Annotated in this window: 54 protein-coding genes and 1 pseudogene (2 of these 55 cut by a window edge); 43 read left to right on the forward strand and 12 right to left on the reverse strand. The window is 60.1% G+C overall.

Features of this window, described 5'->3' with window-relative positions:
* The 4 genes from M5G26_RS16165 to aspA all read right to left on the reverse strand — a co-directional run.
* Positions 1–145: the 5' end (the start) of an AraC family transcriptional regulator gene (locus M5G26_RS16165; RefSeq protein ID WP_273915943.1), read on the reverse strand. 848 nt of this gene lie to the left of the window's left edge; the window shows 145 of its 993 coding nt (coding positions 1–145); the start codon lies at positions 143–145; the stop codon falls past the left edge of the window.
* A gap of 248 nt (positions 146–393) precedes the next feature.
* The gene (locus M5G26_RS16170; protein WP_273915944.1) at positions 394–1,398 is read right to left on the reverse strand and encodes an asparaginase; all 1,005 of its coding nucleotides are present in this window, start codon (positions 1,396–1,398) and stop codon (positions 394–396) included.
* 171 nt (positions 1,399–1,569) lie between these two features.
* Positions 1,570–3,018 (reverse strand): alanine/glycine:cation symporter family protein, encoded by a 1,449-nt coding sequence (locus M5G26_RS16175; RefSeq protein ID WP_273915945.1) that lies wholly within the window; start codon positions 3,016–3,018, stop codon positions 1,570–1,572.
* A 486-nt stretch (positions 3,019–3,504) separates the two neighbouring features.
* Entirely contained in the window at positions 3,505–4,929 is a 1,425-nt protein-coding gene (aspA, locus tag M5G26_RS16180; protein ID WP_007912102.1) for an aspartate ammonia-lyase, read from the reverse strand.
* A 180-nt stretch (positions 4,930–5,109) separates the two neighbouring features.
* On the opposite strand from aspA, the gene M5G26_RS16185 reads away from it, so the two are divergent.
* The 5 genes from M5G26_RS16185 to M5G26_RS16205 all read left to right on the forward strand — a co-directional run bounded on the left by M5G26_RS16185 (position 5,110) and on the right by M5G26_RS16205 (position 8,879).
* Positions 5,110–6,018, forward strand: a complete 909-nt coding sequence (locus M5G26_RS16185; protein WP_007912103.1) for a LysR substrate-binding domain-containing protein — start codon at positions 5,110–5,112, stop codon at positions 6,016–6,018.
* A 290-nt stretch (positions 6,019–6,308) separates the two neighbouring features.
* Positions 6,309–6,800, forward strand: coding sequence for a 5-(carboxyamino)imidazole ribonucleotide mutase (purE, locus tag M5G26_RS16190; RefSeq protein WP_007920220.1), 492 nt, complete (start codon positions 6,309–6,311; stop codon positions 6,798–6,800).
* Positions 6,801–6,810: 10 nt separating this feature from the next.
* A complete protein-coding gene (locus M5G26_RS16195) occupies positions 6,811–7,893 on the forward strand; it encodes a 5-(carboxyamino)imidazole ribonucleotide synthase (RefSeq protein ID WP_273915946.1) in 1,083 nt (360 codons plus the stop codon).
* A 110-nt stretch (positions 7,894–8,003) separates the two neighbouring features.
* Positions 8,004–8,249: a GlsB/YeaQ/YmgE family stress response membrane protein gene (locus tag M5G26_RS16200; RefSeq protein WP_007920223.1), complete on the forward strand. Its 246-nt coding sequence runs from the start codon at positions 8,004–8,006 to the stop codon at positions 8,247–8,249.
* 93 nt (positions 8,250–8,342) lie between these two features.
* A complete protein-coding gene (locus tag M5G26_RS16205; RefSeq protein ID WP_007920225.1) occupies positions 8,343–8,879 on the forward strand; it encodes a DUF3299 domain-containing protein in 537 nt (178 codons plus the stop codon).
* Between the two features lie 83 nt (positions 8,880–8,962).
* Here the strand turns inward: M5G26_RS16205 and M5G26_RS16210 are convergent, their stop codons facing one another.
* Positions 8,963–9,862, reverse strand: coding sequence for a D-hexose-6-phosphate mutarotase (locus M5G26_RS16210; protein WP_134176444.1), 900 nt, complete (start codon positions 9,860–9,862; stop codon positions 8,963–8,965).
* A 57-nt stretch (positions 9,863–9,919) separates the two neighbouring features.
* Positions 9,920–10,324: an acyl-CoA thioesterase gene (locus tag M5G26_RS16215; protein WP_003229628.1), complete on the reverse strand. Its 405-nt coding sequence runs from the start codon at positions 10,322–10,324 to the stop codon at positions 9,920–9,922.
* 375 nt (positions 10,325–10,699) lie between these two features.
* Here M5G26_RS16215 and M5G26_RS16220 point away from each other — a divergent pair, with 375 nt between their 5' ends.
* The 8 genes from M5G26_RS16220 to M5G26_RS16255 all read left to right on the forward strand — a co-directional run bounded on the left by M5G26_RS16220 (position 10,700) and on the right by M5G26_RS16255 (position 21,449).
* Positions 10,700–11,998, forward strand: coding sequence for an MFS transporter (locus tag M5G26_RS16220; RefSeq protein ID WP_110718157.1), 1,299 nt, complete (start codon positions 10,700–10,702; stop codon positions 11,996–11,998).
* A gap of 240 nt (positions 11,999–12,238) precedes the next feature.
* Positions 12,239–13,237, forward strand: a complete 999-nt coding sequence (locus tag M5G26_RS16225) for a phosphate ABC transporter substrate-binding protein PstS (RefSeq protein WP_273915947.1) — start codon at positions 12,239–12,241, stop codon at positions 13,235–13,237.
* A 422-nt stretch (positions 13,238–13,659) separates the two neighbouring features.
* Complete coding sequence (locus M5G26_RS16230; protein ID WP_273915969.1) at positions 13,660–15,693, forward strand: ABC transporter permease subunit; 2,034 nt, start codon at positions 13,660–13,662, stop codon at positions 15,691–15,693.
* Positions 15,694–15,709: 16 nt separating this feature from the next.
* Positions 15,710–17,380 (forward strand): phosphate ABC transporter permease PstA, encoded by a 1,671-nt coding sequence (pstA, locus tag M5G26_RS16235; protein WP_038359375.1) that lies wholly within the window; start codon positions 15,710–15,712, stop codon positions 17,378–17,380.
* Positions 17,381–17,564: 184 nt separating this feature from the next.
* Positions 17,565–18,398 carry a phosphate ABC transporter ATP-binding protein PstB gene (pstB, locus tag M5G26_RS16240; RefSeq protein WP_007920249.1) on the forward strand — a complete coding sequence of 278 codons (834 nt, stop codon included), beginning with the start codon at positions 17,565–17,567 and terminating at the stop codon, positions 18,396–18,398.
* 71 nt (positions 18,399–18,469) lie between these two features.
* Positions 18,470–19,231 carry a phosphate signaling complex protein PhoU gene (phoU, locus tag M5G26_RS16245; RefSeq protein WP_007954334.1) on the forward strand — a complete coding sequence of 254 codons (762 nt, stop codon included), beginning with the start codon at positions 18,470–18,472 and terminating at the stop codon, positions 19,229–19,231.
* A gap of 176 nt (positions 19,232–19,407) precedes the next feature.
* On the forward strand, positions 19,408–20,364 hold the full coding sequence (locus M5G26_RS16250) for a response regulator (protein WP_122604607.1): 957 nt from the start codon (positions 19,408–19,410) through the stop codon (positions 20,362–20,364).
* A 188-nt stretch (positions 20,365–20,552) separates the two neighbouring features.
* Entirely contained in the window at positions 20,553–21,449 is an 897-nt protein-coding gene (locus tag M5G26_RS16255; protein ID WP_273915948.1) for a M23 family metallopeptidase, read from the forward strand.
* A 116-nt stretch (positions 21,450–21,565) separates the two neighbouring features.
* On the opposite strand, the gene M5G26_RS16260 is transcribed toward M5G26_RS16255, so the two are convergent.
* From M5G26_RS16260 to phoB, 3 genes are all read right to left on the reverse strand, one after another.
* On the reverse strand, positions 21,566–22,906 hold the full coding sequence (locus M5G26_RS16260) for a hemolysin family protein (RefSeq protein ID WP_007920256.1): 1,341 nt from the start codon (positions 22,904–22,906) through the stop codon (positions 21,566–21,568).
* Between the two features lie 122 nt (positions 22,907–23,028).
* The gene (gene phoR / locus M5G26_RS16265) at positions 23,029–24,315 is read right to left on the reverse strand and encodes a phosphate regulon sensor histidine kinase PhoR (protein WP_263596728.1); all 1,287 of its coding nucleotides are present in this window, start codon (positions 24,313–24,315) and stop codon (positions 23,029–23,031) included.
* Positions 24,316–24,453: 138 nt separating this feature from the next.
* Positions 24,454–25,143, reverse strand: a complete 690-nt coding sequence (phoB, locus tag M5G26_RS16270; RefSeq protein ID WP_007896474.1) for a phosphate regulon transcriptional regulator PhoB — start codon at positions 25,141–25,143, stop codon at positions 24,454–24,456.
* A gap of 151 nt (positions 25,144–25,294) precedes the next feature.
* Here phoB and M5G26_RS16275 point away from each other — a divergent pair, with 151 nt between their 5' ends.
* On the forward strand, positions 25,295–25,678 hold the full coding sequence (locus M5G26_RS16275; protein ID WP_273915949.1) for a COG4315 family predicted lipoprotein: 384 nt from the start codon (positions 25,295–25,297) through the stop codon (positions 25,676–25,678).
* A gap of 11 nt (positions 25,679–25,689) precedes the next feature.
* Here the strand turns inward: M5G26_RS16275 and M5G26_RS29545 are convergent.
* The 3 genes and pseudogenes from M5G26_RS29545 to M5G26_RS16285 all read right to left on the reverse strand — a co-directional run.
* Positions 25,690–25,779: pseudogene (locus M5G26_RS29545) on the reverse strand (metal ABC transporter ATP-binding protein); the annotation flags it as partial.
* 12 nt (positions 25,780–25,791) lie between these two features.
* The gene (ubiA, locus tag M5G26_RS16280) at positions 25,792–26,682 is read right to left on the reverse strand and encodes a 4-hydroxybenzoate octaprenyltransferase (protein WP_273915950.1); all 891 of its coding nucleotides are present in this window, start codon (positions 26,680–26,682) and stop codon (positions 25,792–25,794) included.
* Positions 26,682–27,242 carry a chorismate--pyruvate lyase family protein gene (locus M5G26_RS16285; RefSeq protein WP_273915951.1) on the reverse strand — a complete coding sequence of 187 codons (561 nt, stop codon included), beginning with the start codon at positions 27,240–27,242 and terminating at the stop codon, positions 26,682–26,684. The genes ubiA and M5G26_RS16285 overlap by 1 nt, the downstream gene beginning before the upstream one ends.
* A 201-nt stretch (positions 27,243–27,443) precedes the next feature.
* On the opposite strand from M5G26_RS16285, the gene M5G26_RS16290 reads away from it, so the two are divergent.
* The 29 genes from M5G26_RS16290 to M5G26_RS16430 form a co-directional block, all read left to right on the forward strand.
* On the forward strand, positions 27,444–27,611 hold the full coding sequence (locus M5G26_RS16290) for a rubredoxin (protein ID WP_003177199.1): 168 nt from the start codon (positions 27,444–27,446) through the stop codon (positions 27,609–27,611).
* Positions 27,612–27,631: 20 nt separating this feature from the next.
* Positions 27,632–28,780, forward strand: coding sequence for an NAD(P)/FAD-dependent oxidoreductase (locus M5G26_RS16295; RefSeq protein WP_273915952.1), 1,149 nt, complete (start codon positions 27,632–27,634; stop codon positions 28,778–28,780).
* A gap of 190 nt (positions 28,781–28,970) precedes the next feature.
* Complete coding sequence (locus M5G26_RS16300; protein ID WP_003213368.1) at positions 28,971–29,246, forward strand: HU family DNA-binding protein; 276 nt, start codon at positions 28,971–28,973, stop codon at positions 29,244–29,246.
* Between the two features lie 641 nt (positions 29,247–29,887).
* Complete coding sequence (gene tssA / locus M5G26_RS16305) at positions 29,888–31,450, forward strand: type VI secretion system protein TssA (protein ID WP_273915953.1); 1,563 nt, start codon at positions 29,888–29,890, stop codon at positions 31,448–31,450.
* Between the two features lie 32 nt (positions 31,451–31,482).
* Entirely contained in the window at positions 31,483–31,986 is a 504-nt protein-coding gene (tssB, locus tag M5G26_RS16310) for a type VI secretion system contractile sheath small subunit (RefSeq protein WP_003229587.1), read from the forward strand.
* 25 nt (positions 31,987–32,011) lie between these two features.
* Positions 32,012–33,487, forward strand: coding sequence for a type VI secretion system contractile sheath large subunit (gene tssC / locus M5G26_RS16315; RefSeq protein ID WP_007920272.1), 1,476 nt, complete (start codon positions 32,012–32,014; stop codon positions 33,485–33,487).
* Positions 33,488–33,496: 9 nt separating this feature from the next.
* The gene (gene tssE / locus M5G26_RS16320) at positions 33,497–33,904 is read left to right on the forward strand and encodes a type VI secretion system baseplate subunit TssE (protein WP_273915954.1); all 408 of its coding nucleotides are present in this window, start codon (positions 33,497–33,499) and stop codon (positions 33,902–33,904) included.
* Between the two features lie 11 nt (positions 33,905–33,915).
* The gene (locus M5G26_RS16325) at positions 33,916–34,440 is read left to right on the forward strand and encodes a PAAR domain-containing protein (RefSeq protein WP_134176430.1); all 525 of its coding nucleotides are present in this window, start codon (positions 33,916–33,918) and stop codon (positions 34,438–34,440) included.
* A gap of 7 nt (positions 34,441–34,447) precedes the next feature.
* A complete protein-coding gene (locus M5G26_RS16330; RefSeq protein WP_273915955.1) occupies positions 34,448–35,422 on the forward strand; it encodes a DUF6402 family protein in 975 nt (324 codons plus the stop codon).
* A 432-nt stretch (positions 35,423–35,854) separates the two neighbouring features.
* Complete coding sequence (locus tag M5G26_RS16335) at positions 35,855–36,280, forward strand: hypothetical protein (protein ID WP_273915956.1); 426 nt, start codon at positions 35,855–35,857, stop codon at positions 36,278–36,280.
* Between the two features lie 75 nt (positions 36,281–36,355).
* On the forward strand, positions 36,356–36,931 hold the full coding sequence (locus M5G26_RS16340; RefSeq protein ID WP_273915957.1) for a hypothetical protein: 576 nt from the start codon (positions 36,356–36,358) through the stop codon (positions 36,929–36,931).
* Complete coding sequence (locus M5G26_RS16345) at positions 36,922–37,272, forward strand: hypothetical protein (RefSeq protein ID WP_134176426.1); 351 nt, start codon at positions 36,922–36,924, stop codon at positions 37,270–37,272. Before M5G26_RS16340 ends, M5G26_RS16345 begins: the two co-directional genes overlap by 10 nt.
* On the forward strand, positions 37,269–37,652 hold the full coding sequence (locus M5G26_RS16350) for a hypothetical protein (RefSeq protein ID WP_134176425.1): 384 nt from the start codon (positions 37,269–37,271) through the stop codon (positions 37,650–37,652). The genes M5G26_RS16345 and M5G26_RS16350 overlap by 4 nt, the downstream gene beginning before the upstream one ends.
* Positions 37,649–38,044, forward strand: a complete 396-nt coding sequence (locus tag M5G26_RS16355; RefSeq protein ID WP_273915958.1) for a hypothetical protein — start codon at positions 37,649–37,651, stop codon at positions 38,042–38,044. The genes M5G26_RS16350 and M5G26_RS16355 overlap by 4 nt, the downstream gene beginning before the upstream one ends.
* Entirely contained in the window at positions 38,041–38,262 is a 222-nt protein-coding gene (locus M5G26_RS16360) for a hypothetical protein (protein ID WP_008078730.1), read from the forward strand. Before M5G26_RS16355 ends, M5G26_RS16360 begins: the two co-directional genes overlap by 4 nt.
* Positions 38,259–38,702: a hypothetical protein gene (locus M5G26_RS16365; RefSeq protein WP_134176423.1), complete on the forward strand. Its 444-nt coding sequence runs from the start codon at positions 38,259–38,261 to the stop codon at positions 38,700–38,702. Before M5G26_RS16360 ends, M5G26_RS16365 begins: the two co-directional genes overlap by 4 nt.
* Positions 38,703–38,729: 27 nt before the next feature.
* Positions 38,730–40,517, forward strand: a complete 1,788-nt coding sequence (tssF, locus tag M5G26_RS16370; protein WP_007920286.1) for a type VI secretion system baseplate subunit TssF — start codon at positions 38,730–38,732, stop codon at positions 40,515–40,517.
* A complete protein-coding gene (gene tssG / locus M5G26_RS16375) occupies positions 40,481–41,488 on the forward strand; it encodes a type VI secretion system baseplate subunit TssG (RefSeq protein ID WP_034152087.1) in 1,008 nt (335 codons plus the stop codon). Before tssF ends, tssG begins: the two co-directional genes overlap by 37 nt.
* A gap of 11 nt (positions 41,489–41,499) precedes the next feature.
* A complete protein-coding gene (gene tssH / locus M5G26_RS16380) occupies positions 41,500–44,157 on the forward strand; it encodes a type VI secretion system ATPase TssH (RefSeq protein ID WP_273915959.1) in 2,658 nt (885 codons plus the stop codon).
* A gap of 10 nt (positions 44,158–44,167) precedes the next feature.
* On the forward strand, positions 44,168–45,688 hold the full coding sequence (locus M5G26_RS16385) for a sigma-54 interaction domain-containing protein (protein WP_273915960.1): 1,521 nt from the start codon (positions 44,168–44,170) through the stop codon (positions 45,686–45,688).
* A gap of 93 nt (positions 45,689–45,781) precedes the next feature.
* Positions 45,782–45,922, forward strand: coding sequence for a hypothetical protein (locus tag M5G26_RS16390; RefSeq protein WP_007920296.1), 141 nt, complete (start codon positions 45,782–45,784; stop codon positions 45,920–45,922).
* An 18-nt stretch (positions 45,923–45,940) separates the two neighbouring features.
* Positions 45,941–47,137: a type VI secretion system-associated FHA domain protein TagH gene (gene tagH, locus M5G26_RS16395; protein ID WP_273915961.1), complete on the forward strand. Its 1,197-nt coding sequence runs from the start codon at positions 45,941–45,943 to the stop codon at positions 47,135–47,137.
* Positions 47,138–47,142: 5 nt separating this feature from the next.
* Positions 47,143–47,643 (forward strand): type VI secretion system lipoprotein TssJ, encoded by a 501-nt coding sequence (gene tssJ / locus M5G26_RS16400; protein WP_273915962.1) that lies wholly within the window; start codon positions 47,143–47,145, stop codon positions 47,641–47,643.
* A gap of 2 nt (positions 47,644–47,645) precedes the next feature.
* A complete protein-coding gene (tssK, locus tag M5G26_RS16405) occupies positions 47,646–48,977 on the forward strand; it encodes a type VI secretion system baseplate subunit TssK (protein ID WP_007920300.1) in 1,332 nt (443 codons plus the stop codon).
* A 5-nt stretch (positions 48,978–48,982) separates the two neighbouring features.
* Positions 48,983–49,858 carry a type IVB secretion system protein IcmH/DotU gene (gene icmH, locus M5G26_RS16410; protein ID WP_016985783.1) on the forward strand — a complete coding sequence of 292 codons (876 nt, stop codon included), beginning with the start codon at positions 48,983–48,985 and terminating at the stop codon, positions 49,856–49,858.
* A 13-nt stretch (positions 49,859–49,871) separates the two neighbouring features.
* Positions 49,872–53,411 carry a type VI secretion system membrane subunit TssM gene (gene tssM / locus M5G26_RS16415; RefSeq protein ID WP_273915963.1) on the forward strand — a complete coding sequence of 1,180 codons (3,540 nt, stop codon included), beginning with the start codon at positions 49,872–49,874 and terminating at the stop codon, positions 53,409–53,411.
* Positions 53,411–54,139, forward strand: a complete 729-nt coding sequence (locus tag M5G26_RS16420) for a PP2C family protein-serine/threonine phosphatase (protein WP_038359322.1) — start codon at positions 53,411–53,413, stop codon at positions 54,137–54,139. The genes tssM and M5G26_RS16420 overlap by 1 nt, the downstream gene beginning before the upstream one ends.
* Positions 54,136–55,137, forward strand: a complete 1,002-nt coding sequence (locus M5G26_RS16425; RefSeq protein ID WP_273915964.1) for a serine/threonine-protein kinase — start codon at positions 54,136–54,138, stop codon at positions 55,135–55,137. The genes M5G26_RS16420 and M5G26_RS16425 overlap by 4 nt, the downstream gene beginning before the upstream one ends.
* A gap of 28 nt (positions 55,138–55,165) precedes the next feature.
* Positions 55,166–56,833, forward strand: the 5' portion of a protein-coding gene (locus M5G26_RS16430; protein WP_273915965.1) for a type VI secretion system Vgr family protein. The gene runs 825 nt beyond the window's last position; 1,668 of the gene's 2,493 nt are visible here — the first part of the coding sequence; it begins with the start codon at positions 55,166–55,168; its stop codon lies beyond the right edge, outside the window.

Here is a 56,833-nt window from a genome sequence, read left to right on the forward strand (position 1 = left end):
TGGTGATGCGCGTGTCGGCACGGCTGAGATCCGCCGCACTGATGCCGCTGCCGGCCAGCAACGCTTCGCTCGACAGGCCTTCGGCCTTGAAGGTGTTGAGGATCAGCGAGACGGCGTTGAGGGTGGTGAGGTGGGAGTGGAGCATAAGATCTTCCAGCCTGAGGATGGCTGCAATGCAGCAAGTTGCATGCCGCAGCAGCCCCTCACCCCAGCCCTCTCCCAAAGGGAGAGGGGGCCGATTGGGGGATATTGGCCAGATACGCCGACCTGAAAAAACGCTGGCGAATCCATAATCGACTGTTTTTTTCAGGTCGGCGTATAGCGCGAGACACTAAGGTCAGTCCCCTCTCACTCCGGGAGAGGGCTAGGGTGAGGGGCGATCCAGAGCCTTGCTCAGAGCAACTCACCACACAAATCCAGTTCGATCAGCCGGCGCACTTCTTGAGTTTCAAGGCCTGCCCCCAGCACCCCATGCAACTTGCCGAAAGCCGCCTCGCGAGTCATGCCACCACCGGACAACACGCCAACACCACGCAAACGACTGCCGGCCTCATACACATCCAGCTCGACGCCACCTTCATGGCATTGCGTGACCGCAACCACCACCACGCCGTTATCCCGCGCGCGGCCAAGGCTTGCCAGAAACTCAGGGTTGTCGCTCGGTCCTGTGCCGCTGCCGTAGCACTCCAGCACCAGACCTTGAATGCCGCTGTCGAGGAGGCCGTCGAGCACTTGGGCACTGATACCCGGGAATAACGGGAGCACGGCGACCTTCGCCAGTTGCTTCGGCTGGTTGTAGTTCAACGACGTTGGAATTGAAGGCGCTTTGACACCGCCGCCCTGACGCTCCAGCCGTTTGAACGGATGCCGGCCAAAACTGCGCACTTTCGCGCAACGGGTCGGCGCCAGCAGTTCGCCGTGGAAGTACAGATGCACGCCCGGCGCCAGGCCTTGGCCGAGAGCAACCAGTGCGCCGCCGAGGTTTTCCCAGGCATCGCTGTCGGTAACGCCGGCCGGCAGCATTGAACCGGTGAAGCACACGCGAGCATTCAGCCCCAGCAACTGGAAGCTCATCGCTGCGGCGCTGTAGGCCAAGGTGTCGGTGCCGTGCAGGATCAGCACGCTGTCGCAGCCTTGCACATCCACGGCATCGACCACCGCTTCACGCAGTTGCTGCCAATAGGCCGGGGTCATGTTGGCGCTGTCGATCAGCGGCGACATTTCACGGAAGCGCCACTGCGGCACAACGAGTTCAGGCTGGCTGTGCAGGTAGTCGCGCATCCGCGCTTCGAAACCGGACGCCGGGGCCAGGCCATTGGCACTGGCCTGCATACCGATGGTGCCACCGGTATAGAGCACCATGACGTGTTGGGCGGCGGGGTAGGTCGACGAACTCATGGGGATTCTCCGAAAGGATGAGGTCCTTGTGGGAGCGAGCCTCCTCGCGATGGCGGTTCATCATTCAACATTGATGTTGGTTGAAAGACCGCTATCGCGAGCAGGCTCGCGCCTACAGGTATTGCATCACAATAACTGACGGGCGCAGGGGATGCGCCCGTCATTCACCTGTCAGCGTTGCGCTGCAGGCACGCCTTGCGGCTCGGCTTCGGTCTGGCCGGCAGCGGCAGACGGGTTGTTCGGCCAGGCTTTCAGGTCCAGGTCCAGATCAGCAAATTTGCTGGAGTCGAACACTGGCTGCTTGACGCCGGCGCGGCGCTGCCCGTCGTAGTCGCGCATCACGCGCATGCCGACCTTGAACAGCATGGCCAGGGCGATCAGGTTGACGAATGCCAGGCAGGTCATGGTGATGTCGGCGAAGGCGAACACGGTCGACAGGTCCTGCATCGAACCCCATACCACCAGCGCCAGCACCAGGCCGCGGAAAACCATCAGCGCGGCGCGGTTGCGGGTGAGGAACTGCAGGCTGTTTTCGCCCAGGTAGTAGTTGTAGAGGATGCAGGTGAAGACGAACAGCGACAGCGCGACGCTGACGAACATGCGGCCCCAGTCACCGACCACAGCGGCCAGCGAGTTCTGGGTCAGGACGATGCCGTCACCTTCGAAGCCCGGGGTGTAGAAGCCCGACAGCAGGATCAGCAGCGCGGTGCAGGTGCAGATCACGAAGGTGTCGAGGAACACGCTGAAAGCCTGAACCACGCCTTGCGCGCCCGGGTGCTTCACGGCGGCCACGGCGGCGACGTTCGGCGCACTGCCCAGGCCCGCTTCGTTGGCGAACACGCCACGCTTCACGCCCATGACGATGGCGCTGCCGAGCAGGCCGCCAAAGGCCGGGTCGAGGCCGAAGGCGCTCTTGAAGATGGTTTCCAGCATGGCTGGCACGTGTTCGATCTGGGTACCGATCACGTACAGGGTCACGCCGATATAGGCGAGGGTCTTGATCGGTACCAGCAGGTCGGACACCGAGGCGATGCGCTTGATGCCACCAATGAAAGTGATCGCCAGCAGCACCGCCAAGACGATACCGGTGTGTTGTGGGTTGAATTCAAACGCGTTCTGCAGCGAGTGGGTCACGGTGTAGGACTGCAGACCAATGAAGGCGAAGCCGTAGGTGACCAGCAGCAGGACGGAGAACACCACCGCCATGCCTTTGAGCTTGAGGCCGTGCTGGATGTAGTAGGCCGGGCCACCACGGTACAGACCGTCGCCATCGGCGCGCTTGTAGACCTGGGCCAGGGTGCACTCGAAGAAGCTGCTGGACATGCCGACCAGCGCGGTGACCCACATCCAGAACACTGCACCCGGACCACCGAGGGTCACGGCGATGCCGACACCGGCGATGTTGCCTGCACCCACTCGGCCGGCAAGGCTGAGCATCAGGGCCTGGAACGAGCTGAGTTGCCCGGCGCTGCCTTTGAGGCTGTCGCGGAACACCGCGAACATGTGGAAGAAGTGGCGCAATTGAACGAAACGCGAGCGAATCGTGAAGTAGCTACCGAGCCCGACAATGAGCACGATCAGTACTTTCCCTGAGAGGAAGTCGTTAATGACTTCGAGCATGGATTTTTCCTCGCTGTTTATTGTGTAAGCAAATGCTGGATGGAAGAAATATCGTGTTACACCGGTGTGCGCACGGCACGACAGGTGAGGCGAAGGTTTCGTCCCGGATCCATTTCGCGGGTTTGTTATTAGTTCGGGTTTCGCATGGGTTATGGCCTCGTTACCGACGACCGCTCACGCGAAGAGGGGCGGCACTATACCGATCAGTGACGCGCCCGTCTGCACGGTAGTGGTGCAAGCGACGAAACGAGGGTGCTGCAAGATCAAAAGATCGCAGCCTTCGGCAGCTCCTACAGGTGTACGTCAATCAATGTAGGAGCTGCCGAAGGCTGCGATCTTGGCGGTATCAAATACACAAAACATTTAACGTCCTGCCCGCAAAGAAGTTAAAAAAAAGGGCTTGGGGACTGAATCCCCAAGCCCTCAAAAGGTGAGAGGTGTCTAGTCCCTCGACCTGGTGAGCGGTGCTACAAGTAACGTGTCGGTTCAGGCTTTGAGCGGAACCAGACGCGGAGCAATCATGTTTTCCGGGCGCAGGATGTCGGCGAGCATGGCTTCGTCGAGCAGACCTTCTTCGCGCACCAGTTCCAGCACGCCGCGGCCGCTTTCAAGAGCGAGACCGGCGATGCGGGTGGCGTTTTTGTAGCCGATGTACGGGTTCAGTGCGGTAACCAGACCGATCGAGTGCTCGACCAGTTCACGGCAGCGCGCTTCGTTGGCGGTGATGCCGACAATGCAGTGCTCGCGCAGCATGTCCATGGCGCGTTGCAGCAGGCGGATCGAGTCGAAGATCTTGAAAGCGATCAGCGGCTCCATCACGTTCAGTTGCAGTTGGCCGCCTTCGGCTGCCATGGTCAGCGCCAGGTCGTTACCGATCACCTGGAATGCAACCTGGTTAACCGCTTCCGGGATGACCGGGTTGACCTTGCCGGGCATGATCGAGCTGCCTGGCTGACGCGCTGGCAGGTTGATTTCGTTGATGCCGGTGCGTGGGCCGCTGGACAGCAGGCGCAGGTCGTTGCAGATCTTCGACAGCTTGACCGCGGTGCGCTTGAGCATGCCGGAGAACAACACGAAGGCGCCCATGTCGGAAGTCGCTTCGATCAGGTCGGCCGCTGGAACCAGCGGTTGGCCGCTGATCAGTGCCAGACGCTGTACCGCCAGCGCTTGATAACGCGGGTCGGCGTTGATGCCGGTACCGATCGCGGTGCCGCCCAGGTTCACTTCAGTCAGCAGCTCCGGGGCCAGCGTCTTCAGACGGGCCAGGTCTTCGCCCATGGTGGTGGCGAAGGCACGGAATTCCTGGCCGAGGGTCATCGGCACGGCGTCTTGCAGCTGGGTACGGCCCATTTTCAGGACGTGATCGAATTCTTTGCCCTTGGCCGCGAACGCCTGAATCAGGCTGTCGAGGCTGGCCAGCAGGGTGTCGTGACCGAGCAGCAGGCCCAGGCGGATCGCCGTTGGGTAAGCGTCGTTGGTCGACTGCGCCATGTTGACGTCGTCGTTCGGGTGCAGGTACTGGTACTCGCCTTTCTGATGGCCCATTGCTTCCAGAGCAATGTTGGCGATCACTTCGTTGGCGTTCATGTTGGTGGAAGTACCGGCGCCACCTTGAATCATGTCGACCACGAACTCTTCGTGGTAATCACCGCGGATCAATCGGGCACAGGCTTCGCTGATGGCAGCGTGCTTGGCTTCGCTCAGGTGACCCAACTCGCGGTTGGCGTCAGCAGCGGCCTGTTTGACCATTGCCAGGCCGACAACTAGTTTCGGGTAATGCGAAATCGGAACGCCGGAGAGACGGAAGTTGTTCACCGCTCGCAGGGTCTGGATGCCGTAATACGCTTGAGCCGGTACTTCGAGGGCGCCAAGCAGGTCGTTTTCTGTGCGGAAAGATGCAGCGGAGGACATGATAGAAATCATCTCGATATGGACCCGGTCTGTGCCGGAACGCTGCGAATGCTAGGCTTGTGGGAAATTTTGGGCCAATGCTGTTCAGCACTGCCCTATGCACATTCGGCATAATGCCCGTGTGACGCCGCGTGCGCGGCAGACGTGTGACCCGTTTTGGTGCGTGTCCGGGAGGACGTGATGAATCTGGAAAGCAAATGGCTCGAGGACTTCAGTGCTCTGGCCGCCACCCGCAGCTTTTCGCAGGCGGCCGAACGGCGCTTCGTGACCCAGCCAGCGTTCAGTCGGCGGATCCGCAGTCTCGAGGCTGCACTGGGGCTGACCTTGGTCAATCGCTCGCGCACGCCGGTCGAGCTGACCGCCGCCGGACAATTGTTTCTGGTGACCGCGCGCACGGTGGTCGAACAGCTCGGTGAAGTGCTGCGCCATCTGCATCATCTGGAAGGCGGGCAGGGCGAAGTGATGCAGGTCGCTGCCGCTCACTCGCTGGCGCTGGGTTTCTTTCCGCGCTGGATCGCACAACTGCGTAATGAAGGTTTGAACATCGCCACGCGATTGGTCGCGACCAACGTCGGCGACGCGGTGCATGCGTTGCGTGAAGGTGGCTGCGATCTGATGCTGGCGTTCTATGACCCGGATGCGGCGATGCAGATGGACCCGGAGATCTTCCCGTCGCTGCATTTGGGCCAGACCGAGATGTTGCCGGTGTGCGCGGCGGATGCTGATGGCAAGCCGTTGTTCGATCTGGAAGGGGACGCCAGCGTGCCGTTGCTGGCGTACAGCGCCGGGGCGTTTCTTGGTCGCTCGGTGAATGGTTTGTTGCGTCAGCGTCAGCTGCGCTTCACCACTATTTACGAAACCGCGATGGCTGACAGTCTGAAGAGCATGGCGCTGGAAGGGCTCGGGATTGCCTGGGTGCCACAGCTGAGCGTGCGCGCGGAATTGGCCCGTGGCGAACTGGTGGTCTGCGGCGGCCCGCAATGGCATGTGCCGCTGGAGATTCGCCTGTATCGCTGCGCACTGGTGCGCAAAGCCAACGTGCGCCTGCTGTGGCGCAAGCTCGAAGGCGGCGCTGCGCAAGCCTCCTGAAAAGATCGCAGCCTTCGGCAGCTCCTACATTGCAATGCATATCCCTGCAGGAGCTGCCGAAGGCTGCGATCTTTTGATCTTTTTGGCTGACCTTCAGGTCAATAAAACCGGGCATTTGCGGCAGATGACAGATGGTCGTGCGGGGGGCTGTTTATTGCTTTCTTTGCGGTATACTGCGCGGCCTTCGGCCGGCACGTCCGGCCATTTTTCGTACAATCAAGCCACGCAACCTGCGTGGCTTGTTGTTTTATGACGCGCCTGCGGGCGCTCCAGAGAGAAGAGGCGCGACGATGAGTGCACTGGTTGGCGTGATCATGGGCTCCAAGTCCGATTGGTCCACCCTTAGCCACACCGCCGATATGCTGGAAAAGCTCGGCATCCCGTACGAGGTCAAAGTGGTCTCTGCCCACCGTACCCCGGATCTGCTGTTCCAGTACGCCGAAGAGGCTGAAAGCCGCGGCATCGAGGTGATTATCGCCGGTGCCGGTGGCGCAGCGCACTTGCCAGGCATGTGTGCGGCCAAGACCCACCTGCCGGTGCTGGGCGTGCCAGTGCAGTCGGCCATGCTCTCGGGCGTCGACTCGCTGCTGTCGATCGTGCAGATGCCAGCCGGCATTCCGGTCGCCACCCTGGCCATCGGCAAGGCTGGCGCCATCAACGCCGCGCTGCTCTCGGCGAGCATCCTCGGCGCCAAGCATCCACAGTTCCACGCGGTGCTGAAAACCTTCCGTGCCGAGCAGACAGACAGCGTCCTGGACAATCCAGACCCACGTATTGCCTGAGGTTGTTGAGATGAAGATCGGTGTAATTGGTGGCGGCCAGTTGGGTCGCATGTTGGCCCTGGCGGGTACCCCGCTGGGCATGAACTTCGCTTTCCTCGACCCTGCGCCGGACGCTTGTGCGGCCGCGCTGGGCGAACACCTGCGGGCCGATTACGGCGATCAGGATCATCTGCGCCAACTCGCCGATGAAGTTGATCTGGTGACCTTCGAATTCGAAAGCGTCCCGGCCGAAACCGTGGCATTCCTTTCGCAATTCGTCCCGGTTTATCCGAGCGCCGAAGCCCTGCGCATCGCTCGCGATCGCTGGTTCGAAAAGAGCATGTTCAAGGACCTGGGCATCCCGACCCCGGCCTTCGTCGACATTCAGTCGCAAGCCGATCTGGATGCTGCTGTTGCTTCGATCGGCCTGCCGGCCGTGCTGAAAACCCGCACTCTGGGTTATGACGGCAAGGGCCAGAAAGTCCTGCGCAAGCCGGAAGACGTGGTCGGCACCTTTGCCGAGTTGGGCAGCGTGTCCTGCCTGCTGGAAGGCTTCGTGCCGTTCACCGGTGAAGTCTCGCTGATCGCCGTACGTGCTCGCGATGGTGAAACCAAGTTCTATCCGCTGGTGCACAACACCCACGACAGCGGCATCCTCAAGTTGTCCGTTGCCAGTACCGATCACCCGTTGCAGGCACTGGCCGAAGACTACTCGAGCCGCGTGCTCAAGCAACTCGACTACGTCGGCGTCATGGCGTTTGAGTTCTTTGAAGTCGACGGTGGCCTCAAGGCCAACGAAATCGCCCCGCGCGTGCACAACTCCGGGCACTGGACCACCGAAGGCGCCGAGTGCAGCCAGTTCGAAAACCACCTGCGCGCCGTTGCCGGCCTGCCGCTGGGTTCGACCGCCAAAGTCGGCGAGAGCGCGATGCTTAACTTCATCGGTGTTGTACCGCCGGTTGAGAAAGTCATCGCTATCGAAGACTGCCATCTGCATCACTATGGCAAGGCCTTCAAGGCCGGGCGCAAGGTCGGTCACGCCAACCTGCGCTGCGCCGACATGGCCACGCTGCAAGCGCAGATCGTCAAGGTCGAAGCGCTGATCGCCGAGTAACGACAGTTTCATGTGGCAGCGGCGGAACCATTCAGGGGCCGCCGTTCTCTCATGGCAGGATGCCAAAGTCTGACTAGGCTTCGCATATCTACTATTCAGAGGGAAATGCCATGGGAATTATCGGAACCATCTTTATCGGCTTGATCGTCGGCCTGCTGGCACGGTTCCTGAAACCGGGCGATGACAGTATGGGCTGGATCATGACCATCCTGCTCGGTATCGGCGGTTCGCTGGCAGCCACTTACGGCGGCCAGGCTCTGGGCATCTATCACGCAGGCGAGGGCGCAGGTTTCATCGGCGCACTGGTCGGCGCCATCGTGTTGCTGGTGATCTACGGCCTGATCAAAAAGAACTGATCCAAAGCGACAAAGCCCTCTCTGCCAAAGCGGCCGGGAGGGCTAGAATGCTCGGCGATTCACTGTTCCTTCCTTTCTATACCGAGCACCTTCATGCGCCGTCTTCTGTTGACTCTCCTTTTCCTGGGCAGCGGTTTGGCCCACGCCGGCGAACTGCCGGAAACCGACTGGCTCGAACTGATGCCCAAGTCGGACCAAAAGGCCCTCGAGGCCATGCCTGAAATCGACCACAACTCCCCGGAAGCCACCGGCACCTTCACCGAGAAGGGCGGGATGAAGCAGGCCAAAGGTCTGCCGGCAGTGATGTATTCGACCAAAACCGTAGCGTCGATGAACGACAAGCACATCCGCATCGGTGGTTATCCGGTGCCGCTGGAGTCCGACGCCAAGGGCCGCAGCACGCTGTTCTTCCTCGTGCCGTATCCGGGCGCGTGCATCCATGTGCCGCCACCGCCGCCGAATCAACTGGTGCTGGTGCGTTATCCGAAGGGTTTGAAACTGGACGATATCTACACGCCGCTGTGGGTGACCGGCACGCTGAAGGTCGAGAAGGTCAGCAATGATCTGGCTGATGCGGCGTATGCGCTGGAAGCGGACAAAGTGCGGGTGGTGCAGGAGTCTGATCTCTAAAGCAAAAGATCGCAGCCTTCGGCAGCTCCTACAGGGAAATGCATTCCAATGTAGGAGCTGCCGAAGGCTGCGATCTTTTGATCTTAAAGCGGTTTGCTGCCGACGCTAACACCCATGGTATGGCTCGCACCCGGTGCCAGCGTAACCAAATCATCCATCACATTCGCCGTCTCGATGCACAGCATGCGCTGCCAGCCATCGTTATCCATATCCGCCAATGCCGCCGCGCGATCGATCCAAGGGTTCCAGATCACCGCCGTGCGTGAACCGGTAGCCGTCAGCACAATGCGCCGCTCCCAGGCCGGATCGACAATGCTCAGCTGTGGCGGAGCATCAAGGTAGATGCGGTCGGTCTCACCGGCAAATTGCAGGTCGCCTTGCTGGCTGAGGGTCTTCCAGTCATCCAGCGTCTCGATGTAACTCAAGCCATCGACGCCGTCGACGTGCACATTGCGCACATCACTGACCGCGAAATAGGTGTGCAGCGCCTGGCTCAGGCTGACGGTGCCACTGCCACGGTTGTGGCTGGTCAGGCTGAAACTCAGTTGCTCGGACAAATGCAGGGTCAGGGTCAGATCGACCTGATGCGGCCAGCCCGGCAGGCCACCTTCGGGGTAGGGCAGCTTGAATTCTACCTTGACGCCGTCAGCCTCTGATTCGATGCCGCCCAGCTCCCAATCCATCGCCCGCACCAGACCGTGCGCGGGTGCCGGTTGCTCACCGGTGTACATGGCCTGCACGCTCTGCGGGTTGCGTTCGAACTTGCCGAACCACGGCCAGCACACCGGTACACCGGCGCGGATGCTTTTGCCTGTCTTGAACTCGGCCTTGTCGTTGAGCCAGATGATCGGCGGCTGGCCATCGATCTGATAACTGAGGATGTGCGCGCCTTGCTGGGCCACCAGCACTTCGGCCTGACCGTGGCGGATGCGCCAGCAGTTCAGTTCATCCAGTTTCACCGTTTCAACGTTGGGCGTGTTCATGGGACAGCTCTCGATCAGTAACAAGGACAACTATCGACCGTAAAACGGCCACGATGTTTAGCGCGCGCGTGGTGGAACCGAGCGAGTGCGGCCGCTGCCGTCGATGGCGACGAAGACGAATACCGCTTCGGTGACTTTACGCCACTCGCTGGACAGCGGGTCGTCGCTCCACACTTCGACCATCATCTGGATCGAGCTGCGGCCGATTTCCAGGGTCTGGGTATAGAAGGACAATTGTGCGCCGACAGCTACTGGCACAAGGAACGCCATGCGATCAATGGCCACCGTGGCGACGCGCCCGCCAGCGACACGGCTGGCCATTGCGGTGCCGGCCAAATCCATCTGCGCCACCAGCCAGCCGCCGAAAATATCGCCAAAGCCATTGGTTTCGCGTGGAAGTGCAGTGATTTGCAAGGCCAGGTCGCCTTGCGGGATCGGATCTTCTTGTTCGAGCTCTATCATGCCGGGGGTGCCTCTGACCCGTGACTCTTGTTGGTATTGCTGGTGGTAGCCGTCTTCGGGAAAAACGATTCAGCACCGAACCTACTACGTTCGTCACGTTTTCCATCAGGCGCCTAAGGAGAAACTCTGCGAAACCGGCTAATCCCGAGCAAAGGCCGGGCCAACGACGTTTTCGCACAGCAACCCCTTACAAACCGGAGCAGGTTGCGAGTATATCGGTCGGTAGACTCCGCGACGACCATCCGGTTCTCATTTCGACCGTCAATTACGCGCCTCTATGTGCTTTTTCGAACAATTTGCTATGGTGCCGAACCTGCCCAAGCCACCGCCAGCGTTGTTGTGGCGGCAGATCCGACTATAAGAGAAGCCCTTGCCATGACCACAGCGCCTTCGAGCCTCGCGCAGCCCGAGCAACCCGCACGACCGTTGACCCGCAATGACTACAAGACTCTGTCGCTGTCCGCTCTCGGCGGCGCGCTGGAATTCTACGACTTCATCATCTTCGTCTTCTTCGCCACCGTGGTCGGCAAGCTGTTCTTCCCGGCCGACATGCCCGAGTGGCTGCGCCTGATGCAGACCTTCGGCATCTTCGCCGCTGGCTACCTCGCGCGGCCGCTGGGCGGCATCGTCATGGCGCACTTCGGCGACCTGCTGGGGCGCAAGAAGATGTTCACCCTGAGCATTTTCATGATGGCCGTGCCGACCCTGATCATGGGTCTGCTGCCAACCTATGCGCAGATCGGCATGTGGGCGCCTATTCTGCTTCTATTGATGCGCGTAATTCAGGGCGCGGCGATTGGTGGCGAAGTACCGGGGGCATGGGTCTTCGTTTCCGAACACGTGCCGCAAAAACACATGGGTTACGCCTGCGGTACGCTTACCAGCGGCCTGACCGCCGGCATTTTGCTCGGCTCGCTGGTCGCCACGGCGATCAACAGCATTTATACCCCTGCCGAGGTTGCCGATTACGCCTGGCGGATCCCGTTCCTGCTCGGTGGCGTGTTCGGTCTGTTCTCGGTCTACCTGCGCCGCTGGCTGCACGAGACCCCGGTGTTCGCTGAGCTGCAACTGCGCAAAGCCTTGGCTGAAGAAGTGCCGCTGCGCGCGGTGCTGCGTGACCATCGCGGCGCGATTGCAATCTCGATGCTGCTGACCTGGTTGCTGTCGGCCGGGATCGTTGTGGTCATTCTGATGACCCCGACCGTGCTGCAAACGGTCTATCACTTCACGCCGACGGAGTCGCTGCAGTCGAACAGTCTGGCGATCGTGTTCCTGAGCATCGGCTGCATCATTTCCGGCGCACTGGCGGATCGCTTTGGTGCCGGGCGCGTGTTTGTGTTCGGTTGCCTGGGCCTGCTGATCAGCTCGTGGACCTTCTATCACAGCCTCGCCGATCACCCGAACTGGCTGTTCCCGCTGTACGCGTTGACCGGTTTTCTGGTCGGCACCATTGGTGCAGTGCCGTATGTGATGGTCAAGGCGTTCCCGCCGGTGGTGCGCTTCAGCGGTTTGTCATTCTCGTACAACGTGGCTTACGCGATCTTTGGTGGCCTGACGCCGATGGTGGTGAGTCTGCTGTTGAAAGAAAGCGCGATGGGGCCTGCCTACTATGTGGCGGTGCTGTGTGCGATGGGGATTCTGGTCGGGGCGTGGCTCTGGAAGAAGGGGCGCTGATTTCCCCTCCCGCCTGATCGTTCCCACGCTCCGCGTGGGAATGCATCCTGTGACGCTCCGCGTCACCTCTCAAATGCGGACGCAGAGCGTCCATGGCGGCGTTCCCACGCAGAGCGTGGGAACGATCTGTCGCAACATGCTGGCCTTTCATCCAATTGTCATATTTCAGCCATAGAGTGTTCACACGGCCTGCTGATACTTGGCCCCGACTTAACACACCCTATCTGCTAGGAGTAAGGCATGAAACTGAAGCGTTTGATGGCGGCAATGACTTTTGTCGCTGCTGGCGTTGCGACTGCCAACGCGGTTGCCGCTGTTGACCCTGCTATCCCGAGCTACACCAAGACCACTGGTGTGTCGGGCAACCTGTCCAGCGTCGGCTCCGATACCCTGGCCAACCTCATGACCCTCTGGGCTGAGAACTACAAAAAAGAATACCCGAACGTCAACATCCAGATTCAGGCCGCTGGCTCCGCCACTGCGCCACCTGCGCTGACTGAAGGCACCTCCAACCTGGGCCCGATGAGCCGCAAGATGAAGGACACCGAACTGGCGGCCTTCGAGCAGAAGTACGGCTACAAGCCAACCGCTATCCCGGTGGCTGTGGATGCCCTGGCGGTATTCGTGCACAAGGACAACCCGATCCAGCACCTGACCATGGAACAGGTTGATGCGATCTTCTCGTCGACCCGTCTGTGCGGCGCCAAAGCCGACGTGAAAACCTGGGGCGACCTGGGCGTGACCGGCGACCTGGCCAACAAACCAGTGCAACTGTTCGGCCGTAACTCGGTATCCGGCACCTACGGCTACTTCAAGGAAGAAGCCCTGTGCAAAGGCGACTACAAACCGAACGTCAACGAACAACCAGGTTCGGCGTCGGTTGTGCAGTCGATCAGCTCCTCGCTGAACGGCATCGGTTACTCGGGCATCGGCTACAAGACCGCCAGCGTGAAGACTGTTGCTCTGGCCAAGAAGGGCGGCACTGACTTCATCGAGGACACCGAAGAAAACGCCCTGAACGGCAAGTACCCGCTGTCGCGTTTCCTCTACGTTTACGTCAACAAAGCCCCGAACAAGCCTCTGGCTCCGCTGGAAGCTGAGTTCGTGAAACTGGTGCTGTCGAAGCAGGGCCAGGAAGTTGTGGTGAAAGACGGCTACATCCCGCTGCCAGCCAAGGTTGCTGCAAAAGCACTGGCTGACCTGGGTCTGCAGGAAGGCGGCGCTGTCGCAAAGAAGTAACAAATTGAGTCCAGGGTGAACCCCACCGGACTCAGGTAAAAGGCCGGATCTGCTCGCAGGCCGGCCTTTTCCACACCTCAAATTTTTGATCCTCTGCCAGTCCCACTGGCGGTGGATTTGCTGCGTCACTGCATTGTCATCTTTCTGTCATACAGGATCGCTAGGGTGAGCGCATGAATGATCTGGCCAATTCCCAAATGACTACTAATCCTCCCAAGCGCATTGACTTCAATACGCCTGAGCTGCAACGCAAGCGCCGCATTCGTGCGCTCAAGGATCGCTTCACCCGCTGGTACGTCCTCGTTGGCGGTCTCGCGGTGCTGGCAGCCATTACCCTGATCTTTTTCTTCCTCGCCTACGTGGTTGCGCCGCTGTTCCAGGGTGCCGACCTGACCGCGAAAGACTCGATCACCCCGGCCTGGATGCAGGACGCCGGCAAGCCGCTGATGATTTCGCTCGAAGAGCAGAATCAGGTGGCCATGCGCGTTTCCGACAAGGGCCAGGCATTGTTCTTTGATATCGACAGTGGCGCTGAACTGAAGCGCGTCGATCTGCCGGTGCCTGCCGGCGCCACCGTGACCTCCATTGGTGAAGACCAGCCGGGCCATCCGCTGGTAGCCGTGGGCCTGTCCAACGGTCAGGCGCTGGTGTTCCGTCACACCTATAAAGTCAGCTACCCCGATGGCAAGAAAACCATCACCCCGGCCATCGAATACCCGTACGGCGAGGCGCCAATCGCGTTGAACGAAGCCGGCGGTGCGCTGGAGCATGTCAGCCTGAATGCCACCGACACGACCCTGATGCTGGTCGGTTCGACCGGTTCGCAACTCAACGTTCTGTCGCTGACCAGCGAAGAAAACATGATGACTGGTGAAGTCACCAACGAGCAGAAGCGTATCGATCTGCCGCAGATGACTGAGCCGGTGAAAAACATCTTCGTCGACCCGCGCCAGCAATGGCTGTATGTGGTCAACGGTCGTGCCCAGGCCGACGTCTTCAGCCTGCGCGACAAGAGCCTCAACGGTCGCTACAAACTGCTGGAAAACGCTGACGCCGAAGTCACCGCGACCACGCAACTGGTCGGTGGCATCTCGCTGATCGTCGGCGACTCCAAGGGTGGTCTGGCCCAGTGGTTTATGGCCCGTGACACCGATGGTGAGTTGCGCCTGAAGCAGATCCGCACTTTCCAGATGGGCACCACGCCGATCGTTGAAATCACCGCCGAAGAGCGTCGCAAAGGCTTCCTCGCCCTGGATGCCAGCGGCAAGCTCGGCGTGTTCCACAGCACTGCGCACCGCACCTTGCTGGTCGATCAGGTGGTCGATGGCCAAGGCGTATTCGGCCTGTCGCCACGCGCCAACCGGGTGATCGTCGAAGCCGGCGGCAAGTTGCAACCGTTGCTGCTCGATAACCCGCACCCGGAAGTTTCCTGGAGCGCGCTGTGGAGCAAGGTCTGGTACGAGAACTACGACGAGCCTAAATACGTCTGGCAATCGACCGCGGCCAACACCGATTTCGAACCGAAACTGAGCCTCTCGCCACTGACTTTCGGCACCCTGAAAGCCGCGTTCTACGCGATGCTGCTGGCCGCGCCACTGGCCGTCGCCGCTGCGATCTACACCGCGTACTTCATGGCCCCGGGCATGCGCCGCAAGGTCAAACCGGTGATCGAGCTGATGGAAGCGATGCCGACGGTGATCCTCGGTTTCTTCGCCGGCCTGTTCCTCGCGCCATATGTCGAAGGGCATCTGCCGGGCATCTTCAGCCTGCTGATGTTGCTGCCGATCGGCATTCTGGTGGCCGGTTTCACCTTCAGCCGCCTGCCTGAATCGATCCGCCTGAGAGTCCCGGATGGCTGGGAAAGTGCGCTGTTGATCCCGGTGATTCTGTTTGTGGGCTGGCTGTCGCTGTACATGAGCCCGTTCATGGAGAACTGGTTCTTCGGCGGCGACATGCGCATGTGGATCTCCCACGACCTCGGCATCACCTACGACCAGCGCAACGCTCTGGTGGTCGGTCTGGCCATGGGCTTCGCGGTGATCCCGAACATCTACTCGATCGCTGAAGACGCCGTGTTCAGTGTGCCGCGCGGCCTGACGCTTGGCTCGCTGGCCCTCGGTGCCACGCCGTGGCAGACCATGACTCGCGTGGTGATCCTGACCGCCAGCCCGGGGATCTTCTCGGCGCTGATGATCGGCATGGGTCGCGCGGTCGGCGAAACCATGATCGTGCTGATGGCCACCGGTAACACCCCGGTCATGGAAATGAACCTGTTCGAAGGCCTGCGCACCCTGGCTGCCAACGTCGCGGTGGAAATGCCCGAGTCGGAAGTCGGCGGCAGCCACTACCGCGTGCTGTTCCTCTCGGCGCTGGTGCTGCTGTTGTTCACCTTCGTCATGAACACCCTGGCAGAACTGATTCGTCAGCGTCTGCGCAAGAAATACTCGTCGCTTTAAGCAAAGGTAGAAGTCTGTGAAACAGAACTCCCTGAAAGGATGGTTCAAGAGCGGCGCCCCGGGCGTCTGGATCAGCGGTGGCGCGGTGTCCATCGCGGTCATCATGACCATTGGCCTGCTGGCGGTGATTGCCGTGCGCGGTCTGGGTCACTTCTGGCCGGCGGACCTGGTCCACGCCAACTACGACGTACCGGGCCAGGCCAATCACCTGGTCATCGGCGAAGTGGTACAGAAAGAAGAAGTGCCCCGCGCCCGTCTGAAGAGTGCCGGTTTGCCGGTGCCCGATGAAGGCCCGGAATTCATGACCCGCGAGCTGATCAAGGTCGGCAACCGTGACCTGAACGGCAACGACTTCACCTGGATCGTCGGCGAGTGGCTGACCAACCAGACTACGCCGCCCGAGTTGATGGCGATCGAGCGTCGCGAATGGGGCAACTTCTACGGCTACCTGGTCAACGTCAAACAGGACGGCAAGGTCATCGCCGAGGGCGAGGCTGCATGGCCTGAGCTGCAGGCGCGAATCAACCGTGTGAACGGTCTCGCTGCACAGCTCAAGTCGTTGGAAAAGACGGACATCGGTGCAATCAACGCAGGTCTGGAGCGCATCCGTCTGCACGGTCGCAAACTGGAGCTGGAAGGCAAGCTCGACGCCACCGCGCAAGCAGACATGGAGTCCGAGCGCGCCGAACTGAATGCGCGTTATCAGGACATCGAAGCGCGTCTGGCTGATCTGCATGCGCAGTTCAACCGCGATGCCCTGACTGCTCGCGATGCCAACGGCAAAGAGATCGAAATCGGTCTGGGCAAAGTGGTTCACGCCTACCAGCCGAACGCGATGAGCACCTTCACCAAAGTCGGTTTCTACTTCAGCAAGATCTGGGAATTCCTCTCGGACGACCCGCGTGAAGCGAACACCGAAGGCGGGATTTTCCCGGCGATCTTCGGCACCGTGATGATGACGTTGATCATGGCGATGATCGTCACTCCGTTCGGCGTACTGGCGGCGGTGTACCTGCGTGAATATGCCAAGCAGAACACCCTGACACGGATCATCCGTATTGCGGTGAACAACCTGGCGGGTGTACCTGCGATCGTTTACGGCGTATTCGGTCTGGGCTTCTTCGTTTACGTGCTGGGTGGTTCGGTCGACCGCTTGTTCTTCCCGGAAGCTTTGCCGGCACCGACTTTTGGTACACCGGGCCTGCTCTGGGCCTCGCTGACGCTGGCGCTGCTGGCGGTGCCGGTGGTGATTGTGGCGACCGAGGAAGGTCTGGCGCGTATTCCACGTACTGTGCGTGAAGGCTCGTTGGCCCTCGGCGCGACCAAGGCTGAAACCTTGTGGAAGATTGTGATCCCGATGGCCAGCCCGGCGATGATGACCGGCATGATTCTCGCCGTGGCCCGTGCTGCTGGTGAAGTGGCGCCGCTGATGTTGGTGGGTGTGGTGAAACTGGCGCCGTCGCTGCCGGTGGACGGCAACTACCCGTACCTGCACCTGGATCAGAAGATCATGCACTTGGGCTTCCACATCTATGACGTCGGCTTCCAGAGCCCGAACGTCGAAGCGGCGCGTCCGCTGGTGTACGCCACGGCGCTGTTGCTGGTGTTGGTCATCGCCACGTTGAACCTGTCGGCGGTGTATATCCGTAACCACCTGCGCGAAAAATACAAAGCTTTGGACAGTTAACAAAAATCCTGTGGGAGCTGGCTTGCCAGCGATGCAAGCGACTCGGTCAGCCAGTAACACCGCGGTGATGCCATCGCTGGCAAGCCAGCTCCCACAAGGATCGGCGCAAGCCACAGATTTTCAGTAACCCATTGGCAAGGCCAGTGGTTCAACGAACCGAATTTGTTAGCACAGGGAGCCTCCCATGCAGCACGAAACACATAGCCACGGCATCAACATGTCTGCCCTGGGTCGCGACAAGCAGAGCCTGAATCTGGCGCAGGAAACCGTGGCCATCGAAGTACCGGGCCTGAGCCTGTACTACGGCGAGAAACAAGCACTGTTCGACGTCAGCATGAACATCCCGAAGCAGCGCGTGACCGCGTTCATCGGCCCGTCCGGTTGCGGTAAATCGACGTTGCTGCGTACCTTCAACCGCATGAACGATCTGGTTGACGGCTGCCGCGTCGAAGGCGCGATCAACCTGTACGGCAACAACATCTATCGCAAAGGCGAAGACGTTGCCGAGTTGCGTCGCCGCGTCGGCATGGTGTTCCAGAAGCCCAACCCGTTCCCGAAAACCATTTACGAAAACGTGGTCTACGGCTTGCGTATCCAGGGCATCAACAAGAAGCGCGTCCTCGACGAAGCGGTCGAGTGGGCATTGAAAGGCGCGGCACTGTGGGACGAAGTCAAAGACCGTCTGCACGAGTCAGCCCTCGGTCTGTCCGGTGGTCAGCAGCAGCGTCTGGTGATCGCCCGGACCATCGCGGTTGAGCCGGAAGTGCTGCTGCTCGACGAACCGTGCTCGGCCCTCGACCCGATCTCGACCCTGAAGGTTGAAGAGCTGATCTACGAGCTGAAGTCCAAGTTCACCATCGTCATCGTGACCCACAACATGCAGCAGGCGGCGAGGGTGTCCGACTACACGGCGTTCATGTACATGGGCAAACTGGTGGAATTCGGCGACACCGATACCCTGTTCACCAATCCGGCGAAGAAGCAGACCGAAGACTACATCACCGGTCGTTATGGCTGACAGTTGCGGGTTATTCACAGAATTGACGCTGCGGCCCACCGCACCTTACCGGACGCTCCAAGGACGCCAACATGATTAGTAAAGAAGGCCTTACCCATCACATCTCCGCGCAGTTCAACGCTGAGCTTGAGGAAGTGCGCAGCCACCTCCTGGCCATGGGCGGGCTGGTCGAGAAGCAGGTCAACGACGCGGTGACTGCACTGATCGAGGCCGACTCAGGTCTGGCTCAGCAGGTGCGCGAGATCGACGACCAGATCAACCAGATGGAACGCAACATCGACGAAGAATGCCTGCGCATTCTCGCCCGTCGTCAGCCTGCGGCGTCCGACCTGCGTTTGATCATCAGCATCTCCAAGTCGGTGATCGACTTGGAGCGCATCGGTGACGAAGCGACCAAGATCGCCCGCCGCGCGATTCAGTTGTGCGAAGAAGGCGAAGCGCCGCGCGGTTACGTCGAGGTTCGCCACATCGGCGACCAGGTGCGCAACATGGTTCGCGATGCACTGGACGCGTTCGCCCGTTTCGACGCCGATCTGGCGTTGTCGGTGGCGCAGTACGACAAGATCATCGACCGCGAATACAAGACTGCACTGCGCGAGCTGGCCACCTACATGATGGAAGACCCGCGCTCTATCTCGCGGGTCTTGAGCATCATTTGGGTACTACGTTCGCTGGAACGCATCGGCGATCACGCGCGCAACATCTCCGAACTGGTCATCTACCTGGTGCGCGGCACCGACGTGCGCCACATGGGCCTCAAGCGCATGAAGGAAGAAGTTGAAGGGACAAGCGGCGAAACCGCTAATGTTCCGGGCGATGCTGACGATAAGTAAGATTGCCTGAGAAAAGCGCCCGGCCCTTTGGCCGGGCGTTTTTGTTTGTGCTTTTCATAGGCGGATTCGATTAAAAAGCAGCACCCGCGAACGAAAAGTCCCGGCGTGACTGAAGAGTTTTGGCAATGTGCCATCAGCCAGCGTTATGCTTGCCGGGATTTTAATAGGGGTGTTGGATGAGCAAGATCAGTGTGTTGGTCGTGGACGATGCTTCGTTCATTCGTGACCTGGTGAAAAAGTGCCTGCGTAATTACTTCCCGGGGATCCGCACCGAGGATGCCGTCAACGGTAAAAAGGCTCAGGCCATGCTGGCCAGGGAAGCGTTCGATCTGGTTCTGTGCGACTGGGAAATGCCGGAAATGTCCGGTCTCGAGCTGCTGACCTGGTGCCGCGAGCAAGACAACCTCAAGACGATGCCGTTCGTCATGGTCACCAGCCGTGGCGACAAGGAAAACGTCGTGCAGGCGATTCAGGCCGGTGTTTCCGGCTACGTCAGCAAGCCGTTCACCAACGAGCAACTGCTGACCAAGGTCAAACAGGCGCTGAACAAGGTCGGCAAGCTCGACACCCTGATGAACAGCGCGCCGACCAAAATGAACTCGGCGTTCGGCAACGATTCCCTGAGCGCCTTGACCGGTGGCAAGCCTGCCGTGGTCGGCGGCGCGCCGGCAGCTGCTGCGGTCAATCCGTTCGCCAAACCGGCTGCTGCCGCGCCAGCGCCCGCCGCTGCGCCATCGCGTGGTTTGCTTAACAGCCCACCGGTCAAGGCGCCAGTCGCCGCGTCGGCTCCGGCCAGCGGTCGTGGCCAGGGCCAATTGCGCCTGCCAAGCGGCACTCAGCAATGCGTGATCAAGGCTTTGAGCATCAAGGAAGCATTGTTGGTGGTGAAGCGCACCGACACCCTGCCGCAGATCCTCGACAGCGCCGTGCTCGATCTGGAGCAGGGCGACAACGCCGAAATCGCCCGCCTCAATGGCTATCTGCACGCCGTCGTCGCGTTTGAGCCGAAACCGGACAGCGAATGGCTGCAACTGACCTTCCGCTTCGTCGACCAGGACGCGCAGAAGCTCGACTACATCTCCCGCCTGATCGCGCGCGGCACGGCGCAGAAGCACTTCGTTCCGGGCGCGTAATCGGCGTCTGTGAAAAGATCGCAGCCTTCGGCAGCTCCTACATTGGAATGCATTTTCCCTGTAGGAGCTGCCGAAGGCTGCGATCTTTTGCTTTGTGCGCTGGGCAAATTGAAACATCTGTCGACTAGCCTGGTCTGCTTCACCTGCTAGGCTCTTTTCCAGGCCTTCCTTTCGACAGACTCTTGCCCATGCTCGCGCGCCTGCTGTTTTTCTGTGGTCTCTTCATGGCCTCCACTTCGGCTGTGGCCATGACCATTTACAAATCCACCGATGCCAACGGCGTGGTCTCCTACAGCGATCGGCCGAGCAAAGGCTCGCAGGTGTTCGTCTTTCAGGACCGCATGGTCGAGCGCCTCGAGCGGCAGGTCTATCTCGACATCAAAAAACAGAAAGGTACTGACGTGGTGTTCGTGCGCAATGATCTGTATGCGCCGGTCGAGGTGGCGCTGGCGTTTACCGGGATGAGCAATGTGCGTGGCGCGCCGGCACAAACCATCCGCCGGGTGCTGCCCGCGCGCAGCAATACGCGTCTGGCCCTGCTGACGGCGATTAGCGGTGGCAAACCGTTGGTGTATACGCCGCAGTTCCATTACTCCCTCGGCGACCCCACAGGCACCGCGCAGGGCTATCGCTATCCACTGCCATGGCGTGGCGGACCGTTTCGTTTGAGCCAGGGTGCCAACGGCCAGTACAGCCACTACGGCCCGAAGAACCGCTATGCGATGGACATCGCCATGCCAGTCGGCACGCCGATCATTGCCGCGCGGGCCGGGGTGGTGGTGAAAACCGAGAATTCACAGAGCGGACGCGGCAACGATGCGTCCGGCAATTTCGTGCGGGTGTTGCACGATGACGGCACGATGGGCGTGTACCTGCACCTCAAACAAGGTTCGGTGAGCGTGCGCGAAGGGCAGCGGGTGACGGTGGGCAGTCCGCTGGCGCTGTCAGGCAACACTGGCAACAGCAGCGGCCCGCATTTGCACTTTGTGGTGCAGCGCAATACCGGGGCAGGGTTGGTGTCGATTCCGTATCAGTTCAACCAGCCGCTGGGGGCGTTGCCCAATTTTGCGTTGGGCAAGCAGTAAGCTTCTAAAAGCAAAAGATCGCAGCCTGCGGCAGCTCCTACATGGGAATGCAATCCCTGTAGGAGCTGCCGCAGGCTGCGATCTTTTAACGGGTCATGCGGCCGCCCGCACAGCCATCAATCCAGCATCAACACCTTCGCCAGCACAATCTTCGGCCCTTTCATCTTCTTGATGATGATCCGCAGGCCTTCGACTTCCAGCACTTCTTCCTCTTCCGGCACCCGTTTCAGGGTTTCGTAGACCAGCCCGGCGAGGGTTTCCGCTTCGATGTGATCGAGGTCGATGCCCAGCAGGCGTTCCACCTTGAACAGCGGCGTGTCGCCACGCACCAGCAACTTGCCCGGCTGATAGGCGAGAATCCCGCGCTCAGCCTTGCGATGTTCGTCCTGAATGTCGCCGACCAGCACCTCAAGCACGTCTTCCATGGTCAGGTAGCCGATGATGTTGCCGTCAGCCTCCTCGACCACGGCGAAGTGCGAGCCGCCCTTGCGGAACTGCTCCAGCAACTGCGACAGCGGCATATGGCGCGACACGCGCTCCAGCGGACGGGTCAGCTCAGCCAGGTTGAACGACTCGGGAATGTGGTCCAGCGCCGCCAGTTCCAGCAGCAGATCCTTGATGTGCAGCAGGCCGACGAACTCCTGGCGTTCGCTGTCGTACACCGGATAACGGCTGAACTTGTGGCGACGGAACATCGCCAGAATTTCTTTCAGCGGCGCGTTGAATTCCAGCGTGATCAGGTCTTCGCGGGAGTTGGCCCAGTCGACCACTTCCAGTTCGCCCATTTCCACCGCAGACGCCAGAACACGCATGCCCTGATCGCTCGGATCCTGACCACGGCTGGAGTGCAGGATCAGTTTCAGTTCTTCGCGGCTGTAATGGTGTTCGTGGTGCGGGCCGGGTTCGCCTTGCCCTGCGATACGCAGAATCGCGTTGGCGCTGGCGTTGAGCAGGTAGATCGCCGGGTACATCGCCCAGTAGAACAGGTACAGCGGCACGGCCGTCCACAGCGACAGCAGCTCGGGTTTGCGGATCGCCCACGACTTCGGAGCCAGTTCGCCGACCACGATGTGCAGGTACGAAATGATGAAGAACGCTGTGAAGAACGACACACCTTTGACGATTTCCGGCGACTGCACGCCGACCGCGCTCAGCAGCGGTTCGAGGATGTGTGCGAACGCCGGCTCACCGACCCAGCCGAGGCCAAGCGAGGCGAGAGTGATACCGAGCTGACAGGCCGAGAGGTACGCATCGAGCTGGCTGTGTACGGTGCGCAGGATGTGCCCGCGCCAGCCGTTCTGATCAGCGATGGCCTCGACCCGGGTCGAGCGCAGTTTGACCATGGCGAATTCGGCCGCAACGAAAAAGCCGTTGAGCAAAACCAGGATCAGAGCAAAAAGGATCATGCCGAAATCGGCGAATATCGTTGCGAGGGACAAGCCAGGGGAAGGGTCCATGATGGAGTTTTGCGGGTTCCGTTTGATTCAAGAGAGAGAAAAGTCGCGCCTGAAAGGCAGGCACAAGTCAGCCAATGTAGCGGCTGACTTGGCGATTGCCTAGTGGCGAGTGCCGGTCGGTCTTACTCGGCGGCGCTGATCGCCCGCGCCTGAGCCACCTGAGCCGGGGCGAAATGGCAGGTGAACGTGCTGCCGTGACCGGGCACGCTGCTGATCTCCATGCGTGCGCGGTGGCGCAGCAACACGTGTTTGACGATGGCCAGGCCGAGCCCGGTGCCGCCGGTGTTGGAGTTGCGGCTGGAGTCGACGCGGTAGAAACGTTCAGTCAGGCGCGGCAGGTGTTTGCTGTCGATGCCGATCCCGGAATCCTGCACGCTCAGGTGTGCGCCCTGATCGTCGCCCCACCAGCGAATGCGGATGTTGCCCTCGGCCGGGGTGTACTTGACTGCGTTGAACACCAGATTGGAAAACGCGCTGCGCAATTCCGCCTCGCTGCCCTTGAGCAACAGGCCGGCGTCGGCTTCCAGCGTTATGCGCTGGTTTTTCGATCCGGACAATTGCTGCGCATCACTCTTGATCGATTGCAGCAGGGTGTCGATCTGCACTGGCTGGTTGTCCGACGGGTAATCGGTGGCTTCCAGTTTCGCCAGCAGCAACAAATCGTTGAGCAGGGTCTGCATGCGTCCGCCCTGTTGCTGCATCTGCTGCAGGGCGCGGCTCCAGCGCGGATTCACTTCTTCGACGTTGTCGAGCAGGGTTTCCAGATAGCCGCAGATCACTGTCAGTGGTGTGCGCAACTCGTGAGAGACGTTGGCGATGAAGTCTTTGCGCATCTGTTCCAACTGATGGATGCGCGTGACGTCGCGCACCAGCATCAGGTGTTCGTTGTTGCCATAGCGGGTCAGGTACAGCTGAATGCGCACGCGATCATTGGTCGGCGAGGGGATTTCCAGCGGCTCGGCGTAGCTGTCCTGCTCGAAGTATTCCTTGAAGCGCGGATGGCGCACCAGGTTGGTCACCGGTTGGCCACTGTCTTGCGGGGTCTTGAGACCGAGCAGGGTTTCGGCAGCACGGTTCCACCATTCCAGGTTGCCGTCGCTGTCGAGCATGATCACCGCGTCTTTCAGTGCAGCGGTGGATTCCTGAACCCGGTCGATCACCGCTTGCAGGCGTCCGCGCACACGTTGGTCGCGGCGCTGCAGGTGGTAGATGCTGTCGAACACTTCACCCCACAGGCCATAGCCATCGGGCGGTGCTTCATCGGGTTGATGCTGGCGCAGCCACTCGTGCAGCCGCAGCAATTGCTTGAGCGTCCAGCCCAGATAAATCCCCAGACCCGCCGCGAGGCTCCAGCCGTAATAGCCGGTGATCAGACCGATCACCAGGCAGGCGGTGACCAGCAGCAGCATGTGGCGAATCAGGGTGCCATGCCAGTTTTGATTCACGGAGCGTCCTTAACGCAGCTTCGAGTTTCAAGCCACAAGCTTCAAGCTAAAGCGGATCGGCTTTTACTTGCCGCTTATAGCTAGAAGCTTGCAGCTGCTTTTTTATGCCTTGGTGGAAAACCGGTAGCCGGTGCCGCGCACGGTTTGTACCAGATTTTCGTAGGCGTCGCCGAGGGCCTTGCGCAGGCGGCGGATGTGCACGTCGACGGTACGCTCTTCAACATAGACGTTGCCGCCCCAGACCTGATCCAGCAACTGGCCACGGGTGTAGGCGCGTTCCTGGTGGGTCATGAAGAATTGCAGCAAACGGTATTCGGTCGGGCCCATCTCGGCCGGTTTGCCGTCGATGGTCACGCGGTGGCTGATCGGGTCGAGCAGCAAGCCACCGACTTCGATCGGCGCTTCACCGTCGGTCGGGCCGGCGCGGCGCAGCACGGCTTTCAGGCGGGCGACCAGTTCGCGCGGGGAAAACGGTTTGGTGATGTAGTCGTCGGCGCCGACTTCCAGACCCTGGATCTTGTTGTCCTCTTCGCCCTTGGCGGTGAGCATGATGATCGGGATGTCCCCGGTCAGCTCGTCACGCTTCAGACGACGGGCCAGTTCGATACCGGAGGTGCCGGGCAGCATCCAGTCGAGCAGGATCAGGTCCGGCTTGCGGTCGACGATGATGGCGTGCGCCTGCTGCGAGTTCTCTGCCTCGAGGCAGTCATAGCCGGCCATTTCCAACGCAACGGCGATCATTTCGCGAATGGGCGCTTCGTCGTCGACGATCAGAATGCTCCTGCCAACCATGCCTTAATCCTCTTGTCATTTAACTGTCTTGCGCCGCATTAGATAACGGAATTATTGCAGTCGTGTGACAGTATTTTAGTCCGGCAGCGATTGTGCAAATCCTCAACTAAGCTCTAAGTCCGAATCCTGACAACCACAAAAGAAGGTTTCCATGACTCAAATGACTGTTTCTTTCAAAGCACTGCTGATGGCTGCCGCCCTGACTCTGCCTGGATTTGCCATGGCTGCCGAGCCAGCGATGGAGAAGGACGGCATGTACACCGATCACAAGGGCATGACCCTGTATACCTTCGCCAAGGACTCGGGCGGCAAGTCGATGTGCAACGACAAATGCGCAACCAACTGGCCGCCGTTGATGGCGACCGCGGGTGACAAGTCGATGGGTGACTGGACTGTCATCAAACGCGACGACGGCTCAATGCAATGGGCCTATCAAGGCATGCCGCTCTACACCTTCGTGATGGACAAGAAGGCCGGTGACATGACCGGTGACGGCAAAATGGACGGCGCCTGGAAAGTTGCCAAGGCCAAGTAAACGCAAATCCCCTGTGGGAGCGAGCCTGCTCGCGAAAGCGGTGTGTCAGTTAACGCAATGGTTGACTGACACGACGCCTTCGCGAGCAGGCTCGCTCCCACAGTTGTGAGTTTTCAGCGCAATGCGTAATCCAGCACGATCCCGACGAAAATCGCCAACCCGGCCCAGTGGTTGTGCAAAAACGCCTTGAAACAACGCATGCGGTCGCGATCACGGGTGTACCAGAACTCCCACGCATAACAGCCCGCAGCCGCCAGCAAGCCGAGATGGAACCATACCCCCAACTCGAATTTCGACCCCGCCAGCAACAGGCAGCCCAGCGACAGTGCCTGCAAACTCAGGATGATCACCCGATCCGCCTCACCAAACAGAATCGCCGTCGACTTCACGCCAATCTTCAAGTCGTCATCGCGGTCGGTCATCGCGTAATAGGTGTCGTAACCCACCGTCCACAGCAGATTGGCAATCCACAGCAGCCACGCCGCTGCCGGCAGCTCGCCGGTCTCGGCGGTGAACGCCATCGGCATGCCCCACGAGAACGCCGCGCCCAGCACCACTTGCGGGTAATAGGTGTAGCGCTTCATGAACGGATAAGTGAACGCCAGCGCCAAACCGCCCAGCGACAACCAAATGGTCGGTGCGTTGGTGCACAGCACCAGCAGAAAACTCACACCCATCAACAGCGCAAAGAACACCAGCGCTTCTTTCGAACTGATTCTGCCCGCAGCCAATGGCCGTTGCGCGGTGCGTTTGACGTGGCCGTCGACCTTGCGATCCGCCCAGTCGTTGATCACGCAACCGCCGGCGCGGGTCAGCACCACGCCGAGGACAAAAATCACGATATTGGCCAGCGACGGCGAGCCTTTGCCGGCAATCCACAGCGCCCACAGGGTCGGCCACAACAGCAGGTAAATGCCGATCGGCTTGTCCATCCGCGTCAACTGAATGAAATCCCAGGCACGCGGGTTCAAGCGATTCAGCGACTTGAGCAGGCTCTGATACATCAGCAGTTCTCCGGATGGGCGCGGGCGGCGTTCCACAGACTCGGCAGGAAGATTTCCGCAACCAGGACGCTCAGCGCGCCACGGTCGAAGCGCGAACGCCGGCCCCACAATTCTGGCGCTTTGGCGGCTGGCGGCAGCCATTGTTCAGGGTAGTGGCAAACTTCGAGGGCGCGGCGCTGGAACGCCTGATCGCAAAACAGCAATTCGCCCAGCGAGCGGCTGCCCAGTTCGTCCATGTGCAAGCCGTCACCCTGCAAAGCGGCGCGCGATGCGACGCTACGGGCGAACACCCAAGCCTCGCCGTGACCGCGCAAATACACCTCGCGTACCCAGCCTTCGCTGCCCTCAGCCAGATCCAGCGCCGCACATTCGTCAGCGCGCAAGGTGTCCCAGCCTTCAAACAGCGGCGTGACGCTGAAGCCGTCATTGGACAACCGGGTCAGTCGGCGGGTGAGGGAGCCTTCGTCGAACAACCAGTCGAGGGTCAACGAATCGGGGAGGGGCGTCAGTCGGCTTTGGGTCAGCCAGAGCGGGGTCGGGCAGGCATTTGAATGTTGCACAATGAGTCATTATTGGCCGCAAATGAGGCGGCGAGCTTACCATGGCGAACTGCGATATTGATTGATCCGGGTCGCCGTTGCGCCGAACAGGCTTGCATCTGCCCGGCACCATCAGTACAAAACGCCCTGAGCCGGATGGCAGCGCAACACCCATCGACCGTCCGCGCCAGCACCCAGCCTGAACCCTGAGGAAGTATCTGAATGAAAAAGTGGCAATGCATCGTCTGTGGCCTGATCTACAACGAAGCCGATGGCTGGCCGGATGACGGCATTGCGCCGGGCACCCGTTGGGAAGACGTACCGGCAGACTGGCTGTGCCCGGACTGCGGCGTCGGCAAAATGGACTTCGAAATGATCGAAATCAACTAAGCAAATCAAAGGAGTAAGGCATGAGCGCACCTGTCGTCATCATTGGCACTGGCCTTGCGGGCTACAACCTGGCCCGCGAGTTTCGCAAACTCGATAGCGAAACCCCGTTGCTGTTGATTACGGCTGATGACGGCCGCTCTTACTCCAAACCGATGCTCTCCACCGGGTTCGGCAAGAACAAGGACGCCGACGGCCTGAGCATGGCTGAACCGGGCGCGATGGCCGAGCAGTTGAAGGCCGAGGTGCGCACTCATACGCGCATCAGCGGCATCGATGCCGGCCACAAACGCCTGTGGATCGGCGAAGAAGCGGTTTATTACCGCGATCTGATCCTTGCCTGGGGCGCAGAAACCGTGCGTGTGCCTATCGAAGGCGATGGCGCGGATCTGGTGTTCCCGATCAATGATCTCGAAGACTATGCACGTTTCCGTGCGGCAGCGGCCGGTAAGCGCCGCGTCTTGCTGCTGGGCGCCGGTCTGATTGGCTGCGAATTCGCCAACGACCTGATCCTCGGCGGCTACGAAGTGCAACTGGTTGCACCCTGTGAACAAGTCATGCCGATGCTGCTGCACCCGGCGGCTGCGGCAGCCGTGCAGGCCGGGCTGGAAAGCCTCGGTGCGAAATTTCATCTCGGCCCGGTACTGACCCGATTGCAGACAGTCGCCGACGGTCTCGAAGCGCATCTGTCCGACGGCCAGGTCATCCCATGCGATGTGGTGGTCTCGGCCATTGGCCTGCGTCCGCGCATCGATCTGGCGGCGGCCGCTGGCGTACAGGTCAATCGCGGCGTCGTGGTCGACCGGCACCTGAAAACCTCCCACGCCAATATCTACGCCTTGGGCGACTGCGCCGAGGTCGACGGGCTGAATCTGTTGTACGTAATGCCCCTCATGAGCTGTGCGCGAGCACTGGCACAAACCCTCGCCGGTAACCCGACCGCCGTCAGCTACGGCCCGATGCCGATCACTGTGAAAACCCCGGTGTGTCCGCTGGTCGTATCGCCACCGCCACGGGGCAGCGAAGGCGTCTGGACGGTCGAAGGGCAGGGCGCCGACATCAAAGCCCTGTGTCACAGCGCCGACGGCCAATTGCTCGGTTATGCGCTGACCGGTGCAGCCGTGATGGAAAAACTCGCCCTGAACAAACAGCTTCCGGCCCTGCTGGCGTAAATACCGGTCGTTCTGTCGGAATCACCCCGCTTTTGCCCCTACAAAGGTCGCGGGGAGACTGGCGCCGCCGGTATCCGCGTGCCATTCTCACTCCCGTCTGCCGCAGAGTAGAGCCTGCGGCGCCTTGGGCGCTGTTCCAACGAGGACAGCACGGACATAACAACAAAAAACCGTCAAAGGGGCTTCACTAATGCGTAAACCAGAACTCGCCGCTGCAATCGCTGAAAAAGCAGATCTGACCAAAGAGCAGGCCAATCGCGTACTCAACGCCGTTCTCGAAGAAATCACCGGCGCTCTGCACCGCAAGGACAGCGTGACGCTGGTCGGCTTCGGCACCTTCCTGCAACGCCACCGCGGCGCCCGCACCGGCAAAAACCCGCAAACCGGCGAACCGGTCAAAATCAAGGCCAGCAACACCGTTGCGTTCAAGCCAGGCAAATCGTTGAAAGACAGCGTTAATCCTTAATTGCGGCGAACTCCTCGAATAACGGGGAGAACCGTGTAGAAAAATGGGCACACCGATTGCGGTCGGGTGCCCATTTTTTATGCCTGCCGTTTTATTCTGGTGTGCAGCCTTAATAAAGGCCGAGTAACTGATTGCATTTGTTGGCTATCGATCAGCCTCACAGTTAAAGCATTACTCTATATATAAAAGCCATCATATTGATGGCACTTTCTGTCTTGTTGGTTGTCTCGCTGTGATTTGTTGAAACAACACCAAAGTATTTCGGAATCATCCTACATCCGATTTTTTCAAAACCCGTCATGCTCCGCGCCAATCTCGCCAGCCCCGGCTTCCGGTGATCGACGGCAGTTGGAACGATCGCTCTAAATCAAGCTTTCCCGGTAGTTTGTAAGGGTATGCGAATATAAACAGAGCATCGGGGATTCCCTGACTGAATATAGGGAAACCTCCTACAACAAACAAAGAACAGTTCGTCTTGTTGTTTAATCAGATGCTTGCTAGTGGCCATCATAGTGATTACGATGCGCCCACTTGAAAGAGCACATCTCAATTGGATGAGTCGCTTCACCGCTCTTCGATACTGTCCCGCGCCGCGGTAACTCCAATAGGCGCCTGACTGTAATCCTTAATAAAGGCCATGGATGTCCTACTCAAGCAAACTTTCCGCCCATTACCTCGAACTCGCTAAAGTCTCTGTTTCCAAAGAGAATTTCGCGGGCGAAGACGTTCGTTTTTCGAGCGAATTCGAGGCGCTGGAAAGTGAGCTGGCCAAAGCCTCGTCGATGCATGAAAGCGGGCAGATCGACTGGCTGAAAATTCGCGAAAACAGCGAAAATCTGCTGCGTACCCAATCCAAGGATCTGCGTGTCGGCGCCTGGCTGACGTGGTCGCTGTACCAGCGCGAATCTTTCCCCGGGCTGCTGGCCGGTCTCGGTCTGCTGCACCATCTGTCGGAAAACAACTGGGCCGACGTTCATCCGCTCAAAGCCCGCACCCGTGCCGCCGCCATTGGCTGGCTGGTGCCGCGTCTCGAGCAGGTCATCACCGAAAACATTGCGATCAAAGAGCAGTTGCCGATGTTCCGGCAGCTCTCCGAGCACCTGTCCGGCCTTGAAGCCGCGTGTGCCGAGCACTTGGGCGATGATTCGCCGCTGTTGCTGCCGATCTCCCGTCGCCTGAAAACCATGATCCAGCGCGCGGCCGACAACCAGCCGGCCCCCGGTGTGGTGGGCGCGGCGGTGGCGCAGGTCAAGCAGGCCGCCAGCCAGTTGCTCACCCCCGGCGCGCCGATCGACAACGAGCGCGAGGCGCACAAAGCCCTGCGTGCCCAGCAGGAAAGCGCCCGTCCATTGTGCGCCTGGTGGCTCAAGCAGAAAGCCACCGACCTGCGCGCCCTGCGCCTGAACCGCACGCTGCTGTGGATGACCATCGACGCGGTGCCTGAGCGCAACGCCGAGCAAATCACCGTGTTGCGCGGCCTGCCGCTGGAAAAGCTCAAGCTCTACCAGGACCGTTTCGATCAGGGCAAATACGCCGACCTGCTGGTGGAACTGGAGGCGAGCCTGGCGAAGGCGCCGTTCTGGTTCGATGGCCAGAGGATGGTCTGGGAATGTCTCCAGAACCTCAACGCCGAGTTGGCAATGCGCGAAGTGGAAATCCACTTCGCGCTTTTGGTTCAACGGCTGCCCGGTATTGTCGAGTTGCGTTTCCATGACGGCGCGCCGTTTGCCGATCCGTCCACCCGGGCGTGGATCGCCGCCAACGTCATGCCGCACCTGCAAAGCGCCAGCGCGCCGCGTAAGGTCGAAAGCGAAAACGTCGAAACCCAGCCGGCTTGGGAAAAGGCCCTCGAAGAAGTTCTGCCGCTGCTGCGCAAGGAAGGCCTGAAGCCTGCCGTGCAGACGCTCAAGCAAGGCTTGCAGTCGGCCCACGGCGGTCGCGAACGCTTCTTCTGGCAGTTCGCCCTCGCGCGACTGTGCTTCATGGCCAAGAAATACGAACTGGCCAAGAACCAGCTGGAAACCCTCGATCAGACATTACAGGACTCAGGCCTGCACGCCTGGGAGCCCGATCTTGCATTGGAAGTGCTGCATCTACTGCATAGCTGCTGCGAGTTGTTGCCGCAGAACCATGCCGTACGTGAACGCAAGGAAGAGATTTATCGCAGGCTGTGCCACCTCGACCTCGAAGTGGTACTCGAATAGGCCCCAGGGCCACAACCGCAAGGAGAAAAGCCATGGCCAAAGAAGGCTCGGTAGCCCCCAAGGAACGCATCAACGTCACCTTCAAACCCGCCACCGGCGGTGCTCAGGAAGAGATTGAACTGCCGCTGAAGCTGCTGGCAATCGGTGACTACACCCACCGCAAGGACGATCGCAAAATCGAAGATCGCAAGCCGATCAGCATCGACAAGATGACCTTCGACGAAGTGTTGGCCAAGCAAGAACTGGGTCTGACGCTGAGCGTGCCGAACCGTCTGCAGGAAGATGGCGAGGCCGACGAGCTGGCTGTGCAACTGCGCGTCAATTCGATGAAGGACTTCAACCCGGCCAGCCTGGTCGAGCAAGTGCCTGAGCTGAAAAAACTGATGGAACTGCGCGATGCGCTGGTGGCCCTCAAAGGCCCGCTGGGTAACGCACCTGCGTTCCGTAAAGCGATCGAAGGCGTGCTCGCCGACGACGAATCCCGCGGTCGCGTACTCGGTGAGCTGGGCCTGAACGCCGCAGCCCCGGACGCCTGAGACTCCAGCCAAGGAAGCCAACACAATGAGCACTAGCGCAGCACAAGAGAAGAGCGCCGGCAACGGCGAGTACAGCATTCTCGACAGCATCATCGCCGAAACCCGTCTGACTCCGGACGACGAAGCCTACGACATCGCCAAGCGCGGTGTGTCGGCGTTCATCGAAGAACTGCTCAAGCCGCAGAACAACGGTGAGCCGGTCAAGAAGGCCATGGTTGACCGCATGATCGCCGAGATCGATGCCAAGCTCAGCCGTCAGATGGACGAAATCCTGCACCACCCGGACTTCCAGGCGCTGGAATCGTCGTGGCGTGGTCTGCAGTTGCTGGTCGATCGCACCAACTTCCGCGAAAACATCAAGATCGAAATCCTCAACGTCTCCAAAGAAGACCTGCTGGACGATTTCGAAGATTCGCCGGAAGTCATGCAGTCGGGCCTGTACAAGCACATCTACACCGCTGAATACGGCCAGTTCGGTGGTCAGCCTGTGGGCGCGATCATCGCTAACTACTACATGTCGCCAAGTTCGCCAGACGTGAAGCTGATGCAGTACGTGGCCAGCGTTTCGTGCATGTCCCACGCGCCGTTCATCGCTGCTGCCGGCCCGAAATTCTTCGGTCTGGAAAGCTTCACTGGCCTGCCGGATCTGAAAGATCTGAAAGACCACTTCGAAGGCCCGCAATTCGCCAAATGGCAGAGCTTCCGTACTTCGGAAGACTCCCGCTATGTTGGCCTGACCGTGCCGCGTTTCCTGCTGCGTAACCCGTACGATCCGGAAGAAAACCCGGTCAAATCGTTCGTGTACAAGGAAACCGTTGCCAACAGCCACGAGCACTACCTGTGGGGCAACACTGCTTACGCGTTCGGCACCAAGCTGACCGACAGCTTCGCCAAATTCCGCTGGTGCCCGAACATCATCGGCCCGCAGAGCGGTGGCGCGGTTGAAGACCTGCCGTTGCACCATTTCGAAAGCATGGGCGAAATCGAAACCAAGATTCCTACCGAGGTTCTGGTTTCCGACCGTCGTGAATACGAACTGGCCGAGGAAGGCTTCATCTCCCTGACTATGCGTAAAGGCTCCGACAACGCGGCGTTCTTCTCCGCAAGCTCGGTGCAGAAGCCGAAGTTCTTCGGCATCAGCGCAGAAGGCAAGGCGGCAGAGCTGAACTACAAGCTCGGCACCCAACTGCCGTACATGATGATCGTCAACCGCCTGGCTCACTACTTGAAAGTGCTGCAGCGCGAGCAACTCGGTTCGTGGAAAGAGCGTACCGATCTCGAGCTGGAACTGAACAAGTGGATCCGTCAGTACGTTGCCGACCAGGAAAACCCGAGCGCCGAAGTCCGTGGCCGTCGTCCGCTGCGCGCTGCGCAAGTGATCGTCAGCGACGTTGAAGGCGAGCCGGGCTGGTACCGCGTGAGCTTGAACGTGCGTCCGCACTTCAAGTACATGGGTGCCGATTTCACCCTGTCGCTGGTTGGCAAGCTGGACAAAGAGTAAGAGCGACTCATGGACGGATACGGCAGCCTGTTCGAACGCCTCAACGGCGAAGCGCAACTACGCAAGGGCAACAGCCTTGAGGCTTGTGCCATGGCGTCAGTGGCTGCCCATCTGGCCAAAATGCTCAGCACCCGGGCCGGCAGCGTGCAAACGCTGGCCGACTACGGGTTGCCCGATCTCAATGACATGCGCCTGAGCCTGCACGACTCCCTGAGTCAGGCCCGTCTGGCCATCGAAAACTTCATCGAAGCCTACGAGCCGCGCCTGAGCAATGTGCGTGTCATTTCCCTGCCGCGTGACCACGATCAGCTTCGCCTGGCCTTCAGCATCGAAGGCCTGCTGGAAGTTGAAGGGTTCAAGCGTCAGGTCAGTTTTTCCGCGCGCCTGGATGGCAGCGGACAAGTGAAGGTCACCTAAGGAGATCCCCGATGTCTGGCAAACCAGCAGCACGCGTATCCGACCCCACCGCTTGCCCACTTCCTGGCCACGGTACAAACCCGATCGCCGCCGGTTCCGGCGACGTGTTCTTCGACGGCCTCGCGGCCGCCCGTGAAGGTGATGCCTCTGCGTGTGGTGGTGCGATGGTCGGCGGTTTGGCCACAACGGTGAAAATCAACGGCAAGTCTGCTGTCACTGTTGATTCCGTGGGCTCCCACGGCAACAAGGTTACGGCTGGGTCTTCGACGGTGATTATCGGGAATTCGCATTCGCCCGCGCCGTTTGTGCCGCCGTTGCCGGTGGAGATTCAGTGGCCGTTCACCCAGCACTATGTTGTGCAAGACACTAAGACGGGGGCGCCCGTAGTGGGGCGCGCCTATACCCTTAGAACTCAATCAGGAAAAGAAATAACCGGCGTTACTGATGCATCGGGGAAAACCGCAGTGATCGGCTCGGCCATTGCCGAAAGTGTCGAGCTGTTGTTCGATGATGAAATCTCCGTGTCAATTTCCTGAGGTATTTATGACAAATCCTTCAGCAGAACTGTTGACTCAAGCGAAAGACAAAGAAGGCAAAAAGGCATCGGCCAAAACTTTCCCGATATCATCTATTCCTGATGTCATGAATAGAATGGGATGGAAAGTTGCGGCACGTGTGATGCGCCAGTGGTTTGACGGCGAGGCTTTCGAGCTGTCTCAGCAACACAAGCAAGGTAAACTACCTGCCAGCACACTCGATAAAAAAAATCTCATCACGGATATTCCGTTTGACTGGTTGTTCACGGCATCGGATCGCGTAAAACCAAAAGTTGATCAGTTTTTAAGTGAATTGGCGGCATCGACTGAGTTTAATAGTAGCGTTGGGAAGTCCAAGGGCTTGCTTGATCAACTATCGAATGGCTTGGTCGTCATGATGACGCGGCTTAGACGCCTTGGGCTACTGGACGTTAAAGCTGGGAAACTAAAAGATGCATTTTGCGACTTCGGTGATAAGACAGCGATAGAACTAGAGGAATTGTCCCAATTCAATTTGATTCGTGTCGGTTCCACGACTCAAGAAAAAGCACTCGATGCATTGGATGACGTCTACGGTGCGTTTGGGAATTTTTTGGTAAAGGTGGCCGCCACCAGGTTCAGAACTATTGTCGATGACAATGGGTTTCAAGCGATCGAAATCATGGAGCTAGGTTTTTATGGAAGAGATACCTACGACTTTCTGAATGATGACGGTGATCAGCTGTTAGGTTATTGGGCTGATGAGGGTGTCCTGCGTCCAAACGTTTACGACTACTTTGTAGGAAAGCCTGCGGTGATCAAAAACGAAGGTGTCGATTATTGCCGGATCACCAACGACCACTTCAATGAGTTTCGCAACAAGTATAAAAAAGGCGGGGACATGATCAGTTTTACAACGGTTAAGTTGTATGAGACGTCGTTTATTGTGCATTTGGGGCCTCTTGATTTTGAAGAGTACAAATTTCGCTCGGGGTCAATGTGATCGTGAGTAAGAAATCATTGTCGTTATGGGTGCTGCTTGCATTGTTTGGGGGAGTGATAGCTGCTTGGCTCTATCTGAAAACTGAAGCTGCCGCTCTGGCGAAACTTTATTCCACGACATGGAATGAGCCAGAAACTTGTTATATCAACTCATATATTCCCCAATATTCGAAGTTGGGTACCCCGGGTGCAATCGCAAAGATCTTCACAAGCGAAGCCTTCTTCAGGGTTTACAGTAAGGATGGAAAACTTTTGAGGTCGTCGGAATGGCTACTTTGGAAGAATGAATTTACGACGGACGAGCAATCTCGATGGGTGGGTGGTCGCGCAATTTACCCGACTGTATCAGGTTATGACGGCTGGATTATTCCAGAGTGCCGATAGCGAGATCTCAGTTATGCAGGGGTACTTGGGTCGGGGATATGAAACCAGCATGAACACCTACGTCCGCGTTGCCATGTGCCTGGTTTTCCACGTCGCAGGATGTGTTGCATACACGTTCCTGAACGACGCTGTGGTCGATGCCTATAAAGCCTTCAATGGCGGCTTTACCACGCGTGGCGTGGGCATCGGTATCGCGCATTACACGTTCATTTATATTTTTTTCGGGGTGAATGTATTGGCCGCCGTTCTCCCCAGCCTGTGGGCCAAGCTCGGTTTGCTCGCGCTGATGGTTACCTGGATTTTGTTCATGATGGTGCCCCACAACCCGTTGCGTGCGCTGTTCTACACCGTGGCCCAAGGTGGCGTCACGTTGCTGGCGATTTTGCTCACGCAGGTCATTGAACTGCGTTGGCAAAACCGCTTGCTGACGCGGCGCACGTTGCCTGCCAGTCCTGTGCAGGAGGGGGTGGCATGACCCGATCCGGTCGCCTCGCACACCTTCAGCAAACGCAGATTCTGCGTGCCGATAAAGCCATGGCCGGGGTTGCGCATGAATAGCCGTCGAGTCATCGGTACGGCCGTGCATGCGTTGGCCTGCGTGATTTATATCCTCATGAACGGCTATGCCGTGGCTGCCTACAAACAGCTGGTCGGCGGGCTGACTTCGCGCGGCGTCGCCATCGGCATGGCGATGTACCTGATTTTCTACTTTTTCGTTGCTGTGAATTTGATTCTGGTCTTCATCCGGCGCCAGGCCCTCCAGTTTGGCCTGGTGATTTTCATGATGCTGGCGATTTTGTTTTACATGCTGCCGCAGTATCCCGTCCGCGGCCTGGCGTATTGCGCACTCACGGGTGGCCTGACGATTGCCGCCATTTTGCTGACCGGTGCCATCGACAAGGCCTACGCGCGCTTGCGCGGGCAGGCGCAGGTGAAATCGCCAGCGATCCACAGCCGTCGGGCAACGCCGCTTCTGCTGCTGATCACGGCGTTGATCGGCGTGTGCGTATGCACCGTTTTGCTGGCGCTGGGGATTTACGCGAATGCCACAAAGGCCAATGATTCGGCCGTGTTGTATCGCGACACTCAAGGTCACGACGACGGCGGGGTACAGCAATGCGCCTGATGACCCGTTTGAACATGTTGCTCGCCTTCGCCAAGCGCCGACTTTTTCTCGGGCTGACGGCGCTGCTATTGGCGCTGGCGATGTTTGCCACTCCGTTGGTTTCCAACGCCGTGATGTTGCTGATGGAGCGGAGCAACTTCATCCCGGCGCAGTCGTCGATCTGGACCTTTGAACCTTACGAAATCAACCAAGGTTCCTCGTCTTACTGGCTCTACGGTGAGGATCGGGTAAATTACTACTCCTTCACCTACACCCCTGAAACCGCTTACCGCCTGATCGCCAAAAACAATCAGTGTGCGGGCTTCGACAAGCGCGACGTGCGCACATGGTGCACACCATGATCGCGTGGCTGCGGGTATGGAAATGGCTCAATCATCTGCTGAGCCTGATCGGTGCGTTGGCCGTCATCGCCGCCGTGATGTTCTGGGTCGGGTCGAGTCGTGATAATGCGAAGCCGGTATTGCCCGCGTACCCCGATGCGGTATGGCGCGGTGCGGAGGACGGTGGCTACTTCATCGAGATCACCCGCTCGACACCGCCGGACTATTTCGTCCAGGTGCGTGCAGAGGGCGGCAATCTGGTCACCGAAGGCTGGACGCGCTTCGCTACCCCTGACGGCAAGCCGTTGACGATGAATCGTGTCGGCGGTGCGGACAGCGAATACCTCTTCATCGATTCGTACGTGCCGATTACCCCGAGCAAAGGAGGGCTCGTCCAATGAAGTTTCTCGCTTGCATGATGTCGCTGGCGGCCCTGGCCGGCCTGTTGTTGACGGGCTGCACGACGCAGCTGGTTTATATGAACGACATTTATCTGGTCAACAGCTGCGGCGTACCGCTGCAAGTGCAATCACAGAATTCGACCAACTGGCTGCCGCCGATCGAGCCGCAAATGGTTGCACCGGGCGAGCGCGTCAGCGTGGCCAGCTACCGGTCGTACGGTGAAGACGGCGATGGGCAAGTCAGCTCCCGCTATTCGCTCAGCATCAAAGGGCCTGAGCGCACGCGTCTGGTCACTGCCGATGAAATGCGCCAGGCCTTGCACTCCGTCAAACGTGAGAGCGATGGCTTGCAGCGCAGCTGGACCCTCAAGGACGGAGTGTTTTGCCCATGATTGCTGTGTCTGACGAGATGCGCATGTACCTGGCCTTCATCGCCGACAGCGATCTGTTCGGCGGCATCGCGATCTTGAGTTTTCTGCTGATTGTCACGGCGATCAGCAAGCGCCTGCGTCAGTCATGGCTGCATCGGGCGTTGATGTTCATGGTCCTGATTTCGCTGGTTGCCATCGAAATTAGCGGCGGTTACTACGCCTCGTTGCCTCCAGCATGACGGCGCCACAGAACGTGCTCAGTCGCGCGCAATTGGGTTTTTTCATGGGGGCCTTGTGGTGGCCAACGTTGGCAGTGCTGGCGATTTCTTCCTATGACCTGTGGACTGGCGCTTATTCGACGCACGACTCAGCCCTGACCTATTGGCAGTACCCTTTGTGGTGGGGCATTCCCGGGCTGTTGGGGTTTTCGCTGTGGATGTCGCGTGGCGCCAAGCGTCGAACCGAGCAACAAGCAGTGCGGATGGTTTGGATGGCACCTTTGAAATTCGTGCTTTTTTACGGCGTGCCATGGGTGATTTATGGCCTGTGCAGTCTGATCGCCGGGCCGTTTTCGGATGCTTACATGTCCTTCGCCTGGATCATGCTTATACCGTACGTGCTAATCGCCGGTTATTTCTGCGCCGGCGTAACGGTCGCGCTCTACAGGATATTTTTTTGATGAGTTCCACTACCAGGCAGGTAACCCGTGTCCTTTAACCACTACTACCAAAGCGAACTCACCGCACTGCGCCAACTCGGTCGCCGTTTCGCCGAGCGTAGTCCGGCGTTGGCGCCGTATCTGGGCCAGGCCGGGCGGGATCCGGACGTGGAGCGGTTGCTCGAAGGCTTTGCGTTTCTGACTGGGCGTCTGCGCCAGAAGCTCGATGACGAGCTGCCGGAACTCAGCCATTCGTTGATGCAATTGCTGTGGCCGAACTACATGCGCCCGCTGCCGGCGTTCAGTATTTTGCAGTTCGACCCGCTCAAGCGATCCGGGCCGGCGTTGCGCGTCGAGCGTGATACGCCGATTGAAAGCAAACCGATCGAAGACGTGCGCTGCCGCTTCCGCACCTGCTACCCGACCGACGTGTTGCCACTGGATCTGGCCGCGCTGAACTACTCGGTGAAGGGCGACGGTTCGCTGCTCAGCCTGCGTCTGGAAATGAGCGCTGACGGCCACCTCGGTGAGCTGGAACTGAGCAAACTGCGTCTGCACTTTGCCGGTGAGCGCTATATCAGCCAGATGCTCTACCTGAGCCTGCTGCGCAACCTCGAAGGCATCGAACTGATCCCGCTCGACGGTGCCGGCAAACCCATCGACGGCGTCAGCGGCAAGCCGATGGCGTTCAAGATTCCCGGTGATCGGGTCAAACCGGTGGGCTTTGCCGAAGAAGAAGCGTTGATCCCGTATCCGCTGAACACTTTCCGTGGCTATCGCTACCTGCAGGAATACTTCGCCTTCCAGGACAAATTCCTGTTCGTCGACGTCAACGGTCTGGACATCATCAACGCGCTGCCGGAAGACACCCTCAAGCAGATGCGCGGCCTCGAATTGCGCTTCGATATTCGCAAGAGCGGCATCATGCGCATGCGGCCGACCCTGGATAACGTGAAGCTGTTCTGCACGCCGATTGCCAACCTGTTCGCCCACGACGCGCTGCCGATCCGCCTCGACGGCAAGCAGGACGAATACCTGCTGCTGCCAGCGGAATACGATCTGGAAAACTGCGGTGTGTTTTCGGTCGAAACCGTCACCGGCTGGAAGCCCGGCGGCCTCGGTTATCAGGAATACGTGCCGTTCGAATCCTTCGAGCACGACCCGAGTTTCGACGTGCCCAACAGCCGTCCGCATTACAGCATCCGCCAGCGCTCGTCCTTGCTGCACGACGGCCTCGACACTTACCTGAGCTTCGGCATCCGCCATACCGAAGCCCATGAAACCCTGTCGATCGAGCTGATCTGCACCAACCAGAACCTGCCGCGCAAGCTCAAGCTCGGCGACATCTGCATGGCCTGCGAAGAGACGCCGGAGTTCCTCAGTTTCCGCAACATCACCCCGGCGACTTCCAGTTTCGCGCCACCGCTGAACCGTGACTTCCTGTGGAAGCTCATCAGCAACATGTCGCTTAACTATCTGTCGCTGGCCGACGTCAATGCGTTGAAGGTGATTCTCGAAACCTACGACCTGCCGCGCTACTACGACCAGCACGCGGAGAAGGTCAGCAAACGCCTGCTCGGCGGCCTCAAGCACATCAAGCATCACCACGTTGACCGCTTGCACCGTGGGCTGCCGGTGCGTGGTTTGCGCACCGAGCTGACCATCGACCCGGAAGGGTACATCGGCGAAGGCGACCTGTTCGTTTTCGCTTCGGTTCTTAACGAGTTTTTCGCGCTTTACGCCAGTCTCAATTCATTCCATGAACTGCGCGTAAAAAGCACACAGGGAGAGGTGTACCAATGGACACCACGTATGGGCCTGCAGCCCCTGCTTTAAGCGGGCTGACCAAGGTAATACGCGAGTACTCGCTGTTTCAGGCCGTGCTGCTGGTGATCGACCGGCTGCGCGAGGCACACCCGTACCTGAGCGAAGACGATCTGTACGACCACGTGGAGTTTCAGGCCAACCCGAGCCTGGGCTTTCCGCGCAGCGACGTTGATCGCGTGGAGTTTTTCGAAGAACACGGGCAGATGCGCGCGCGCATGCGTTTCAACCTGATCGGCCTGGTCGGCTCGGGTTCGCCTTTGCCGGCGTTCTACGGCGAACAAGCCTTGGGCGACAGCGAGGACGGCAACCCGACACGCAACTTCCTCGACCTGTTCCACCATCGCCTGCAACGGCTGATGCTGCCGATCTGGCGCAAGTATCGCTACCGCGCAAGCTTCCAGAGTGGCGCGATTGACCCGTTCTCCTCGCAGCTGTTCGCCCTGATCGGTCTGGGTGGCGAAGAGATCCGCAAGGCCAAGGAACTCAACTGGAAACGTCTGCTGCCGTACCTCGGTCTGCTCAGCTTGCGGGCGCACTCGGCGGCGTTGATCGAAGCCGTGCTGCGTTACTACTTCAAGCACGAAGACCTGGTCATCGAGCAGTGCATCGAGCGCCGCGTAGAAATTCTCGAAGAGCAGCGCAATCGTTTGGGCCGCGCCAACAGCCTGCTCGGTGAAGACCTGGTGCTCGGCGAGCATGTGCGCGACCGCAGCGGCAAATTCCGCATTCACATCACCGAGCTCGACTGGCAGCGATTCCATGAATTCCTGCCGATCGGTTTCGGTTACCAGCCGCTCTGCGCGCTGGTGCGGTTCACCCTGCGTGACCCGCTCGATTACGACATCCGCCTGGTCTTGCGCCAGGAAGAAATCCGCGAACTGCGCATCGGTGAGCAGAACGCCTGTCGCCTCGGTTGGACCAGTTGGCTGGGCCGCGAGAAAGCGGACGGCGTGGTGACCCTGGGCAGCAAAATTCATTAAGGACGTGAGCCATGATCAACGTAGACCTGCAACAACTCATCCAGGCGCTGGACGCCGAAACCCGTCGTGATCTGGAACGTTCTGCCGAGCGTTGCGTGGCCCGTGGTGGCAGCAAGATCCTCGTCGAAGATTTGATGCTCGGCCTGCTCGAGCGTCCGAACGGTTTGCTGTCGCGCGCACTGCAGGATGCCGACGTCGACGCCGGTGAGCTCAGCGCCGCGCTGCAATCGCGCGTCGAACACAGCGCTTCGCGTAATCCGGTGTTCGCCCCGGAACTGGTGCAGTGGCTGCAAGACGCGCTGCTGGTGGCCAACCTCGAACTGGGCCAGACCCAAGTTGAAGATGCGGCACTGATTCTCGCCCTGCTGCGCAATCCGATGCGCTATGCCGGCAGCCGTTATCAGCCGCTGCTCGCCAAGCTGAACATCGACCGCCTGAAGGAATTTGCCCTGTCGCAACAGGAGCAACCGGCGGCCAACGGCAAACCAGTGGCACAGGGCGAATCGCTGTTGCAGCGTTTCACCCACAACCTGACCCAACAGGCCCGCGACGGCAAACTCGATCCGGTGCTGTGCCGTGACGGCGCGATCCGGCAGATGGTCGACATCCTCGCCCGTCGCCGCAAAAACAATCCGATCGTTGTCGGTGAAGCCGGTGTTGGCAAGACCGCCATCGTCGAAGGCCTGGCTTCGCGCATCGCCGCCGGTGAAGTGCCGCAAGTGCTCAAAGGCGTTGAGCTGCTGTCGCTGGACATGGGCTTGCTGCAGGCTGGCGCCAGCGTCAAAGGTGAGTTCGAACGTCGCCTCAAAGGCGTGATCGACGAAGTCAAAGCCTCGCCAAAGCCGATCATTCTGTTCATCGACGAAGCTCACACCCTGATCGGCGCGGGCGGCAACGCGGGCGGTTCCGACGCGGCCAACCTGCTGAAGCCAGCGCTGGCCCGTGGCGAACTGCGCACCATCGCTGCGACCACGTGGGCCGAGTACAAGAAATACTTCGAGAAAGACCCGGCGCTGGCCCGTCGTTTCCAACCGGTGCAACTGCACGAACCGACCGTCAGTGAAGCGGTGACCATCCTCCGTGGTCTGGCCCAGGTTTACGAGAAGAGCCACGGCATCTATCTGCGTGATGACGCGGTGGTCTCGGCGGCGGAATTGTCCGCACGTTATCTGGCCGGTCGGCAACTGCCGGACAAAGCCGTCGATGTGCTCGACACCGCTTGCGCCCGCGTACGCATCAGCCTCGCCGCCGCCCCGGAAAGTCTTGAGCGCCTGCGTGGCGAACTGGCTGAAGGTGGCCGTCAGCGCCAAGCCCTGCGCCGCGATGCCGAAGCCGGTCTGCTGATCGACCACGAAGCGCTGGAGGCACTGGAAGCACGTCTCGACGAAGCCGAAGACGAAATGGTCGCGCTGGAAACCCTGTGGACTGAACAGAAACAACTGGCCGAGCGCCTGCTGGAACTGCGTCAGCAACTGGCCAAGGCTCGTGAAGCGGCAGCCGTTGAGCCAGTGGTGACCGTTGAAGAAGACGCCGAAGGCACTGTTATCGAAACCGTTGCCGCCGAAGTCGAAGAAGGCCAAAGCGTCGAAGCGCTGGAAGCCCAGCTCAACGAAACCCACAGCGCCCTGACCGCCGCCCAAGTCAAAGAGCGTCTGGTCAGTTTCGAAGTGTGCCCGCGTCTGGTTGCCGAAGTGATCAGCGCCTGGACCGGCGTGCCATTGGCGCAACTGGCCCGCGAACACAACGCCAAAGTCGCCAGCTTTGCCACCGACCTGCGCACGCGCATCCGTGGTCAGGAACAAGCCGTGCACGCACTGGATCGCTCGATGCGCGCCACCGCTGCCGGTCTGAACAAGCCTGACGCGCCGGTCGGTGTGTTCCTGCTGGTCGGCCCGAGCGGCGTTGGTAAAACCGAAACCGCGCTGGCCCTGGCTGACTTGCTGTACGGCGGTGATCGTTTCATCACCACCATCAACATGTCCGAGTTCCAGGAGAAGCACACCGTCTCCCGTCTGATCGGCGCACCACCAGGCTACGTCGGTTACGGCGAGGGCGGCATGCTCACCGAAGCCGTACGCCAGAAACCGTACTCGGTGGTGTTGCTCGATGAAGTCGAAAAGGCTGACCCGGACGTGCTCAACCTGTTCTACCAAATCTTCGACAAAGGCGTGGCCAACGACGGCGAGGGTCGTGAGATTGACTTCCGCAATACGTTGATCCTGATGACCTCGAACCTCGGTAGCGACAAGATCAGCGACCTCTGCGAAAACGGCGCACGCCCGACCGCTGAAGTCCTCGAAGAAACCATTCGCCCGGTGCTGAGCAAACACTTCAAACCGGCGCTGCTGGCGCGGATGAAAGTGGTGCCGTACTACCCGGTCGGCGGCCCGGTGCTGCGCGAGCTGATCGAGATCAAACTCGGTCGTCTCGGCGAGCGCCTCAATCGTCGTCAACTGGACTTCAGCTGGTGCCAGAACCTCGTCGATCACCTGTCCGAGCGTTGCACGCAAAGCGACAGCGGCGCGCGCCTGATCGACCATCTGCTCGATCAGCACGTGCTGCCGCTGGTGGCGGATCGTCTGCTCGACGCCATGGCCACCGGTGAAAGCCTCAAGCGCGTGCACGCCACGATCGACGGCGATGCCAGCGTGACCTGCGAGTTCGCCTGAGGTGGGTGTGATGTTCACTCAGGTGCCGCAGCCACTGGTCTATGCCGAAGCGTTGCTGGCGCAGTTCGCCAGTCTGTCGCGGGCGGCGGACGGTGCTGCGTTGCTGGGTGACTTCGTGCGCGGTCTGGCCGAGCTGAGCGGGTGCGAATTGACGCAGCTGTATCTGCTCGACGCTACCCACACGTGCCTGGGGATGAACGCCGAATGCCTCGACGGCGCCCTGCAACCGCGTGAAGCGGCGAGCCTGCCGGCGGATTACAACGGTGAGCAACTGCTGCAATTCGCCCTGTGCCAGAACCGCGTGGTGTGCCTCGACGACTTGAGCGGCAGCCTGCACGAAACCAGTTTTCTGCCGGCGGCGACCTCGCCGTGGCAGTCGCTGTTGTGCGTGCCACTGGTCAATCAGCACAAGGCGGTCGAAGGCTTGCTGCTGTGCGCCAGCCGTCGTCGTACCCACCTGCAAGGCTTCGCTGATTCCCTCGGCCAACTTGGCTCGTTCGTGCTTGGCCAGTTGCATTTGTTGCAACGCTTGCGTCAGCCGTTGGCAGAGTCGGCATCGGTTGTGCGCAGCGTGCCGAGCATCAGTGGCTACGGGCTGATCGGCAAAAGCGCGGCGATGCGCCAGACTCATTCGCTGATCAGCAAAGTCCTGCACAGCCCGTACACCGTGTTGTTGCGTGGCGAAACCGGCACCGGCAAGGAAGTCGTGGCGCGGGCGATTCACGATTGCGGCCCGCGTCGGTCTCAGGCATTCATCGTGCAGAACTGCGCGGCGGTTCCGGAAAATCTTCTGGAAAGCGAGCTGTTCGGCTATCGCAAAGGCGCCTTCACCGGTGCCGACCGCGACCGCGCCGGCCTGTTCGATGCGGCCAATGGCGGCACGCTGTTGCTCGACGAAATCGGCGATATGCCGCTGTCGTTGCAGGCGAAGATTTTGCGTGTGTTGCAGGAAGGCGAGATTCGTCCGCTGGGTTCCAACGACACCCACAAAATTGACGTGCGCATCATCGCCGCGACGCACCGCGATCTGTCGACGCTGGTCAGCGAGGGCAAATTCCGCGAGGACTTGTACTACCGCCTCGCGCAGTTCCCGATCGAGCTGCCGGCGCTGCGTCAGCGCGAAGGCGACATCCTCGAACTGGCCCAGCACTTCGCCGAGAAGACCTGTACGTATTTGCAGCGCGATCCGGTGCGCTGGTCGGGTGCCGCGCTGGAACACCTGTCCGGCTACAACTTCCCCGGCAACGTGCGTGAACTCAAGGCCTTGGTCGAGCGTGCGGTGCTGTTGTGCGAAGGCGGCGAGTTGCTGGCCGAGCACTTCTCCCTGCGCATGGAGCCGATGCCGGAAGACAACAGCCACCTGAATTTGCGCGAACGTCTGGAGCAGGTCGAACGCACTTTATTGCTCGATTGTCTGCGCAAGAACGACGGCAACCAGACCCTCGCCGCCCGCGAACTGGGCCTGCCGCGACGCACGCTGCTGTATCGGCTCGGCCGTTTGAACATCAATCTGGGAGATTTCGATGGGTAGGCAAAACGTCATCGAAATCCTCGCAAAAACCAATTTCAGCGCCGCCCGCAAGGGTCGGCGCTTTGTGCTTTGTCTACACCTGGAGACCCTCTGATGTCTGTTCGTCACTGGCAAGCTGTCCTGCTGACCCTCGTCGTTCTATGCGGCCTTGGCGGCTGTAGCGGTAATTACAAATTCAACGACAACGACTATCGCCCGTTGGGTGATCCGCAAGCGGTCAATCGCGGCAAGTGACCGCAAGGAGCATCAAACATGGAATTGGTTTTCGAAATGCTGAACACCAAGCAGTTCGTGCCCACCGAGTTGTGCCAGAAGACCTTTAAACAGGCCGGCGGCGTGATCGGGCGGGGCGAGGACTGCGACTGGATCATCCCTGACCGCAAGCGTCACCTGTCCAATCACCACGCGATTGTCAGCTACCGCGAAGGCACGTTCTTCCTGACTGATACCAGCAGCAACGGTGTCCAGGACGGCGAGAGCGGTGCGCGTCTGCACAAAGGCGAACCGGTACGCATCGAGCACGGCAGCACCTACGTGCTGGGCGACTTCGAAATTCGCGCGCGCCTGGTCCGTGACCCGGCGACCTTCGACGGTGAAGTCGGTCGTCCACGCGCCGCTGGCAGCATCATTCCCGACGACGCGTTCCTCGATCTCGACCCGCTCAATGCCCTCGAACAGCAAGAGCGTGTGTACTCGGAAATCGACGAACTGCTGGCGCCGAACACCAAGCCTGAGGATTCCCGTCAGCGTGCCGACTACGCGCGCATCGACATGGAAAGCCTGATGGTGCCGGAGCTGATTGCAGCCCCCGTCGAACCTGAGCCCGCTCCGGCGCCGAAAGCCGTTGAGCGTCAAAGCGAAGGTTTCTGGGAGCACTTCGGTGCGGCGCTGGGTGTCGACGTCAAAGGCCTCAGCCACGACGAACGCGAAGCCCTGGCGGTGAACGCTGCGCGTTTGCTGCGCCAAAGCATCGGCGGTCTGCAGCAGAGCCTGCGTACCCGCTCGGAGCTGAAAAACGAACTGCGTCTGGCCCAGACCACCGTGCAAGGCACCAACAAGAACCCGCTGAAATTCGCTGTCGATCCGAGCGAAGCCCTGCAGATTCTGTTGCAGCCAAGCAAGCCCGGTCATCTGCCGGCCGAGCAAGCCATCTCCCGCGCGTTCCGCGATCTACAGGCGCATCAAGTGGCCTTGCTGACCGCCAGCCGCGCCGCCGTACGCGGCACGCTGGAGCACTTCTCGCCGGAGCAGCTGACCCTGCGTTTCGAGCGTGACAGCAAGCCGTTGATCGCCACCTCGGGCGGGCGCTGGAGAGCGTTCGGCCGTTATCACCAGGCGCTGCGTCAGGACGATGACTGGAGCGAGCGTCTGCTGGCCCGCGACTTCGCCCAGGCTTACGAAGAACAGATCCGCCTGATCTCCACCCTCCACACCGACCACCAAGGATGATGCGCATGTCTCGCCGCTCGACCACTTTTTTCAAGACGCTGACTGCGCTCACCGTGCTGGTGCTGCTCGCCGGTTGCTCGTCGCTGTCGCCGTACTCGAAAGTGACCAAGATCAACCTCAAGCTGACCGGCAGCGATCAGCTCAACCCGGACCTCAACGGTCGGCCGTCGCCGATCGTCGTGCGCTTGTTCGAACTCAAGCACCCGGTGACCTTCGAGAACGCTGATTTCTTCAGCCTCTACGAACGCGCCAAGGAATCCCTCAACCCGGATCTGGTGGCCAGCGAAGAACTCGAGCTGCGCCCGGGTGAAACCGTGGAGATGAAGCTCAAGGTGGAAGAGGGCAGCCTTTATGTGGGCGTTCTCGCCGCTTACCGCGACTTGCCGGACACCCAATGGCGCCACACCATTCAGATCACTCCGCTGGAAGTTACCGAAGTCGATTTGACTCTGGATCAGACCGGCATCCGCAACACCAATCAAGTGCTCGCCAAGGCGGATGACTGATCATGAATACCCATAAAGTCATTTGGCAGGAAGGCATGCTGCTGCGTCCGCAGCACTTCCAGCACAACGATCGTTATTACGATCACCAGATGAAAACTCGCACCCAATTGCTCGGTGGCTACACCTGGGGTTTCCTCAATCTGGAGATCGACTTGCAGTTCCTCAACATGGGCAAACTGGTGATCAGTGAAGCCTCGGGGATTCTGCCGGACGGCAGCCTGTTCGAACTCGGTGGCAACACTGAGCCGCTGGCGCTGGACGTGCCGCCGAACACTGGTAACACGCCGATCTACCTGGCGCTGCCGCTGGTCACCGGTAACCACATCGAGTCGCGCCGTCCGGAGCAATCCGACGTGCTTGCGCGTTACACCGCGTACGACGCCGAAGTGGCCGACTCCAACGCCGGCGACGATTCCGCCAGCCAGGTGAGCTGCGGTCGCCCGGACTTCAAACTGTTGCTCGGCGAGCAGCAGAGCGATCAGGCCTACGTCAAGCTGAAGATCTGCGACGTGCTCGATACCACGCCCGACGGCGTGATCAGCCTCGATCCGGACTTCGTGCCGACCTACATTCAGGCCCACGCCTCCAGCTACTTGCTGTCGTGCCTGAAAGAAGTCATCAGTATGCTCAACCACCGTGGCGACACGATTGCCGAGCGGATTCGCTCCAACGGCAAGGTCGGCGGTGCTGAGGTCGGTGACTTCATGATGCTGCAACTGATCAACCGCACCGAATTGCTGCTGCGCCACTACCTCGGCCTGGAGCAGGTACACCCGGAAGAGTTGTACCGCACGCTGCTGACCATGCTCGGCGATCTGGCGACCTTCTCCGGTGAGAGCAAACGTCCGCGTCTGGACAGCCGCTACTCCCACGCCGATCAGGGCGGGAGCTTCCGCAAACTGATGGAAGCGATTCGTCAGGTGCTGTCGATGGTGCTCGAACAGCACGCCATCGAACTGATCCTGCAAGCGCGTCAGTACGGCATCATCGTCTCGCCGTTGCACGACCACAAACTGCTCGGCTCGGCCTCGTTCGTGCTGGCAGCCAGTGCCAACTGCGACTCCGAAGAACTGCGCCATCGCTTGCCGGCGCACCTCAAGGTCGGCCCGGTGGAGCGTATCCGCCAACTGGTCAACCTGCACTTGCCGGGGATCAAGGTCAAACCGTTGCCGGTGGCCCCACGGCAGATCGCGTTCCACTCGAACAAAACCTATTTCATCCTCGAACTCAGTTCCGAAGACCTGGCACAACTCGAGCGCTCCGGCGGTTTCGCGTTCCATGTGTCCGGCGAATTCGCCGAGCTTGAACTGAAATTCTGGGCCATCAGGAACTGACCGACATGATCAAGGAAACGGATTACAACCAGGACGACAAAACCGTCCTGCTCGATCGTCAGGGCCACGGACCGGCATCGAGTCCGCTGACCGACTTCGCCGCGCCGCCGCGTTTCGAGCAACTGGAAGAACGCATGATCTACGCCGCGCGCCTGCGCCCGGCGGAAGCGTTCAACATCAGCCTCAATTCGCTGGTCGCCGCCTCGTCCGAGCTGCTCTCGGAAGTGGTGCGTCTCAAGCACAGCGAAACCCGCGAAGACTTGTACGCACTCAACGAGCGTCTGACTGCCGGGCTCAAACTGTTTGAAGTACGCGCCCTGCACAACGGCGCCGAAAGCAGCCAGGTGATGGCCGCGCGTTACGTGCTCTGCACCGTGGTCGACGAAGCTGTCGTGACCACGCCGTGGGGCAACGAAAGCGAATGGTCACAGATGAGCCTGCTGAGCAGCTTCCACAACGAGACCTTTGGTGGCGAGAAGTTCTTCCAGTTGCTCGATCGACTGTCGAAGAACCCGGTCAAGCATCTGCCGATGCTCGAGCTGATGTACCTGTGTCTGTCCCTCGGTTTCGAGGGCAAGTACCGCGTACAGGCACGCGGCATGCTCGAGCTTGAAGGCATCCGTGACGCCTTGTACCGGCAGATCCGTCAGTTGCGTGGCGACGTGCCGCGCGAGTTGTCGCCACACTGGGAAGGCTTGAACGATCAGCGTCGCAACCTGGTGCGCATCGTGCCGGCGTGGATGGTGGTGTTGTTCACTTTCGTCTGTCTGGTGGTGATGTATTCGGGCTTCGCCTGGGTCTTGGGCGAGCAGCGCGACACCGTTCTGCAACCTTATCAGCCGCTTGATCCGGCCGCGGTGCAACCGCAGTCGCAGCCGTAAACAGGGACGTGTGATGAAAAAGTTTTTCAAGAAAGTCGGCGCCTTCCTGCGCCAGACCTGGGTCTGGACCTTGCTGCTGGTGCTGTTCGTGGCGCTGCTGGTGTGGTTCGTCGGCCCGTTGTTGGCGGTTGATGATTACAAGTTCTGGGAGAGTCCGACCTCGCGCTTGCTGACCATCGCTGTGCTGTTCCTGATCTGGGGCCTGACCATGGTCTTCGTCAGCTGGCGCAGCGGTATCCGCAAGAAAGCCGAGGAAGAAAGCGAGGACGGCCAGGACCGCATTCGCCGCGAAGAGCTGATCGACGAAGAACAGAAGGAGTTGAAGGCGCGCTTCAAAGACGCGCTGAAAACCCTGAAGACGTCGAGTCTGTATCGCGGCCGCAGCGAACGCTGGCGCAGTGACTTGCCGTGGTATCTGCTGATCGGTCCGCAGGCCTCGGGCAAAACCAGTCTGCTGGACTTTTCCGGTCTGGAATTCCCGATCAACAAGATCGACCGCAAGCTGACCCGCGACACCCTCGGCACCCGTCATTGCGACTGGTACTTCGCCGACCACGGTGTGCTGATCGACACCGCCGGGCGTTACACCACGCAACCGGATGTGGAAGTCGACGGCGGTGCCTGGACAACGCTGCTGGAGCTACTGCGCAAGCGTCGTCGCGGGCGTCCGTTGAACGGCGTGCTGGTGACCATTCCGGTGGAAACCCTGCTCGGTGGCAGTGAGCAGGACATCGACACCCTCGCGCGCCAGATTCGGGGCCGTCTGCAAGACGTGCATCAGAAACTGCACGTCGACGTGCCGGTCTATCTGGTCCTGAGCAAGGCTGACAAGCTGCTCGGCTTCGACGAGTTCTTCGATCAACTGACCCGCGAAGAAAGCGATCAAGTGCTCGGCACCAGTTTCCGCAAGGATCAGGTCGGCACCGACGTCGCTGTGCTGCGCAACGAGTTCGAAGAACTGCTGCGGCGCCTCAACAGCCAAGTGATCATGCGCATGCACTCCGAGCGCGACACTCAGCGCCGTGGCCGCATCCTCGACTTCCCGCATCAACTGGGGCAGATCGGCGAGCGCCTGTGCCTGTTCGTCGACATGGCGTTCACCGGCAACCGTTATCAGCGTGCCACGCAACTGCGTGGTTTCTACCTGACCAGCGCACCGCACCTGACCCAAGAGATGGATGCGACCACCGCCGGCATCGGTGCCAGCCTCGGCATGAGCGCCGGCGTGCTGCCGACCCTGCGCAGCGGCCGTTCGCGGTTTATCCATCACTTGTTCAGCCAAGTGATTTTCCCCGAATCCGATTTGGCTGGTCTGGACAAGCGCGAACGCAGCCGTATTCATTGGGGCCAGCGTGCGCTATACGTCGGCGCACTGGCGGCACTGGCACTGTTCGGTATGCTTTGGGCGGGCGGTTTCTCGGCCAACTACGAGCGTCTGGAAAACCTGCGCAATCTGGCGCAGAACTGGACGCAACAACGCACGGCATTGTCGCCGCGTGATGACGCCATGGGCGTACTGAAAACCCTCGACAGCAGCTACGCCGCGACGCAGGTGTTCCCGAAGAAGGGCGACGTTTCGTACCACGAACGTGGTGGTCTGTATCAGGGTGAAGACGTCAATCCAGTGGTCAAAGAGGCTTACGAGCGCGAGCTTGAAAAGCAACTGCTGCCACGGGTTGCAACCATGCTCGAAGGGCAGATCCGCGCCAACATGAAGGACCGCGACCGCCTGCTCAACAGCCTGCGTGCGTACCTGATGTTGAACATGAAGGACCGTCGCGATGCGGCGTGGCTCAAGGACTGGGTCGCTACTGACTGGTCGACGCGCTACACCGGCAACACCGCTGTGCAAAACGGTTTGAGCGCGCATCTTGAGCGTTTGCTGAAGCAGCCGTTTATCTACCCGCTGAACGATCAGTTGGTTACCCAGGCGCGTCAGGTCTTGCGCAGCGAATCGCTGGCCACGGTGGTTTACCGCATGCTCCGCGAGCAGGCGCGTAACCTGCCGGACTATCGTTTCAGCCAACACCTCGGCCCACAAGGCTCGCTGTTTATCGGCACCGAATACGTGATCCCGGGGTTCTACACGCAAACCGGTTATCAGCAGTATTTCTCGGTACAGGGTTCGGCGCTGGTCACAGACATCCTGCGTGACAACTGGGTACTGGGTGAAGGCGCGGGCATCAGCGACATGGACTTGCGTCGCCTGATGGTCGAGCTGGAGCAACTGTACTTCCGCGACTACGCCAACTATTGGAGCGAAGCGGTTGGCCAGGTGGCCCTGCCGCCGATCAGCGATGCGGGTGAGGGCGCCGAGCAACTGGCGGGCCTGACCTCGGCCAACTCGCCGGTGCTGGCATTGCTCACTGAAGTGCGTGAGAACACCCGCTTCCAGGCGGCTGCAGACCCTGTCGAAGAAGCTGGCGACGCTGCTGATGCGCTGGCCGGGCAGAAAGGCAAACTGGGTAAGGTTGGCAAACTTGCCGCCGCCGCAGCGGACAAGGCTTCGGCGCTGAACGTGGCGAAGACCCTGCCGGACACCGCGAAGAAGTCGCTGCAACGCCGCTTCGAACCGCTGCATCGTTTGCTTGATGACAACAACGGCCCGGCGGCGGACCTGACGCCAGCGCTGAGCGCGCTCAATGACCTGCAACTGCAACTGGCCGGTCTGGCCCGTTCCAGCACGCCGGAACAAGCCGCGTTCGAAATGGCAAAAACCCGCATGAGCGGCCAGCGTGATGCGCTGACCAACCTGCGCAATGCGTCCAGCCGTCTGCCGCGTCCGCTCAGCGTGTGGTTCAACGTGCTGGCCGAAGACTCGTGGCGTCTGGTGCTGAACGATGCTTACCAATACCTGAACGGCCGTTATCAGAACGAGCTGTACAGCGTGTATGGCAAAACCATCAGCAAGCGTTATCCGTTCAGCGCCAGCAGCACCAGCGACGTGGCGATCAGCGATTTCCGCGAGTTCTTCCGAGCGCAAGGCACCGTCGACCGCTTCTTCGACAGCTACATGCGTCCATTCGTCAGCGGCGATCCGGGCAACTACCGCATGCGCAGCGTCGACGGCCACAGCCTGCCGGTGTCGAAAATGTATCTGGACCAGATGGCAGCGGCGCTGACGATTCGTCAGAGCTTCTTCTCGATCAACCCGGCCGAGCCGACCGTGCAGTTCAAACTGGAGCCGTACACCCTCGACCCGGCGGTCAGCCGTTCCGAGTTCAAGTTCGGCGACAAGACCATGGAATACCGCCACGGTCCGATCCTGCCAATGTCGTTCAAATGGCCGACCGATGCTGAAGACGGTCGCACCAGTCTGGTCATGGACAAAATGGCCGGGCGCCCGATCGGCATCGAGAAGAACTCCGGCCCATGGTCGCTGTTCCGTCTGTTCGACCTGATGCAGACCGAGTACCTGAGCGGTCGCGACGTGCTGGTGCTGAAAGCCGACGTAGGTGGCCTGCGCGCCAACTACCTGCTGACCAGCCAGCGCACGCCGAACCCGTTCGACATGGGCGTACTGCGCACCTTCCGTATGCCGGTGCAGCTCTGATGCTGGTGGCCAGTGCCTGGCGCAGCGCGGCGCGTACCGACCCGGGCAAGGTGCGGGCGCGCAACGAAGATGCTTTCCTCGACTCGCCACAGCAGGGGCTGTGGGTGGTCGCGGACGGCATGGGCGGTCATCAGGGTGGCGACATCGCCAGCCAGTTGATCGTCGCCAGCCTGGCTGAACTGCCGCAACACGAGGACTTCGACGAACGCCTCAAAGCCATCCGCCAGTGCCTGCACTGGCTGAACCGGCGTTTGGGGCAGGAGTTGACGGTCACCGCCGGACGTCACGACAGCATCATGGGCAGCACCGTCGTGGCGCTGCTGGTGGAAGGCAATCGCGCGGCCTGCATCTGGGCCGGCGACAGCCGTTGTTACATGTGGCGTGGGCAGCGGCTGTATCAGCTGTCCAAGGACCATTCGCTGCAACAGCAATTGATCGACGAACAGCAAATGAGCGTCGAACAAGCGGCAGCGCACCCGGCGGCTCAGGCGTTGACCCGAGCTGTTGGCGCCGCCGAACAACTGACCCTGGATGTCCTGGAACTCGAGGTCTATCCGGGCGATGCGTTTTTGCTCTGCAGCGATGGTTTGTATCAGGGCCTGAGCAGCGATGCCCTCGGCAACGCCCTCAGCCTCAGCGCGCCGCACGTGGCGCTGGAACGTTTGTTCGACGGCGCCCTGCGTGGCGCCGCGCGCGACAACCTGACAGCCGTGGTGATCCGCCAATGACTGAAATCGAATCCTCAGTCGATGACTTGCTGATGAGCGAAGAACAGGCCAACAACCTGACCTACTTCGCCTTCGCCAAGGAGAACAAGGCAGAACCTTTGCTGGCGCCGACCAAGGCCAGCATCGGTGCACTGCCGGACGTACTCGCCGGTCGCTACCACCTCGAGCGTCTGCTCGGGGCCGGTGGCATGGGCGCCGTTTACCGGGCGCGGGATCTGCTGCACGAACAGTTCGGTGATCCCGACCCTTACATTGCGCTGAAAATCCTCAGCGAAGAATTTGCCGAATCGCCGGACGCCAGTGCCTTGCTCTACAGCGAGTTCGCCCTGACCCGACGCCTGCGCCACGACAACGTCGTGCGTGCGCACACCTTTGAAGTCGACACCGACTGCCAGCGGGCCTTCATCACCATGGAATACATGCGTGGCCTGACCCTGGACAAATTGCTCTGCGAGCGGCCCCTCGGCCTGCCATGGAACGAACTGCGCGACATCGTCCTGCCGCTGCTCGACACGTTGGCCTACGCCCACGGTCGCGGCGTGCTGCACGGTGACATGAAACCGAGCAACGTCATGCTCAGCGAAGACGGCTTGCGCCTCTTCGACTTCGGCCTCGGTCAGGCAGAGGAGGGCGTGATGCCCGGCCTGCCGCACCTGAGCCGCGAACGCTTCAACGCCTGGACCCCAGGCTACGCCGCCCCCGAACTGCTTGAGGGCCAACCGTTGTCGGCCAGCGCGGACGTATACGGCGTGGCCTGCGTGATCTATGAACTGGCGGGCGGCAAACACCCGTTCCGCCGCTTGCCCTCGACCCAGGCCCGCGACGAGCACCTGGAGCGCGAACTGCAAGCACCGGCGAACTTACCGAAACACGGCTGGCCAGCGCTGCGAACCGCGCTGAGCTTCAACCCGGCAGAGCGCACCGTCACTGCCCAACAATTGCGTGACGCCTTGGGCGCCACTTCGTCCTGGCTGCAACGTCTGCGACTTCGGGCGTAACGGATGACATTCGAACAGGGAGCACTTTATGTTCAACCCAGCTAACGAAACCCACTTCAGCCTCAAGGTCGAAGACTACGTCGGCGACCTGCAAGTGCTGTCGTTCACCGGCACCGAAGGCATCAGCCAGCCGTATCGTTTCGACCTCGAACTGGTCAGCGAAAACCCTGATCTGGACCTCGAACAACTGCTGCACAAGCAGGCGTTTCTCGCATTCGATCCACAAGGCTCGGGCATCCACGGCCAGATCTACCGCGTTGCCCAAGGCGATGCCGGCAAGCGCCTGACCCGCTACAAAGTGTCGATGGTGCCGCAACTGCAATACCTGCATCACCGCACCAACCAGCGCATCTACCAGCAGATGTCAGCGCCGAAAATCATCGCGCTGATCCTCGAAGAACACGGCATCAAAGGCAACGCCTACAGCTTCCAGCTCAGCCAGCCGTGCCCGGATCGCGACTACTGCGTGCAGTACGACGAAACCGACCTGCATTTCGTCCAGCGCCTGTGCGAAGAGGAAGGCATTCACTACCACTTCCAGCACAGCGAAAAAGGCCACCTGCTGGTGTTCGGCGATGACCAGACCGTGTTCCAGAAGCTCGGCCAGCCGACCGCTTATGTGCAAGGTAGCGGCATGGTCGCCGAAGAACCGGTGATCAAAGGCTTCAAACTGCGCCTGGAAGCCCGCACCAGCCGCACCACGCGCCGCGACTACGACTTCGAAAAGCCACGCCTGCAAATGGAAGCCGCGTACAAACCCGAAGGCGCTCTCGATAGCAAAGACGCCGAGCCGGATCTCGAAGACTACGACTACCCCGGCCGCTTCATCGACCGCGCGCGCGGCAAGTTCCTCAGCCAACGCGCCCTCGAACGCCATCGCGCCGACTACCGCCAGGCCGAAGGTCGCGGCGACCAGACCAAACTGGTCAGCGGCCACTTCATGGCGATGTCCGACCACCCGCGTAGCGAGTGGAACGACCTGTGGCTGCTCACCGAAATCGTCCACGAAGGCAAACAGCCGCAAGTGCTCGAAGAAGGCGTGACCAGCGACACCACCGACAACAAGGACGACTTTCACCAAGGCTACCGCAACACCTTCCTCGCCACCCCGTGGGACGTGTTCTACCGCCCCGCGCTGGAACACCCGAAACCGCGCGTGCTCGGCAGCCAGACCGCCCACGTCACCGGCCCCAAAGGCGAAGAAATCCACTGCGACCAGTACGGCCGTATCAAAGTGCAATTCCACTGGGACCGCGAAGGCCAGGCCGACGACAAAACCAGCTGCTGGCTGCGCGTCTCCAGCTCCTGGGCCGGCGACCGCTACGGTGCGATCAGCATCCCGCGCATCGGCATGGAAGTCCTCGTCACCTTCCTCGAAGGCGACCCCGACCAACCGCTGGTGACCGGCTGCCTGTACCACAAGGAAAACCCGGTGCCGTACGCCTTGCCGGCGAACAAGACCCGCAGCGTGTTCAAAACCCTTAGCTCTCCGGGGGGCGGTGGCTACAACGAGCTGCGCATCGAAGACAAGAAAGGTGCGGAGCAGATCTACATTCATGCGCAGCGTGATTGGGATGAAAACGTTGAGCATGACCAGAAGATTCGGGTCGGTAATGAACGTCACGACACGGTAGTTAAGAACACCTACACAGAGCTGAAGGCTGAAGAACACCGCACCACGATCTCCGATCGCAAG

It is taken from the genome of Pseudomonas sp. TNT2022 ID642, assembly GCF_028656995.1.
In the GTDB taxonomy this organism is placed as follows: domain Bacteria; phylum Pseudomonadota; class Gammaproteobacteria; order Pseudomonadales; family Pseudomonadaceae; genus Aquipseudomonas.

What these genes read in the sequence shown, in the direction of transcription:
- M5G26_RS16170 (WP_273915944.1), bottom strand. Translation starts at nt 1,398, where the DNA reads ATGAGTTCGTCGACCTACCCCGCCGCCCAACACGTCATGGTGCTCTAT.
- M5G26_RS16175 (WP_273915945.1), bottom strand. Translation starts at nt 3,018, where the DNA reads ATGCTCGAAGTCATTAACGACTTCCTCTCAGGGAAAGTACTGATCGTG.
- aspA (WP_007912102.1), bottom strand. Translation starts at nt 4,929, where the DNA reads ATGTCCTCCGCTGCATCTTTCCGCACAGAAAACGACCTGCTTGGCGCC.
- M5G26_RS16185 (WP_007912103.1), top strand. Translation starts at nt 5,110, where the DNA reads ATGAATCTGGAAAGCAAATGGCTCGAGGACTTCAGTGCTCTGGCCGCC.
- purE (WP_007920220.1), top strand. Translation starts at nt 6,309, where the DNA reads ATGAGTGCACTGGTTGGCGTGATCATGGGCTCCAAGTCCGATTGGTCC.
- M5G26_RS16195 (WP_273915946.1), top strand. Translation starts at nt 6,811, where the DNA reads ATGAAGATCGGTGTAATTGGTGGCGGCCAGTTGGGTCGCATGTTGGCC.
- M5G26_RS16200 (WP_007920223.1), top strand. Translation starts at nt 8,004, where the DNA reads ATGGGAATTATCGGAACCATCTTTATCGGCTTGATCGTCGGCCTGCTG.
- M5G26_RS16205 (WP_007920225.1), top strand. Translation starts at nt 8,343, where the DNA reads ATGCGCCGTCTTCTGTTGACTCTCCTTTTCCTGGGCAGCGGTTTGGCC.
- M5G26_RS16210 (WP_134176444.1), bottom strand. Translation starts at nt 9,862, where the DNA reads ATGAACACGCCCAACGTTGAAACGGTGAAACTGGATGAACTGAACTGC.
- M5G26_RS16215 (WP_003229628.1), bottom strand. Translation starts at nt 10,324, where the DNA reads ATGATAGAGCTCGAACAAGAAGATCCGATCCCGCAAGGCGACCTGGCC.
- M5G26_RS16220 (WP_110718157.1), top strand. Translation starts at nt 10,700, where the DNA reads ATGACCACAGCGCCTTCGAGCCTCGCGCAGCCCGAGCAACCCGCACGA.
- M5G26_RS16225 (WP_273915947.1), top strand. Translation starts at nt 12,239, where the DNA reads ATGAAACTGAAGCGTTTGATGGCGGCAATGACTTTTGTCGCTGCTGGC.
- M5G26_RS16230 (WP_273915969.1), top strand. Translation starts at nt 13,660, where the DNA reads ATGCAGGACGCCGGCAAGCCGCTGATGATTTCGCTCGAAGAGCAGAAT.
- pstB (WP_007920249.1), top strand. Translation starts at nt 17,565, where the DNA reads ATGCAGCACGAAACACATAGCCACGGCATCAACATGTCTGCCCTGGGT.
- phoU (WP_007954334.1), top strand. Translation starts at nt 18,470, where the DNA reads ATGATTAGTAAAGAAGGCCTTACCCATCACATCTCCGCGCAGTTCAAC.
- M5G26_RS16250 (WP_122604607.1), top strand. Translation starts at nt 19,408, where the DNA reads ATGAGCAAGATCAGTGTGTTGGTCGTGGACGATGCTTCGTTCATTCGT.
- M5G26_RS16255 (WP_273915948.1), top strand. Translation starts at nt 20,553, where the DNA reads ATGCTCGCGCGCCTGCTGTTTTTCTGTGGTCTCTTCATGGCCTCCACT.
- M5G26_RS16260 (WP_007920256.1), bottom strand. Translation starts at nt 22,906, where the DNA reads ATGGACCCTTCCCCTGGCTTGTCCCTCGCAACGATATTCGCCGATTTC.
- phoR (WP_263596728.1), bottom strand. Translation starts at nt 24,315, where the DNA reads ATGCTGCTGCTGGTCACCGCCTGCCTGGTGATCGGTCTGATCACCGGC.
- phoB (WP_007896474.1), bottom strand. Translation starts at nt 25,143, where the DNA reads ATGGTTGGCAGGAGCATTCTGATCGTCGACGACGAAGCGCCCATTCGC.
- M5G26_RS16275 (WP_273915949.1), top strand. Translation starts at nt 25,295, where the DNA reads ATGACTCAAATGACTGTTTCTTTCAAAGCACTGCTGATGGCTGCCGCC.
- ubiA (WP_273915950.1), bottom strand. Translation starts at nt 26,682, where the DNA reads ATGTATCAGAGCCTGCTCAAGTCGCTGAATCGCTTGAACCCGCGTGCC.
- M5G26_RS16290 (WP_003177199.1), top strand. Translation starts at nt 27,444, where the DNA reads ATGAAAAAGTGGCAATGCATCGTCTGTGGCCTGATCTACAACGAAGCC.
- M5G26_RS16295 (WP_273915952.1), top strand. Translation starts at nt 27,632, where the DNA reads ATGAGCGCACCTGTCGTCATCATTGGCACTGGCCTTGCGGGCTACAAC.
- M5G26_RS16300 (WP_003213368.1), top strand. Translation starts at nt 28,971, where the DNA reads ATGCGTAAACCAGAACTCGCCGCTGCAATCGCTGAAAAAGCAGATCTG.
- tssA (WP_273915953.1), top strand. Translation starts at nt 29,888, where the DNA reads ATGTCCTACTCAAGCAAACTTTCCGCCCATTACCTCGAACTCGCTAAA.
- tssB (WP_003229587.1), top strand. Translation starts at nt 31,483, where the DNA reads ATGGCCAAAGAAGGCTCGGTAGCCCCCAAGGAACGCATCAACGTCACC.
- tssC (WP_007920272.1), top strand. Translation starts at nt 32,012, where the DNA reads ATGAGCACTAGCGCAGCACAAGAGAAGAGCGCCGGCAACGGCGAGTAC.
- tssE (WP_273915954.1), top strand. Translation starts at nt 33,497, where the DNA reads ATGGACGGATACGGCAGCCTGTTCGAACGCCTCAACGGCGAAGCGCAA.
- M5G26_RS16325 (WP_134176430.1), top strand. Translation starts at nt 33,916, where the DNA reads ATGTCTGGCAAACCAGCAGCACGCGTATCCGACCCCACCGCTTGCCCA.
- M5G26_RS16330 (WP_273915955.1), top strand. Translation starts at nt 34,448, where the DNA reads ATGACAAATCCTTCAGCAGAACTGTTGACTCAAGCGAAAGACAAAGAA.
- M5G26_RS16335 (WP_273915956.1), top strand. Translation starts at nt 35,855, where the DNA reads ATGAACACCTACGTCCGCGTTGCCATGTGCCTGGTTTTCCACGTCGCA.
- M5G26_RS16340 (WP_273915957.1), top strand. Translation starts at nt 36,356, where the DNA reads ATGAATAGCCGTCGAGTCATCGGTACGGCCGTGCATGCGTTGGCCTGC.
- M5G26_RS16345 (WP_134176426.1), top strand. Translation starts at nt 36,922, where the DNA reads ATGCGCCTGATGACCCGTTTGAACATGTTGCTCGCCTTCGCCAAGCGC.
- M5G26_RS16350 (WP_134176425.1), top strand. Translation starts at nt 37,269, where the DNA reads ATGATCGCGTGGCTGCGGGTATGGAAATGGCTCAATCATCTGCTGAGC.
- M5G26_RS16355 (WP_273915958.1), top strand. Translation starts at nt 37,649, where the DNA reads ATGAAGTTTCTCGCTTGCATGATGTCGCTGGCGGCCCTGGCCGGCCTG.
- M5G26_RS16360 (WP_008078730.1), top strand. Translation starts at nt 38,041, where the DNA reads ATGATTGCTGTGTCTGACGAGATGCGCATGTACCTGGCCTTCATCGCC.
- M5G26_RS16365 (WP_134176423.1), top strand. Translation starts at nt 38,259, where the DNA reads ATGACGGCGCCACAGAACGTGCTCAGTCGCGCGCAATTGGGTTTTTTC.
- tssG (WP_034152087.1), top strand. Translation starts at nt 40,481, where the DNA reads ATGGACACCACGTATGGGCCTGCAGCCCCTGCTTTAAGCGGGCTGACC.
- tssH (WP_273915959.1), top strand. Translation starts at nt 41,500, where the DNA reads ATGATCAACGTAGACCTGCAACAACTCATCCAGGCGCTGGACGCCGAA.
- M5G26_RS16385 (WP_273915960.1), top strand. Translation starts at nt 44,168, where the DNA reads ATGTTCACTCAGGTGCCGCAGCCACTGGTCTATGCCGAAGCGTTGCTG.
- M5G26_RS16390 (WP_007920296.1), top strand. Translation starts at nt 45,782, where the DNA reads ATGTCTGTTCGTCACTGGCAAGCTGTCCTGCTGACCCTCGTCGTTCTA.
- tagH (WP_273915961.1), top strand. Translation starts at nt 45,941, where the DNA reads ATGGAATTGGTTTTCGAAATGCTGAACACCAAGCAGTTCGTGCCCACC.
- tssJ (WP_273915962.1), top strand. Translation starts at nt 47,143, where the DNA reads ATGTCTCGCCGCTCGACCACTTTTTTCAAGACGCTGACTGCGCTCACC.
- tssK (WP_007920300.1), top strand. Translation starts at nt 47,646, where the DNA reads ATGAATACCCATAAAGTCATTTGGCAGGAAGGCATGCTGCTGCGTCCG.
- icmH (WP_016985783.1), top strand. Translation starts at nt 48,983, where the DNA reads ATGATCAAGGAAACGGATTACAACCAGGACGACAAAACCGTCCTGCTC.
- tssM (WP_273915963.1), top strand. Translation starts at nt 49,872, where the DNA reads ATGAAAAAGTTTTTCAAGAAAGTCGGCGCCTTCCTGCGCCAGACCTGG.
- M5G26_RS16420 (WP_038359322.1), top strand. Translation starts at nt 53,411, where the DNA reads ATGCTGGTGGCCAGTGCCTGGCGCAGCGCGGCGCGTACCGACCCGGGC.
- M5G26_RS16425 (WP_273915964.1), top strand. Translation starts at nt 54,136, where the DNA reads ATGACTGAAATCGAATCCTCAGTCGATGACTTGCTGATGAGCGAAGAA.